Raw genomic sequence first — 57671 nt, forward strand, 5'->3', positions numbered from 1 at the left:
GGCATAGTGGGGACTATGAGCATTACGATTGCACCGGTACTGGTTACAAGTATTGAAGTGACGAGTGAAAACAATGTTAGCAGCATTCCAAATGGAAGTACGCTTCAAATGGGTGCGAAAGTATTACCAGGAGACGCAACGAATGCCTCCGTAACATGGAATGTAGATCAAGGTACAGGAAATGCAACGATTAACCAGCTTGGTTTACTGACGGGGACAGCGGTAGGGAACGTCACCGTCAAAGCCACAGCCAAAGACAATTCCGGCATAGTGGGAATGAAAAGCATCACAATCGCAGCGGTACCTGTAACAGAGATCATCGTGAAAAGTGCAAACAATGTTACAAGTATTACGTATGGTAGCCCACTGCAAATGACTGCATCAGTATCACCCGAGAACGCAACGAATGCTTCCGTAACATGGAGCGTAGAACAAGGTTCAGGAAGTGCAACGATTAACCAGCTGGGTTTACTGACGGGAACATCGGTTGGTAATGTCGTAGTCAAAGCCACAGCCAAAGATAATTCCGGTATTGTAGGAACGAAGAATTTTACAATCACAGCGATACCGGTCACTAGTATAGTTGTGACTGGAGCAGGCAATGCAACAACTTTAACCAATGGAAGCTCTCTGCAGATGAGCGCTTCTGTATGGCCAGAGAATGCAGCAAATACCGAGGTAACTTGGAGTGTGGTCACAAATACAGGTAGCGCTACGATAAACACGACGGGGTTATTAACAGCTACGCAAATCGGAACAGTCACGGTCATTGCAGCAGCAGTCGATGGATCAGGAACCAAAGGAAGCACGACAATATCGATTACAGCGATTCCGGTTAGTTACATTGAAGTTAAAGGAGCAGGCTACTTAACATCAGTAGTTGAAGGGAATACGCTGCAAATGATAGCAACTGTAGTACCTGGAAACGCGACTAACTCATCAGTGACATGGAGCGTGTATGACAATTCGGGTGCTGCAACCATAAGTGATTTTGGCGTGTTAACTGCAATTGAACCAGGTATAGTTACGGTTACTGCGGCAGCTACTGATGGTTCAGGTATAAAAGGCACCGCAGCTATCACAATTACACCGATACCAGAAGCACCAGTTATGACTACTAGTATCTCAGTAAAAGGAGCATCTAACAGAGATGCGATCGTTATAGGGGGTACGCTGCAAATGGAAGCATCCGTATTACCCTTGAATGTGACTAACTCTTCAGTGACATGGCATGTGTATGGAAACGAAAATGGGCATGCAGGAACAGCAACAATAAGCCAAAGTGGTTTGTTAACAGCAACTGGAATCGGAATGGTTACGGTTGAAGCAAGAGCAAATGACGGCTCAGGCGTTGTTGGGAAGAAAGTAGTCACGATCACGTCGGATGCGCCGCAGATTGAAGTAGGTCCGATTTCTACTCAAGTACAAGGTGGTGTACTTAAGTTAAGAGGGACAACCAATCTAAATGATTTGACGATTACAATTTTGGCCCCAGATGGCAGTGTTTTAACAACCTTAAATGATATTACAGTCACTAATGGAACATTCTCTGATTCGAGGTTTGTATTGCCAGAAAATACAGAAGCCGGCATGTATACACTTATCGCTAGCAAGGGAACCATTTCCACAGAAACAAGCTTTGCTGTCATTCTTAGTTCTACCTATGATTTACTGGATAGTGATGAGGATGGTCATATTCAAATTGATGAAATTGTCACTTTTATTCTTTCTGAAAATTCAACACGAGACTTCAATTTCGACGGTAGGATCGATCGGGAAGATATGACATTCATATTGAGTATGATATCGTCGATGAATGAGTAATTAGTTTGTTAGATAAGCCTCCTAATAAGGGGGCTTATTTTTTTATACACCCAGCTTTGTTAAAAGTCGTCGGCTGCCGCGGCGAGCAACTGATTCAAATTACAGTAACTGCCCAGGATGGCACGCAAAATGATTACGTCCTATCAATAAATTGTGAACTCATCGAGCTGATAGATGTAGATAATGACGATGAGCTCAGTATTATTGATTTAATTTTGACAATTAGACAGTGCTCTGAATCCTTAAGTATGGAACTTATAGAATAATTGCTGCAACAGATAGCTCAAAATTTTGTGGTACTTCGCAATTAGCGGTTTGGAAGGTAAGACACCCTTGGAGGTGTCTTTTTGTGTTGTGTTGGGTGCCAAGGTTATTCTGCAAAAGGTTGAATAAATCGAGTCAGGTCAACCCTCGAATGGAATTCGAATGTCATATTCAAGTAAGTTATTACGTACATGCACTTCTAGGCTTACACCCACATAGACTAATACTAATCTAAATAGCGGAGGCTACCGAAGCCAACATGCTCCGCAATACGCTCAAGGGGGTAGCTGGAATGCCAGGATTGTTTGGTACTATTGCCATGTTGATAAAGCAGCTCACATTGCTTGTGTCCTACGTCAAGAACAACGCGTTTCCACAACCACTCACCGAGGAAGAAGAAGAAAAGCATCTGCGGCAAATGGCTGAAGGTAATGAGCATTCCAGAAATAAGTTAATCGAACACAATTTAAGATTAGTTGCCCATATAGTAAAAAAATTCGACAACACAGGAGAAGATTTGGAAGATCTGATCTCCATCGGGACGATCGGTCTAATCAAAGCTATCGAATCCTTCTCCCCAAACAAAGGGACAAAGCTGGCGACATTTGCTGCACGTTGTATTGAGAATGAGATCCTGATGCATCTGCGCTCCTTGAAGAAAACGCGGAAAGATGTGTCCTTGCATGACCCGATCGGAACGGACAAAGAGGGGAATGAAATTACGCTCATCGACATACTCGGCAGTGAGGCGGATGATGTGGTGGATGCGGTTCAACTGAAAATCGAAAAGTCCAAAATTTACAGAAATCTGGAAATTTTGGACGACCGTGAGAAAGAAGTCGTAGTCGGAAGGTTCGGGTTGGAGCTGGGTGGCGAAGAGAGGACGCAGCGGGAGATTGCGAAGGAGTTGGGTATTTCGCGTTCGTATGTGTCGCGGATTGAGAAACGTGCGTTAATGAAGCTTTATCATGAATTTTATAAGGCGAAGCGGTAAAAGGGAATTGAATCGCAGACTTCATTTATTTGGCATCAAATAATGGAGGCGAAGACAATGACAGCCTTAATTCAGATTGAGAATGTGAGTAAATTTTATCACATGGGCGGCGAGACCATACGGGCGTTGGATGACATTTCGCTGGATATCGCGCATGGTGAGTATGTTGCTATTATGGGACCGTCGGGATCCGGGAAATCCACGTTGATGAACATCATCGGGTGTTTGGATGTGTCGGACGAAGGGGGCTACACCCTTGATGGGGAGCAGATTCACTCGTTGAAGGACTCACAGCTGGCAGAGATACGGAATCGGAAGATCGGGTTTGTTTTCCAGAGTTTTAATCTGCTACCGAGATTGAGTGCATATGAGAATGTGGAGCTTCCGCTGATTTATAGGGGAATGACGAGGAAGCAACGGGAGCCGCTGGTCATGCAAGCGCTGGAAGCGGTGGATTTGCTGGATCGAAGGAAGCACATGCCTTCGGAGTTGTCCGGCGGGCAGCAGCAGCGCGTAGCAATTGCGCGAACGTTGGCGGGCGATCCGCCGATCATTCTGGCAGATGAGCCGACGGGGGCGCTAGATTCGAAGACGGGCGCGGAGATTATGGAAATTTTCACACGGTTGAATGATCAAGGGCGGACGATTATTGTGATTACGCATGACCGGCAGGTTGCAGAGCAGGCGAAGCGGGTTGTGAGGTTTCGGGATGGGCGGTTGGTGCATTGAGTTCGGATTGAAAAGATATCAAAATTCGTTCTTACTTTGTAAAACCCGTGCAAAATAGTGCGGGTTTATTTTGTTATGTATGTATTCCACTAAAAATTGGAATATAAAAAGCTGCAAAAGGGGGAAATAACCGAAACTTTCCATTCAAAGAAGAGAGGGAACTCAAATGAAAGTAGATCCATCTCTAAACGTTAACGAAAAGTCTCAGCCGAGCTGCTGCTTGCGACGGAGCTCAGCATCACCGAGATTATGGAGAGAACCGGCTTCAACAATGAAAGCAGCTTCTATAAACTGTTTAAACGCAGGTTCGGCACCACTACTAAAGCCTATCGCGTAGATATAGACATCATGAACAAGCGGGAGAAATGACACTCAGACGGTGTTGTTTCTCTTTTTTTGTGATTATGGATAGTTTTCTTTAAATCGTACAGTCGTTAAAACAAGAAAATGGAATTGAATAGTTGTGCGATTGGGCGCAAGGCGAGACAATCAATTTGCACATCTTGAGAAAATGAAGAAGGTTTCAATCCGTGCACTCGTCAGTTCGCTGCTGATATTGCGGATAAATGGAAATGTTGCAAACATAACATTGACAAAGGCATTCAAAATGAAACGTGATCATCGGTGAGTTGAGCTTGTACGGTCAATAAGTACCCAACGTAGTAGAAATACAGGCAGCAGACCAATCAGGACTGGTGCCTGTATTAATTTATAAGGCCTATTCTGGCGAAAATTCGGCGTTTGGGAAAAGAAACATATATTCATGAGGTGGAAAATATGTCATTTGAAATTGTTCCAAGATGGGAAGAGAGGTTGAGTCAATGCGACTTATTTTGGAATCAACTGCCAAAGTCGTGGGGAGAAGGAGCTCTTACAGGAAACGGACTGCTCGGGGCTAATATCTATTCGCGGTCGGATATGGGGATTTCTTGGCATATCGGACGAACAGATGTATATCAAAAAGTCGAAGATCGAGGGGCGGACGGTAAGTATCTAGCCTTCTAACAACAGAAGGAGTCTATACACGGATAGAATTGGATATCAAGAAAGGGGAAGAGATCGTTATATGGTGACACAATTGGAACGTTTTGAATGGTGTGAACATTGGTGGGAACAAGCTGATAACCATGATCTGAAGAGAGTTTTATTAGTAGGAGATTCGATTACAAAGGGCTATCGGTCTTATGTGAATGAGCTTCTCCAAAACCAAACATATGTTGAAATGGTGGCCACTTCAAAAGCAATGGATAATCCGTCTCTACTGAAAGAGATTGACTATATGATCCAGCATCGGGAAGACTTTCATTACGACGTTATCCATATTAACAATGGCTTACATGGCTGGCATTTATCAGCATGCCAATATGAAGATTATTTTAACAAATTGATTCGTCATGTCCTCGAGATCGCGCAATCCACTACATTCATTATTGCGAATTCGACCCCAATGACGGAAGCTGGAAATCCAACAGTGATTGAAGCGCAATTAAATGGGCAGGTTGAGGACAGAAATAAGGTTGTTAAGCGAATTGCCGAACAATATAACCTTTCTATGAATGATTTATATACACCGATGTATGGAAGAAGCGAATACCGGGTGGCAGATGGGTATCATTACAACGAGGAAGGGAAGAAGGCTCAGGCTGAGATTGTAGCAAAAGCAATCAAAGATTGTTTATCGTAATAGTCTTGAACGAAGTTCCAAAGCAATTCCATCATTGGGTTCCATACTGCATCCATCCTCTAGCGGAAGGCAGCCTAGCCAAGACCAATATTTGGAAGAAAATGAACAAGAGCTTGCAATTACTAACGGTGAACTGTATGTAATGATCGGTGCAATTAAGACTCTTTGAGTGATGATCTTATAGCCGCGGTCAATGAAAATGAGTGGAAGAGCAATATCATTGTGAACGCAGAGGGAATTGATAGCTATTATCGGTTCCCTTTGCGTTTATTTATCCTGCACCTTAGTCAGTCAAATCAAATTGATTTGGAGGTAATAGGATGTTAGTGAACAATGGAAATAGGCAAAAAAGTGTTATCGCAGTTGTTCTCGCTAAGTTGATTGTGTCAGCAGCGTATGCACTGAAGGAGCTGGAACCTCTTTGCTTCATAGGTACACAAAAATACGAACATCCGATACAATTATGTTCATGACCTTATGAATGTTTTGAACGATGGAACAATTGGGAAATTGCGTACATGAAGTCCGGCGCGGCTTGGTATGATAAGGATGTCACTTATACGGCGGGCACCTGGTATACCTTAAAGTGATGACGAAAACGCTTTAAATTCTTAGTGGATTAAGGATTTCTGTTTGTTCAGCAAGCCCTAATTAAGTGTATTTTATTTGTGCCTATCTCGAGAAATATGTCCCATTACGGTCAGGCGTTGACGAACTTGATGCTGACAGAGTGTGTGAGAATTTTGTAGCCATGTGCATTGCCATGATTGTATAATGAAACTCAACAATTCTGCCCTGTATGCTGGCGAGCTAGTACATGATGGGTTAAGGGGAGAATGCATGACATGTTTAGGTGGAGTATCAGCCGGACGTTCGTTAACATCGTAGTATTGCTTTCACTGCTGCTCCTGGTCGTGCTAGGGGGGTTCTCCATAACGGCATTCAAAAGTTTTGAAGGCATCGTTAAGCAGCGGACCTATGATGAGAACAGCAAGGAGCTACGCATTATCAGTAATACCATCAAGCGAATGAATGAAGATGTGAAAGCGTTCACGTTCCGTCAGCTAGACGATCCTGCTCTCGCAGCATTATTTGAGAAGAAGAAACTCGATTACTTCGAAATGTTTGGGTACATGGAGTTAATCAGAAAATCGTTTGAAATTAATCCTATCTTTCACTCGGATACGCTCTACAGCGGAACCACCGGAAATTACTATTCAACGCTTGGTTCAATGGTATATAAGGATTCTTTCTTTGTAAACGCGATTCAAAACTTCAGGAACACATCAGTGTTGACACCGATACCCAGAGTGCTTCCTCTAGAGGCTTATAACACTAGCGCCACGGTGTTTACGTATTTTTATTTTCAAACCGACAGTGACAACAAATTATCCAAAGCGCTCGGCGTAAATATTGACGCGGCTTGGTTATGCGACACGTTAAGCAAGCTTAAAGGTCAGAATAATAAAGCTTACATTATTGATAAAACGAGCCGAACATTTATTGACGATTCCCAGCAAATTCGCAATCTGGACGTGCTCAACACCGAGCTAGTTCACAAAATTATGGAGACGAATCAAGAAGCGGGCAGCTTTGAGACGGGAGCGAAGAAGGATCAAAAAATCATCACCTATCTCTGGATGCCCGAAACCAACTGGGTACTGGTGGTAGAAGAATCCAATGAGTTTCTGTACCAATCGCTGCAATTCGTGCGGAAAGTCGTGTTGCAGATTACGCTGGGTATAGCGCTTTTTGCTCTCGCTGCAGCAGGCTTCATCGCTTATCGCATCTATCTCCCCTTCGGACGAGTGTTTCGCGAAGTCATCGGTCCTAGGGGCAAAAACGAGAATAAGGGACCGCTCATCGACGAGGTCAAGCTTCTTTCGGATGTGTTTCAAAAAAATAAAGGCTTGCTGAACGACTATAACAGCTATAAACAGTCAGCGGACACAATTTTGCTGGAAAACTACATTAAAGCTGTGTTGATGGAGAATAACTCCATTGCTAATCAGCTGACTGGCGAATTTTCTTCTGTGTTCGGCAATATGCTTGATCGCAAAATGATGCTTACTCTGCTGAAGATTGATCGGCGGGAGCAGTTCGAGACCATGGACCCCGACCGGAAAAAGGCTTATCGGTTTATTATGATGAATGTAGCCGAGGAGGTTCTTGATTCGGGCCAAACGGCAAAGGCCATCTATATCGGGGAAGGGCAGTTTATTTTGCTTGTCTTCCTCCCAGATGGAAAGCCCGACATCGGATGGGAAGAGAAGATTAGATTACTTCAAAACACAGTGAAAGGGTATACCGGCATTACTCTCTCCGCCTTCCTCGGCGGGTATGTGCAAGGTGTGGAAGCGCTCATTCATTCGTACCGAACGGCTTCACTTTTGCTGAAATATAGCGTGATCTACAGCCGTGAAGCGATTCTGGATCCTGCTGTTTTGGATCTTCATGAGCAAATGACGGTTACCTATGACGAGAAGCTGGAAGAACGAATCTTGGAGTCGATTCGCGCAGGAGACGGGGATGAAGCCAAATCACTGTTCGATCAGTTCATTGAAGTGTCGTCCAAAGGAGATATCGAAAGCTTCATGCTGTCCATGACCCGCTTTTCATTGGCGCTGGGCAAGGCGTTCGATATTCTAAACAAAACGAGAATTGAGAAAATTCCAATCTCCATGAAAGATTTTTACATGCGGATGGCTGCTTTTGAATCCATCGATGATCTCAAGAGCAAATTTTATGAGGATATCATGAAAATTGCGGATCAGAAACCGCTTGTGGAGACGCGGCACGATGCCTTGGTTGAATCGATTAAACGCTACGTTCAGGATCATTTTACAGAAGATCTGAGCCTGAAAGGCATCGCGGTAGAGTTCAAGCTGTCCCAAGGCTATCTGGGCACCATCTTTAAGGAATCGGTCGGTTGGTCTGTCATGGACTTTATTCATAATGTTCGGCTGGACAAGTCAGCCGAGTTGCTGCTTGCGACGGAGCTCAGCATCACCGAGATTATGGAGAGAACCGGATTCAACAATGAAAGCAGCTTTTATAAACTGTTTAAACGCAGGTTCGGCACCACGCCTAAAGCCTATCGCGTAGACATAGAAATCATGAACAAACTGGAGAAATGACACTCAAAAGGTGTTGTTTTTCTTTTTTTTGTGGAAATAGACAGTTTTCTTTAAATCGTACAGTCGTCAAAACAAGAATATGGAATTGAACAGTAGTAGGATTGAGCACGAGACGAGATAATCAATTTGCAGAGAAACAGCATAGAAGACGAGGAGGAGGTGTAACAAATGAAAACGACCACAATATCCAAAACGGTGCCGAGTGTGAAAAAGGTGTCTCGTAAAAGTGCCCTGAGAAAAAATGTAGACTTTACATTGTTAGCGCTTCCAGCATTGATACTTCTAATTATTTTTAATTTTGTACCGATGCCTGGTGCTGTGCTTGCTTTTAAAAACTACAATTTTGTCGATGGTATTTTTGGCAGCCCCTGGGTCGGACTTAAAAACTTTACGTTTATTTTTTCAACGTCCGATGCCTTGCTGGCACTCAAAAACACGCTTATCTATAACGCCGTTTTTATTATTACGGGAATTGGCGGAAGTGTCCTGCTGGCGATTCTGTTAAATGAAGTACTAAGCAGGAAAATCTTGAAAGTGTATCAAACCGCCATATTTTTGCCGTATTTTCTTTCTTGGACAATTGTTACTTATATTGTGGTTGCCCTGCTGGATAACAGCAAAGGGCTAGTGAACATCATTTTGCATGAGTTGGGATTCTCGGGAGTGGAATGGTATTTTGAGCCGCAATACTGGTTCTGGATTCATGTTGTTTTACACTTTTGGAAAACGATGGGCTATGCCGTGCTGCTGAATTACGCTTACATCTTATCTATAGATCCCGCGTATTATGAAGCGGCTTCCATCGACGGAGCGAGCAGGTTTCAGATGGCGATGAAAATTACAATTCCGGCTTTGCGGCCCATTATTCTGATTAATTTACTAGGTGCGTTGGGGCGAATTTTCAATGCGGATTTCGGGCAGTTCTTCCTGGTACCTTTGGAATCACCATCGCTGCTGAATGTCTCGTCAGTTCTGGATACCTATGTATACAGCGCGTTGCGCGGGGCGGCAGATTTAGGAATGGGCGCTGCAGCAGGTTTATTTCAATCGATCGCCGGATTCGCACTTGTATTAGGCGCCAACTTTTTCATCCGGTACAGATATGGCCGGGACAGGGCCATGTTCTAGAAAGGGGAAAAGAGAATGAAAACAGCAGTAAAAAAGCGTGGACTACGCCTAAACAACTGGATTACACACATCGTATTTACACTGCTGGCGTTAAGTTGCATCATACCAATGCTGCTAGTGGTGGTGATCTCCGTCAGCGATGCGAAAAGTATAGTGGAACACGGGTACAGTCTGTTCCCAAGCATCTGGAGTTCAGCCGCATTTCGATTTATTTTCCAATCGCCTAAGCTTATTCTTAACTCCTATGGCACGACGTTGTTCGTCACGGTTGTCGGAACTGTTGTAGGATTGCTGTTAACAGCGATGATTGCTTATGCACTTTCGCGTAAGGAGTATAAACTTGCTGGCGTAATCGGCTTTCTGGTATTCTTCTCGATGCTGTTCAATGCGGGATTGATTCCAAGTTATATTGTTTATACTAAATATTATTTTCTTAAGGACACCTACTGGATACTCATTCTTCCAGGTCTCATCTCCGCATGGAATATCATCCTGCTGCGTACATTTTTCTTCGATTTGCCGCAGGAAGTGCTGGAGTCGGCGAGTATCGACGGATGCAGTGAGATGCGCATTTTCTGGCAAATTGTTCTCCCCATGTCCAAGCCGGCGCTCGCAACAATTGGCTTGATGATGACGCTTGGCTACTGGAACGAGTGGACTCGTTCGATGATCTACATTGACACAGAGAGCAAATTTATGCTGCAGTTTATGTTGTATAAAATTTTGCAAAATGCCGAAATCATGATGAAAGACGCACAAAATGGGTTAAGCCTCGGGTCTCAAGAATTCCCTTCCGACAGCGCGAAAATGGCGATGGCCGTCATTGCAGCGGGTCCGATGATGTTCGTATTTCCTTTTTTTCAAAAATATTTTGTCAGAGGCATTACAGCTGGAGCAGTCAAAGGGTAATATGAACAGTTTGATCTCGTAAATCGATATCATAAAAAACAGGGGAGTTGTTCAGGATGAAGATGTTGAAAACACTGACGATGATGACAGTAGTAATGGTAGCAGCAACTAGCTTGGTGGGTTGTGCAAAGGATAGTAATAGTGAAGCGACGACTACGCCGTCTTCGTCTACTAAAGTTGCAGCGACGTCGACTGCAGCAGCTCTAGCGCCGGTTAAGCTCAAGTGGGTGCTTCGCATTCCAGCGCAAAAAGAAGGAGAAGCGGTATTAGCCGAGGTTAACAAGATTTTGAAAGAAAAGATTAATGCCACGCTTGATATTCAGTTTATTGAAGCTGCAGCTTATCTGGAGAAGACGAAGTTGATGATTGCTGCGGGTGAGGAATTCGATCTGATGTTCACTGCCGCAGGTTACCAGTTTTATGATAATGTTGCCAAAGGCGCCTTCCTACCGATGGACGAATTGCTGACGAAATATGCGCCGAAAGCGTATGCCCAAATTCCACCTAGCTTCTGGAACGCGATGAAAGTCAACAATAAAGTGTACGGATTCCCTAACTATCAAATCGCAGCTCGTCAGTCTGCCTTTAATTTTAGGAAAGATATCGCCGATAAATATAGCATCGACGTCAACGCGATTAAGAAAATGGAAGATCTGGAGCCAGCTTTCGCCAAAATGAAGGCCGGCGAAGGCGCAGACAAATTCATTTTTAACCCTGGAAATTCTCTTCCGACTATTGATGTCATGAATTATATGAAATTGGAAACGTTAGGCTCAGATGCATCACCAGGAGCGATTGAAGCAGTTGGTTCCGATTATAAAGTCATCAATCAATTCGAACATCCGGCGTTCGTGAACTTCGTGAAATTGATGAAAAACTGGTCGGAGAAGGGCTATATCAATAAAGATCTGGCTTTGGTGAAAGACCCAACTGAGCTTTCCAAAAGCGGCAAAATTCTTTCCTCCGGTCTCGGTACGTATAAACCTGGCGTAGAAGCTGAAAATAAAGCTCGCTACAATTACGAAGCAGTGTTTGGGACTATGACGGATCCTTTAGTTACCACAGGTTCCGTAACTGGCACGATGCAGGCGATCAGCCGCACGTCCAAAAATCCGGACCGGGCTATGATGTTCCTGGAGTTGATGAACACCGACAAGCAGCTGTACAACATGGTCCTTTATGGTCTTGAAGGCAAGAACTACAAGAAAACAGGAGATAATTCAATCGAAGTGATTCCAGATTCCGGATACGCGACGAACGTGGCCTGGATGCTGGGTAACCAGTTGAATGCTTATCTGTTGCCAGGTGTTGCAGCGGATATTCCACAAAAGACAGATCAACTAAACAAAAGCGCGAAGGCTTCCAGAATTATGGGCTTCTCCTTCGATGCAGAGCCAGTCAAAGCAGAGCTTGCACAGGCTAAAACCGTTACAGATAAATATCTCCTCGGCTTGGCTTACGGCATGATGGATGTAGACAGTACACTGGCTACGATGAATAAAGAGCTGAAAGCGGCAGGCATGGATAAAATCATTGCTGAGAAGCAGAAGCAAATTGACGCTTGGGTAGCGGCAAATAAGAAGTAAGCAAAGCAAACAATTTAAATAATAAAATCAACTAAGCGGCCTTTGTCCTGAATTCCATTGGACGGAGGCCGTTTACAAAATGACGGAAACACTTTGTTCATAGGTAAAGTATCTTCATGGTCACTGGCATTGAAACGTTTGATACAGTAGTTCAGCAACGGCAAACCGGATAGAAGTCTTATGACTTCTATCCACTTTTTTGCGCCACGTATGGCGAGTCAGATATGTCATAGGGATGTGCTGCCAAGATCTCTCGCTTAAAAATGGTTACCAGATGCAGTAGGAAGCAATTATTAACAGGATTGGAGAGGAGAAACCTAAACATGAACATCCTAACAGATCAGGTTTGGCGGGAAATGTGGGAGCAGTATGGCAGCAAACTGAAGGTAGAGGACGGTCTAGTGAACACTGGTAAGCCGGGACATACGGCTGAAGCTTCCAAGGCCCAAGAAGCGCATTGCGGTAGAACAACTGCAGCTCATTATGTTGTTGGTACAGCTTTAGGCGTGCTGGATGAGAATCAAGGTTTGCAAATTCTTCAAGCACTTGCAGAATTGCAATTTACGGATAAGCAGAGTACGCATTATGGAGCCTTCCGCTGGTATCGGGAAGAGACGCGGGTCAACGATTCGAATGCAGCTTTCTTTATTCTCATGCCGCTTGTTGTGCTAAGGCTTTACTTGGAAGAACGTGTGCCTGCGGCTCATCGGGAGCTTCTGGATCAAATGATGGATCACGGCGCTGCCTGGTTTGAGCATGAGCTAAAGGATCCGATTTTCTATTATACGAATAAAATCGTGAGCGACGGCGCGCTGTTGCTGGCGATTGCGCGAATTCGTCGCTTGCCACATTGCGTTCAAGCAGGCGTAGCTTTCTTCGAGCAATGGCTCGATTACACGCAACGAAGAGGATGGGGCTGGGGAGAGAACATCAGCCTAATTTATATTCAGATCACCTTAAATGCATTGCGAATTGCAAGTGTTTCATTGCAAGTTGATAACCGCGAGTTGCAGGAGAGAATTCAATCCGTGATGGAAGGCTTAGTGAATTATGTTCGTTTTCATGAGGGGTTCGAATTTGTTCCTGCGATCCGTAGTTATAATACGCAAGGTGAGCTGCATCCGAGCAGTCTAATGTGGAGGATCGCCGGGCTAGGAATGCGATCCTCGATGGAAGCGGAGACAGGCGGAAGTCTATGGAACGGTTTGTCTTATCTGCTGTTTGAGGAGGAGCTGCAGAAAGAGAGCGAGGTCTCGAAGATGCCGATCCCACGAACCCATGCAGAACGAATCATGGATTCGAGCTGTGCAAACACCTGGATCGGCGTTACAGGGCGACTTGGTAGTGTTGATCGATTCCCGGTCATCGCCGGATCCTATCAATGGCCAACTTGGGGCCTGGCTTGGCAATCGTATCCAGTATCGCTGGCGGTGGAAGGTCACCAGGTTTCTTATCTGCGCTGGAATGCGCATGACGGTGAACGTGTAAGAACGCATCCGGCGGATTACCAGACAGCGTATTTAGGTCCAGCGTTGTTCAAGGAATCGTGGTACCCAGATACCCAGCTCAGGTCGGCTCAGCAGAACCATGCGGTATTGGTTGTGCGCAGCATGAGCCGAATTCATAACGAAGTAAGCGAGCTTGCCGATGAGTGGATTGTGCATCGCTGGACAGGTGAAGTACACACGGTTGCTGGTGCTGATGGACGGCAATGGACGATCCTTCAATATCCGCATTCGGCCGTATTGATTGCACCGCTGCAGGGTATTGCATATAGCGAAACTGCTCGCCAAGTACCTGATCTTCATCCTGTTGTGGACGGCGATACGCTTCGATTAAGACAGATGCTCTATGCAGGAGAAACGAAGCTGCTGCAACAGTCAAGGTTGGAAGCAGGCTGGGTGATTTATTATGCGGAAGGTATAAGCAACTTAAATGAAGCAACGGCAGTTGCAGAGCGATTAAGCCTTGTAGAGGCTTCCTATAAAGACGGAGAAGTTCCACGAGAAAGTTACATGGAGATCAGAAGTGCAGCATTGTTTGAAGGAGACACGAAACTGGCAGAGCTGGTTGTCGATCCCCATAAAATAGAAAGCGGTGAAGCTTAATGCATACAACAATTGAACTTAACAAAATGGAAACGCACGCAATTATTGAGAAAGTTATTGGGCAGCTCAAGCATTTACAAGGTGGTGCTGTGGAAGAAACGTGCCCGATCGGCATTATTTCGATGGAGAACTGGGAGTGGCCGCAGGGTGTAGGTTTATTCTCGCTCTATTTATACTATCGCAAGACAGCCAGACAAGATATCAAGCAGTATTTGATCGACTGGTTTGATCGCAGAATTGCCGAAGGATTGCCTTCCAAAAATGTAAATACCATGTGTCCGATGCTGACTTTAAGCTTTCTAGCTGAGGAGACGCAGCGTGCCGACTACATGGCGCTTTGCCGTGAATGGGCTGAGTATGTAGTGAAGGATATGCCGAGGACAGAAGAAGGCGGTATCCAACACGTCGTTTCGGGTCAATTAAATGAAGGCGAAGTGTGGGATGACACGCTGTACATGACCGTCTTGTTCGTTTGCCGTATGGGGCTGCTGCTGAATGAGCAATCTTTTATCGACGAAAGTGTATATCAATTCCTGATGCATCTCAAATATTTGACCGACCGCCGCACAGGACTGCTATTCCACGGTTGGACCTTTAATGGCCGTCATCACTTTGCCGAAGCGCTATGGGCGCGCGGTAATTCCTGGTACACGGCTGGGCTCGTCGATTATTTGGAAATGGTGGAGCTTCCGAAGCCAGTGGAGCGCTTGCTTCTCTCCGCGTTGGAGCAGCAAGCGGCGAAGCTTGCCGAGTTGCAAGCTGCCGACGGCATGTGGCACACGCTTCTCGACGATCCGAACTCCTATACGGAAACATCGGCCACGGCTGCTTTTGCCTACGGCATCTTGAAGGCGGTAAGAAAGGGCTACCTGCCTGAGTCCTACAGAGAAGTCGGCTCCAAAGCGTATGCCGCTGTCGTATCTCAAATTGATGCGGAAGGCGTCGTGAACGGCGTTTCCTACGGCACAGGAATGGGGCGCACGCTTCAGGAATATCGCGACATTCCAATTTGCCCGATGCCTTACGGCCAATCCATGACGCTGCTCATGCTGACTGAGGGATTGGAACATTAAAGCAGATGTTAATTCCGCGCTTGTGTCTGTTAATGGATAGAGGAAGGTGTATACATGGCAAAGGCATATTATGACTTACAAGGACAAAAGGAGAGAGCAGACCAGATCCTAGGTCTGCTCGTCCACTATCATTTGCACGATTTCAATGCGGAAGGCCAGTATAATGGCATGGAGCCAATCGCTGGAATCAGGGAGAAATTATGGTTTGCGTACGCATTTCTGGCTGAGGGATCGGAGCGCGCTTGCCTGATCGGAAACGCCATTATTGAGTTAAGCCAATATCAACACTGCCATTTTGCTCCTAAGATCGCGATACAAATTGTTATGAAATACGATTGGATGCTAACCGACGGAGCAAGAAGTAGGCTGTACGCATATGTGGAGGAATCCATCGACGAATGCGCCTTGGAAGAGATGGACTTTGTTGGCGTCAATGACAATTTTCCTTGTATGAGCACCTTCACGACGCTGCTTGGCGGCAAGCTTCTTTCGCGACCTGATATGATCGAAATTGGCATCAAACGCTTGCATCAATTAAAACAAATGCTTACTCGCAGGGGCTTTGTCAGCGAATTTAACAGCCCTACCTATACGGTGATTCAGCTTGAAACATTGGCGGATATCGCAAATTTAGTGGACGATGCGGAGTTAAGAGAAATTGCCTTGCAATGCGAGGAACGCATCTGGGCCGATCAATTCGCCCGCTGGCATCCCTCTACTTCTCAAATAGCAGGACCCTATTCTCGTGCTTATACGGCTGATTCCACGGGACATACGCAGCAAGCAGCGATCTATACGGTGCTTGGCGATCTGATGCCTGTCAATCCTTACAATACATTATTTGCTTCCAAAGATGGCGTGGAGGGATTCGAGATCCATCATAATATGGCGTTTCAACATATGGCTGTTGCAAGTATTGTGAATACGGCCTTCCATTGCCCGGTAGAGATTGTTGAACATGCGTTGAACAAGACTTATCCATACGAAGTTACGGGCACAGTGGAATTCTCTTCCTCTTCGGATGAACACGCATGGGAATCTCCTCAGGACCCGGTATTAGCGGATGACATGGTCGAATATCCAGCAGGTGTTGGCAGCAATACGACCTATATGACGGAAGATTACGCGCTGGGTACATCGACGCATGAGTTTCATAACGGGGTGCAAACCGACTCTTTTCACTTGCTGCTGCGCCGTAATCCTCATGCACAGCCTTCGCTGCGCAATGCCCGAGCGGTATACGCCAAGTTTACCGTGAATGAGAAAAAGCCCGGCCAGACGAATACGTATGAACGGATGTCGTGCACTTCGCCGGAGTATTCGTTGTGGGATGAAGGACGGAAGCTGGCTTTCCAGCACAAGCAGACAGCTATGGTGCTTTATAAGCCTAAGCGATTTGGCCGATTGCAGGTGACGAGCCTGAAGCTGACCGTCCTTATGCCATGCCCCTACAGCGAGCCTGATGAAATCTGGCTAGGCGATCGGAAGCTGGAAGAGTTGACGGGAGAAAGTCTGGAGCCTTGTCCGGTCTATGTCAAAGACGGCGCCGTATTTATGGCATTTCATCCGCTGCTGCTTACCAATCATGGCAGACAGGCGGCCGTCCGTGTAGAACGAGTGAACGGTTATCTGGCGTTGTCCTTCTATAATTACGAGGGCGACGCCCGGGATTTTGATCCGAAAACATTCGTGTTAACGGGTAACGGTTTCGTCGTTCAAGTTTCGAGCGAAGACGAGTCTGGGGGCTTTGAAGCGTTTCGTGAGAGGGCTAGTCAAGCGCAGATTGAAGATAAAAACTTGTCAAGCCCGCATTCTCGTCGTACAGTGCTGAGACGTACAACGTATCAGTCAGAAGGCATAACACTTGCTTGTGAATATAGCCCGATCAGCGAAGGAATCCGCTATATGGAGGTGAATGGGCAGGTGCTAGCGAATGAGAAGCTTGCCATTACCGGGTATGATGTGAGCCGACTGCCGTTGATGTAATCGGTTGAAAAATTCGTAGAACAAAGGAGTTTTATACATGCATGCTTTGAAGACGATTGCTAATCTTGAAGCTGGCAAAAGCCAGTGTATCGTCACATATGGAACGAGCTTGACTGATGGATCAGCCTGGGTGGAGGATTTGATTGCTCAGCTACAGGAACGATATCCTGGACTTGCTACAGTCATCAACAGCGCGAAAGCCGCCATGTGGTCACAGTGGGCGATCGACAACTTGTCGGAAAAGGTGCTCGCTTATAAGCCCGATTTGGTTTTTATCGAATTTGCCATCAACGACGCTTATTTGCCGTATGAAACGACTATTGATCAATGTAGAACCCGTTTGGAATCTATGATTAACCAAATTCTTGAAATTAATTCTACCAGCGAAATCGTACTAATGACCATGAATCCTCCTGTAGGAGTTTCGCTGGATTCAAGACCAATTTTTAATGATTACTACGATGTATACCGTTTGGTTGCCAAGGAACGGAGTTTGCCTTTGATCGATCATTATGAACAATGGAATGCGATTTTACAGCACAATCCTGAACAGTTTCATCAATGGGTACCGGATAGCATCCATCCGATTCCCGAGGGCAGCCTGGCCGTGACGGCAAAAGGGGTCCGCGAATTGTTATTCAAGTAGATAGCATAACTTTAGTTAAGCAAGACATGAACAAAGGAGCCATGCACATTTGCGGGCTCCTTTGTTCATTTTCGTTACAATTGCTTTTTCCTGAATTGGCCTGGCGTCATCCTTGTTATTTTCTTAAATGCATTAGAGAAATGAGACACATCAGGTCCGCTAACGGGGAGTCACGGATCGAGAAGAGAGCGCTCGGAAATAAAGATCTTTTAGGTTTCTGTGCGAGTGGGACGAAATTCATCAGCTCGAGATTTTTATGCTATAATGAACCCGATTAACAGCAGGAGATGATAACTGGATGGTGTTGCGCAAGATATATCGGAATTATTTACGAAATAATTTGTTTATGAGGCTGCTGCTCCTCTTTTCGATGATTACAGTTTTAACGATTATTTCGTTTTCTTATTTTATGTATTATTCGATGTCTCAAGCAGCAATTAATAGAGAGTTGGATATACAGAAGAAAGCGCTGACGAGCGTTAACAATTATTTGGGAGGAAATTATGATTCAGCCCAGTCGATCCTGTTTGGCCTCTATCGGGATAGTTCGCTAGCCTCGGGTGTATCTTTTATGCTGCAACATCCTTTTCAAGAATATGTGCAACACAGTTTGGAGCAGTATAATTTAGGCGGCAAAAGCATGTGGAATGATGGGCTGCAATATTTTAAAAATCAGGTGGAAGACAACAAAGATATTAGTAATTTGCTGTTATACAGCGAGGATCAGCAGACTTTATATGCGCTGGGGCAAAATGGGCAGATGAAACTCGTTCCCACCAATCGCGCACGCTCTTATATCCCGGATGTGATGGCTCTCGAAAGCAAGAGTGTGGAACTGCCAAATATTTGGGTGCGTGAAGCGATCGGACAATGGGATCAAAATCTTTATGCGATTCGAACGCCAATCACGGATAAGTTAACGCTGAAGACGATTGGCCAGCAGGTCGTTTATTTTAGTTCTGATGGGATTTGGAAGATTTTGCAGAACGATAAGGACGAGCTGAAAGGGATGATTCTTGTCTTGGCCCCGGACGGCGGTGTGCTGTTCGATTCTTCGAATCAATACGTTGGGAAGATCTATCCACATATGGATCAAATCAATGCGATGTATGAGAATGGTGGTTCCAGCCAAGGCGACTATGTGACGAAGCTTACGCAAAGCAAGGGGAATTTCAGCACGGTCAGCATCATCCCCCGCAAAGAGCTGGATGCTTCCTCGAAGAAAATCGGCAGTACGATTTTCCTTATCAGTGCGATATGTATCTTTTTCGCTATCCTGATTCCGTTCCTGGTTGTGATGAGTGTCGCCAAGCGGACCAATCAAATCATCCGATTCACGCGAAAGGTGAAGCAAGGCGATCTTAGTGTACGGATACCCGATGTGCGGGAGGATGAGATCGGGCAAATATCCCGGAGCTTTAACGAGATGATTGAGGAATTGAACCTCTATATTGATCGGGTGTATAAAGCAAACATTAAGCAAAAACAGACGGAGCTGACGGCACTGCAAGCTAGGGTGAATCCTCATTTCCTCTACAATACGCTGGAAGTGATTCGGATGCGGGCAATTTCGCAAGGCGCACATGACGTTGGGGAAATGATCTACAGCTTATCGGCGCTGTTCCGAAGTTTTGTCCAACAGAAGAAAATCTATACGCTCAAACATGAGTTGGAAGCCTGTCGTCTGTATCTGGAACTATTTCAAATTCGATATAAGGATAAATTTACGTATTCCATGGATTGGGATCGACGGCTCGGGTCTGTGCGCGTGATGAAAATGTCGCTGCAACCGATCATTGAGAATTACATTGTGCATGGTTTGCGAAGCGAAAGCTCGGATAATCAGCTTCACATCCGGGTGAAGCAGGTAGAGGCGTTTCTACATGTGCAGATTGAAGACAACGGCAACGGAATTTCGCCCCAGCGGCTCAATGAATTGACTTTATTTCTGCAACATGAGGAATTGGAAGGGGAGTCTTTTGGATTGCGAAGCATCAATCAACGGCTTAAACTGCTGTACGGCAGTGAATACGGCTTGAAATTACATAGCCAACCAGGCCAAGGAACGACTATTGATATCTGGTTGCCGATGGACGGTGGAGTGGAGGTGGACGATGTTTAGGGTCTTTCTTGCGGACGATGAACCTTTCATTATCGAAGGGTTGTATGACATTATTGATTGGGCGGAAGTCGGATTGGAAATTGTAGGGCATGCCAGCAATGGACAGAAGGCTTTGGACGCTTTGCAGGAAACATCCGTCGATATTTTGGTGACAGACATCTCCATGCCGATTATGAATGGGCTGGATTTGATACGGCACGCAAGATCGGTTCACCCGGAACTGAAAGTGATCGTGCTCAGTGGATTCGATGAGTTTTCATATTTGAAAGAGGGCATGCAACTAGGCATCGAAAATTACTTGCTCAAGCCTATTAACATCCAAGAACTCAAAGCGTCGCTGCAAAATACCGTAGAGAAGCTGAATAGCATGAACGAGACACAGTTGGTTCAGGCATACAGCAAGCAAATTTTGAAGGACAACACGCTGCATCGTTGGTTGACGCAACAGATTGCACCACTGGAGTTCCATGAGCGTGCAGAAATTCTAGGCATCAACTTAGCAAGCGCCTATATGGTCGCAGCCGTTCTGCGAATGCCTGTTGATGCAGATAAGGGCTTGGAATTTATCGCTGGCTGGCTGGATGCCTACGAATGGGTGACAGTTTTCCGCGATATGGACGGAGATATCCTGCTGCTTGCCTTCATGGATCACATTGAAGAGGGCAAAAAAGAACTGATATCCTTGCTTCATCAGCTTCATACCGCGCTTCAAGACCAATCGGTTCGCATCTCGATAGGGACCGTGGGTCACCTGCCGGATGGAGTCGCACAAAGCTATGAAGCCGCCAAAAAAGCACAGGAATATTTCTGGATATATCCTGAGCTGCCTGTGATTGATTATCAGGAGTTGGCTATGCATCAAGACAATCCCAAGGTGGATTTCTCGATCATTGATTGGCCGGCTTATGCGAAGCTTATTATTGCCAAAGATATAGAAAACCTTCGTGCTTGCATTCATAGCGACTTCAAGCGAATTCAAGCCTTGCCGGGAATTACGCCGCGCGATTTTCAGAATATTGCCTTTGAGATGGTCATTCATTTCAAGTTGGAAATCAAAGCAATCCGCCATACCGAAGAACTGGAGGCGTATCATCTTGCCTTTGACCGGATTCGCGAGGCTGTCGCGCTGGAAGAGCTGGAAGCTGCCATCCTGGAGATTGCCGAGACGACAATTGGCTTTTTGATTTCGGACGTTCGAAGTCCGATTGTGCAGCAGGTGTTGAAGTATGTTCAACAGTCCTATGCGGAGGAGCTCTCGCTCAAAATGCTGGGTGCTCACTACCACATCCACCCTGTTTACTTAGGACAATTGTTTCAGAAAGAAATTAATGAGACATTTACGGAGTATATGAACCGTTTCCGAGTTGAGAAGGCGAAAGAACTACTCAAGACAACGCATGCGAAGGTTCATCAGATTGCCAAAGAGGTAGGTTACTCCGAATTGGGTTATTTTTATAAACAATTCAAAAAATATGTCGGGATCTCGCCAACGGATTATCGTGGATTGCTCTAGGGAAACTTAGAAGCAGTCTTTTTTTGTGTGAAAATGCTTTGGTAGCGTTTTTTTCTTTATTTTAGACAGGGTTCATTTAGTTTATCGTCTATTTGTAATTGCTTTCATGGAGTACTGTAAATATAGCCCCTACGGGCGTAGAAAACGAGTATTCACCAGGGAGGACTCAAAAAATGAGAAAAATGAAAAAAAACTTGGTCACTACACTAGGATTAACGTTAGCTGTTTCCTTGACGCTTAGCGCTTGTGGCAGCAAAGATGCCGACGATGCGAAAGGGAATGCGGCAGCGAATAAACCCGTTGAATTAATTTGGTATACAATCGGAACGCCACAGAAAGATGTGGATCGCGTTATGGCTGAAGTCAGCAAGTATACCGCGGAGAAAATTGGTGTTACGGTGAAGATGAATATGACGGATTGGGGCGATTATGCTCAAAAAATGCAAGTTATGACCGCTTCTGGCACACCTATGGACATTATGTTCACGTCTTCATGGGCATTTGATTATGTGCAAAATGCGCGTAAAGGCGCATTCAAGCCGATTGACGAGCTGCTGCAAAAAAATGGACAAGGCATAGTCAAAGCATTGGACCCTGCTTTCCTTAACGGCTCCAAAGTAGATGGACATAATTACGGTGTTCCAGCTAATAAAGAGCTGCCAGCACAAGACGTATGGCGTTTCAACAAAACCCTGGCTGATAAATATAACCTTAGTCTGGATAACGTGAAATCACTGGAAAGCTTAGAGCCGCTGCTTTCAGTGATTAAAGCCAAAGAGCCGAACACTTACGGATTGGCTGTTGATAAAAACTATATGCCGTATGTGCCATATGACTACATCATTGAGAAAATGCCAATGGCTGTTAGCGTAGACAATAAAGATTTGAAAGTCGTTAATATTCTAGATACACCGGAAATGAAACAAGCTTTGAAAACAATGAATAAATATTACAAAGCCGGCTACATCCCAACGGAAGCGTCCACACTGACATCATTGAATGATGTACAAGTGACTGGCAAGTGGTTCTCCGATAAAGCGACAAATCAACCTTTCGCGGACAACCTTTGGTCAGCAAGCTATGGATACCCAGTTGTATCCAAACCAGCAAGCCCTGCTTTAATTTATAACTGGTCCGTTATGGGATCCATGCAAGCAATCTCGGCCAACTCCAAATATCCGGAAAAAGCGATGGAATTCCTGAACTTACTCAACACAGATCCTGTACTTCGCAACATGGTCGATTCCGGTATTGAAGGCGAACACTACAAAAAAGTCGGCAATGACAAAATGGAAAACCAACCGGCATCCAAAAACTATGATATGCCTACGTTCTCCCTTGGTAATGTACTTTTGACATACAAAGATGTGAAAGATCCTGAGAACAAATGGGAAGAGTTCAAGAAATTTAACGATACAGGCGTACCTGCTCCGCTGCTTGGCTTTAACTTCGATCCAACTAAAGTCATCAACGAAATCGCCGCTGTACAGAACGTGAAAGAAGAGTTCTGGGCAACACTGATGACGGGTACCGTTGATCCGGATAAATACATTCCACTTGCAAACGAGAAATTCAAAGCAGCAGGACTGGATAAAATTATGACGGAAGCACAAAGTCAAATTGACGCTTGGAAAACAGCTAACAAAAAATAGAGACAAGTTTAAGGATGAGGTGAATGTTCTGCATTCACCTGATCTTTGTCTTGTTATCAGCGAAGGGGTGATTGTATGAACAGAATAGGAACTTTTTTCAAAGATGTTAAACAAAGCAGAGTGCTGCTGCTCATGGCATTACCGGCAACGCTTTGGTTCCTGTTCTTCTCGTATTTACCGATGGCAGGCATGGTCATTGCTTTCAAGCAGTACCGTTACAGCCGTGATGGTTTTTGGGCAAGTATTGTGGAGAGCAAGTGGGTTGGCTTACAGAACTTTAAATTTCTTTTTAGTACGAACGACGCTTATATCATTACGCGCAACACGCTGCTATACAATATTGTGTTCATTATTGCAGGTCTGGTGCTGTCTGTTGGACTCGCCATTGTGTTATCTGAAATTACGAATAAAAAGCTTGCTAAGCTTTATCAAACAGGTATGTTCATGCCCTATTTCTTATCTTGGGTCATCGTCGGCTATTTCGTATTCAGTTTCCTAAGTGTGGATAAAGGAATGCTTAATCATATACTTCCCTGGTTTGGTGTGGATCCGATTCGTTGGTACAACGACAAGACGTATTGGCCGCTTATCATTATTCTCGTTTACCTCTGGAAATCAGTCGGTTACAGCTCTGTTGTGTATTTGGCGGCGATCATGGGGATCGATAAATCGCTATATGAAGCAGCCATGATTGACGGTGCGAGCAAATGGCAGCAGATCCGCAACATTACCTTCCCGATGTTAAAACCGTTAATGACGATTCTGACGCTGCTGGCGATCGGACGAATTTTTTATGCAGACTTTGGCTTGTTCCTGCAAGTGCCTAGAGATTCGGGGACGTTATACTCCGTAACCAATGTTATCGATACGTACGTATACCGCGGCCTTAAATCTACGGGAGAAATCGGGATGAGTACAGCGGCTGGTTTGTATCAGTCCGTGATCGGCTTTATTCTCGTGATGACTTCGAACTATGTCGTTAGAAAATTTGATAAAGATAATGCACTCTTTTAATCTAGCATTGCGGAAAGGAGGAACTGGTTATGAATGCTGTCAAACCGATGAAAAAACAAGACTTTCATAAATTACCGCCACTTTTGAATATGTTCGCTCATTTGGCCGCGGGTCTTTTTACCATTGCATGTGTGTTCCCGTTTCTATTTGTGACGATTATTTCATTCACCGATGAGAAATCTCTGAATACGAACGGATACCGCATCATCCCGGAAAAATGGAGCCTGGAAGCGTACCGTTATCTCTTCAAAGCAGGCGATCAATTGCTGATGTCCTATGGGGTCACAATCCTTGTGACGGTCGTAGGTACGCTTGTCAGCTTGATTCTGACCGCTACGTTCGCCTACGCGATTTCCCGAAAAAGCTTTAAATTCCGTAATTTCTTCGGTTTTTTCGCCTTTTTTACGATGCTTTTCAACGGTGGACTTGTGCCGACTTATATTGTCATGACACAATTGCTCGGGCTCAAGGACTCCCTGTGGGCTTTGGTTCTGCCATTAGCGGGCAACGCTTTCTATATCATGATTATGCGTACTTTCTTTAGTACATCCGTACCGGATGCCATTATTGAATCGGGCAAAATGGACGGAGCCGGCGAATTCGGCATCTTCGTCAAGCTCGTGCTGCCGCTGTCCCTGCCAGGGCTGGCGACGATCGGGTTATTCAGTACCTTGGGGTACTGGAATGATTGGTTCAATGCACTGCTGTACATCGACACGCCGAACTTGGTGCCGCTGCAATCGATGTTGATGCGGATTGAGAACAGCATGCAGTTCCTGCTCCAGAACACGAGCAACCCGTCGGTTGGCATAGGCTTGCTGCAATCGCTGCCGCAGGATACTTCGCGGATGGCTATGGTTGTGCTTGCGACTGGACCGATTATATTCGCATATCCGTTCTTCCAGCGTTATTTTATACAAGGCTTGACGATCGGTGCTGTAAAAGAGTAGTGCTGTAACCAACTTCGTAGATTATAGAAATGTGGAGGATTTACCGTGGAACAATTCAGACTGCCCAAAATTCCGATGTCCAAGCTGGAACTGCCACAAGCCATTCAAGATGTCTTGTTGGAAGCCGAAGAAAAGCTGGCGCATCGTCCTAAACTCCTGCAATTATTTAAAAATTGTTTTCCGAACACATTAGAAACAACAACCAAGCTGATGCCAGATGGCACCACGTTTGTCATCACTGGAGATATTCCGGCGTCCTGGCTGCGTGATTCTGTCGAACAGGTCATGCATTACGTGCCTTTTGCCAAAGAAGATACAGATCTTCAACGCATCATTAGCGGTTTAATTAAACGTCATATTCAGTACATTCATATTGATCCGTATGCGAATGCGTTTAATGAGTCGGCCAATGACTGGCATTGGAACAAAGCAGACCAAACTGAGATGTCTCCATGGGTATGGGAACGTAAATTTGAGCTCGACTCCCTGTGCTTTTCTATGCGCCTGGCTTATGCGTATTGGAAGGAAACCGAATTAACGGATATCTTTGATGCGGGCTTTAAAGCTGCGATGGTTAAGATCTATGAGTTGTTCCAAACAGAGCAGCATCATTTCGAAAAGTCGCCTTATCGGTTTACCCGCAATAACGGGATACCAACCGATTCTCTACGCAATCATGGCTTGGGAATGCCTGTGAATTATACGGGGATGGTGTGGTCAGGCTTCCGTTCGAGTGACGATGCGTGTGACTTTCATTACAACATTCCAGCGAATATGTTCGCGGTAGTCGCCCTTCGCCATATGCAAGAATTTGCGGAATGGGTGTTCCGGGACATGGATTTCCTCGCACAACTCAAAGCGCTCGAAGCGGACATTGATCATGGCATTCAATTGTATGGGATTTATCGTCATCCGACATTTGGTCCAATTTATGCGTATGAAACGGACGGCTTCGGCAATTACTGCCTGATGGATGATGCCGGGACGCCGGGTCTTATGTCGATTCCTTACTTGGGCTATGTGACCGCGGACGATCCTATTTATCAAAACACAAGACGCTTTGCGCTTAGCAAGGAGAACCCGTTCTACTTTGAAGGCAAGGTGGCTCGAGGAATCGGTAGTCCGCATACGCCGGACGACTATATTTGGCATATGGCTCTGTCCATGCAAGGTATCACGGCATCGACGGCGGAAGAGAAGCTGGAAATGATCGCGATGCTGGAAGCGACAGATGCGGATACCGGATTCATGCATGAAGGGTTTCACGTCGATGACCCAACGATTTTCACGCGCAAATGGTTTGCGTGGTCGAACAGCCTGTTCTCTCAATTGGTTTATCAAGCGATGAAGGATGGTCTTCTATGAGTCGGCCGGTCCTTATATTCCATGAACCCGGATTCCCGAGCAGTTCGTTTAGCGATGTGCAAATTGAGCAATTGATGGCGCAAGGGGCGGTTGTGGTAGGAGCCCATGCACTTGGAGAGGCATTAAGATCAGCAGTTGGCGGAAGTTTCGTCAATTTGCATGCGCCGTATTTTCCGAAAGCGGCGTGGCCTGATATTCTGGCGTTCTTGCAGCGCGGCGGCGGCCTGCTGAGTGTTGGCGGCGCAGCCTTCAAGCGTCCTGTCCGCTGGGAAGATGAGAATTGGCAGGTGGAATCTGAGCAGACGGGCTACCACCAGCAGCTGCATATTCATGAAATTCTACGAGTTGAAGGTACGCCAATCCGTTCCAATATCACGTCAGAAACTTTACCGCTGCTGCAAGGGCAAGAATCTTTATTCGCGCTTGCCGATACTTGGAATATGGTGCCGCATACGACGCGAGACAGTGATTTGCCCCATCAGATGGGCGCGGCGGGTACGATGAGCACGCAGATTTATCCGCTGCTGAAAAGCGTCAGCAAGACAGGCCGCGAAGTAGCGGCTCCTGTCGTCCTATGGGAGAATTCGCGAGGTGCGTTTATCGGTTCGCGGTGGATGTTCGTCAATGTACCGCTGAGTCCCTCGTTTTGGCGTGAAGGCGGCGCGCAGAGCTTGGTCCAATGGGCGAGATTCTGTGCCAGCGGTGTGACAGAGCTGTGGATCAAGCCGAATTATGCCAGCTATGAACCTGGCGAGCACGCGATGCTGACGATTCAGACACAACTCATCGGGGATAAAGCTGCCGCTAAGGCGTGGACACTTGATCTGCGTGTCGAGCATGAAAAAGGTACACAAGATGCCTGGACTCATCGTTTAACCGTTCAAGTCAACAAAGAATTTAATCTGGTGCGAATTCCGGTACCGATTGATATACAGCTCGGTTTGTATCGCGTAACGTGCAAGGCAGCCTCAGAGGACGGTGAGCTCCGCATACTTCGTCAAGGATTCTGGGGGTACGATGCGGGGCTGCTTGGAGAAGGTCAGCCCATCACTTGCGGACGTGATTATTTCATCAAGGATGGTCGTCCGCTGCCCGTAGTTGGCATGACGTACATGACGTCCGATGTGGCTCGCAAATTCTTATTCCTGCCGAATAGCGATGTCTGGGATCGGGATATGGCCCAGATGGCCAAAGCAGGCATTAACTGGATTCGTACGGGGATTTGGACCGCCTACCGCAATATCATGCAGGTGGATGGCCATGCTTCGGAAGAAGTATTGAGAGCCATCGATGCTTTCCTCCTAACAGCCAAAAAGCATCAGCTGCAGGTGACGTTTACCTTCTTCTCCTTCACACCTGAAACTTGGGAAGGGGTTAATCCCTATCTCGATCCGCAAAGTGTGGAAGCACAGAAGCGATTTATCCGTTCCATCGTTTCCCGACATCAGGCGACGACCCATGTAGATTGGGACCTGATCAACGAGCCATCGATGTTCGATCCAGCTAAGATTTTCTCGGATGGACCTCGTTCCAGTCGGGATAAGTATGAGAAAGAAGCTTTCATTGCGTGGCTCAAGGAGCGTCATGAGAGCATTGAACTGCTGCAAGAGCGCTGGAATATGACGCCTGTGCAGCTTCCGACTTATGAAGCGGCAGCCATTCCGGAGGCGGCTGACATCAACTTCGACGTGCAGGACATGCATCGAGCGAAAAAGGGGACACGCTGGCTGGATTACTGCTTATTCTCGATGGAGATGCACAACCAGTGGGCCAAACAGCTGTATGACACAATCAAAGAAATCGTGCCTGGGCATCTCGTTGTCGTAGGCCAGGATGAAGCGCTTGGCGCGCAGAGGCCTTCACCGCTTTTCTATGAAGAAGCGGTAGATTACACAACCGTTCATTCGTGGTGGTTGAACGATAACCTCGTTTGGGATGGCATCTTTGCCAAAACTGCCAATAAACCGAATGTGATTCAAGAGACTGGCATTATGTACGTTGAGACCCCGGATGGACGTGCTAAACGTTCGGAGATTGAGCTGCGCAGCATCTTGGAGCGCAAATATGCTTACGCCTTTGCAACCGGAGGCGCAGGAGCTATTCATTGGATTTGGAACACCAATTTCTATATGGATAACGCGAACGAGTCGCATATTGGAGCGCTTCGTGCCGATGGTACGGAGAAACCGGAAGCGGATGTTTCTTATGAATTCGGCCGCTTTATGGCCGAGATCAGAGATCTATTCCAGGAGCGGGAGCTAGAAGATATTGTCGCTGTATTCCCTTATTCCAACGATTTTTCCAATCGAAAATTAGCGTTCGATGCAACGACGTCCATGACTCGCGTGCTGTCATACGAGATGAAACTGCCGTTCCGCGCAGCTTCGGAATATCATTTGGAGGCACTAAAGCAGCAACCGGCGAAGCTGATTATGCTCCCAAGCGCACATAATTTGGATGAACAAGCATGGATGAAGCTTATAGATATTGTGAAGCGCACGGGTGCGACATTATTGGTTACAGGTCCAATCAGTCTGGACGCATACTGGAAGCATAAGCCGCGACTCGTCGATGAGCTTGGTGATGCAGAACTTCATAATGTACGCCGTGAAGAAATGCTTGACCTAGAAGGCACTTTATACCATGTCTCCTTTAGTCGGCGCCGCATTGCTGAAACGTTGAAAGAAGTACGGCTTAGAGGTTTGGAAGCGAAGTTAGGCGCTGCTGGGGATCGTGTTGTCGATCTTCCTTTAGGCAATGGCCGATTGATTTGGAGTCCGCTGCCAGTGGAAGTAAACGACCGGATGGACACGGTAGCGGCACTTTACCGATATGCAGTGAATGCTGCAGGATGCAGCAGCGGATTGCAGTGGCTTCAAGGCGATATTGCGGGGATTTACGGAAGGAAGCTGCGTTTTAAGGGCGGTTTCTTGTATGTATTTGTTTCCGAATTTGCCTGGGATGTGAATGTTAAAGTTCGGGACACCGATAGTGAGACAACGTATGCTTTTACACTGGAGAAAGAGCGTTCCGTGCTCTTTGCCGCAGATAGACGAGGGCAAGTTATTTCCATATACCGCCCAGATGAAGTCCATATTGAAAGGAGCTAACCCATGAGTACCAAGCGAACGGCTCATATCATTTCCCATACCCATTGGGATCGGGAGTGGTACTTACCTTATGAAAAGCACCATGTGCGTCTAGTTAAACTCGTAGATACTTTATTAGATAAAATGGATCAAGATGCGAATTATCGCAGTTTCTTTCTGGATGGGCAGACGATTATTCTGGAGGATTACTTGCAGGTCAGACCTGAGCAGAAGGATCGCCTAAGCAAATTAATTCGGGATGGCCGTATTCTCATCGGACCTTGGTATATTTTGCAGGATGCCTTCTTAACGAGCGGCGAAGCCAATGTCCGCAATATGCAGATTGGACATCAAGATGCGAAAGTGTTTGGCGATGTGTCGAAAATCGGCTATTTTCCCGACACGTTCGGCTTAGTCGGGCAGACGCCGCAATTGATGCAGCAGTCTGGCATCACGAATGCCTTATTCGGCAGAGGCGTGAAGCCGACGGGTTTCAACAACACAGTCTCAGATGGTGATTTTGAATCCTCCTTCTCGGAGCTGGTTTGGGAGGGGCCAGATGGCTCCCAGGTGCTGGGTAATCTATTTGCCAACTGGTATTCCAACGGCAATGAGATCCCGGTTGACAAAGAAGAAGCAAAAGCATATTGGGAACGCAAACTGGCGGATGCTGAGAAATATGCTTCCACCGGCGAACTGCTCTTCATGAATGGTTGTGATCATCAGCCTGTTCAGTTGGATCTGCCGGAAGCGATCCAAGCTGCGAGCGAGCTTTTCCCGGATACAACCTTTGTACATTCGAATTTTAATGATTACTTGGAAGCAGTTCAGCGTTCAGGAAAGCAGGAGCTTTCGACGGTTAAAGGTGAACTTCGCAGCCAACGGACGGACGGTTGGTCTACGCTCGTCAATACAGCATCAGCGCGCGTGTATTTGAAACAGATGAATCAGCTCGGACAGGCGATTTTGGAGAAAGTGGCAGAGCCGCTGGCGGCATTCGCCCATGTCCTCAAAGTCGGGGAGAAGTACCCGCATCATCTGTTCACTTATGCCTGGAAAACCTTAATGCAAAACCATCCGCATGATAGCATCTGCGGCTGCTCGGTGGACGAAGTGCACCGTGAAATGGTCACGCGCTTCGATAAGAGCCGTCATGTTGCTGAAGCCATTATAGATGACAGCAAGCAAGCCATTGCGGATGCGATTGATACGTCTGACTTTACGCTAGCGGGCGAAGGCGCTCTGCCCGTAGTCGTGTTTAATACGTCGGGTTGGGAACGCTCGGGGGTTGTAAGTATCGAGATCGATGCTTTACGCCTTTATTTCCGAGATGGGTATACGCTGGAAGAAGCAAGCGCTTTTGTCAAAGCGGCGGATATTACAGGACGAGTACTCGTGGATGCGTCTTCGCAGTCTCTCCCATGCACAGTCGAGGATCTCGGCTTGCAATTCGGATATGATTTGCCGGACGACAAGTTCCGTCAACCGTATATGTGCCGAAAAGTGAGATTGACATTCGAAGCAGACAACGTGCCGGCAATAGGTTTGAAGACTTACGCATGGGTGAAGAGAGAAGCAAATTTGGCCGCTTCCTCGTTGTTCGCAAATGAGCGTGTCATGGAAAATGCAGCGATCAAGATTGAAATCGCAGATAACGGTTCATTCACGCTGACGGATAAGAAGAATGGCCGCACGTACCGGGATTTGGGTGTGTACGAGAATACCGGAGATATTGGAAACGAGTATATGTTCCGCCAACCAGATGGCGAAAAGCCGTTGACAACGAGCGGATTGCAAGCTCAAATCCGAGTGCTCCAAGATACGGCTTACCAAGCTTCCGTCGAAATCGTCCATGAGTGGGAGATTCCTGCGTCGGGCGACGACATGCTGGAGGTTGAACAACGTGACTTGGTTTACTACCCGCATCGCAAAGCACAGCGTTCAACGCGCATGATTCCGATGCGGATCCGCACAGTGGTTAGCTTGAGCCGCACCGGACAAGGGGTAGAGATCGAGTCATCCTTCAACAATCAGGCGAAGGATCATCGTCTGCGGATGTTATTCCCAACCGATCTGACAGCGCAAACGCATCATGTCGATTCGATGTTTGAAGTCGTGCAGCGCGATAATACGCCGGCTGCAGAGTGGGAAAACCCAAGCAATACCCAGCATCAACAAGCATTCGTTGATGTCAGCGAAGCGGGAGCGGGCTTGGTCGTTGCCAATCTCGGATTGAACGAATACGAGGTTCTCCGCGATGGGCGGAATACGATCGCCATTACGCTTCTGCGTGCGGTTGGCGAACTCGGCGATTGGGGTTTGTTCCCGACTCCGGAGGCTCAGTGTCTGGGTGAACATAGGGTTCGATTGGCGATCTTCCCCCACAATGGTGATGGCGCACAATATGAAGCCTATACGGCTGCGTACCAATTCCAAATTCCTTGGACATTGGCACAAACCGGCATCCATTATGGTCGAATCGCTTCGACATTTGCTCCTTTCCAATGGAAAGGTGAAGGTCTGGCTTTATCCTCGATGAAAATGAATGAAGCATCAGGTGATGTACTGCTTCGTTGGTACAACATGCGCTCACAGCATGCGGAGGTTAAGGTTCTCACGCAACTTCCTCAGCAGAATTTCTATAAGAGCACAATCTTGGAAATACAAGGCGAGCGTTTGGCTGTGGAGGCAGACGGCGGCTTGACGTTGCCAGTGGGTCCCTGTGAAATCGTGACGATCGGGATTCAGCGGTAGTCATTACCAGCCTGCAAAGACATGATTAGTTTAGGCTAATCTGGTCTTTGCAGGCATTTTTTTTGTTGTTTCAGGGGGAGTAGATGTTTCTTCCTTATTTGTTCGGCTAGCTGTCGTTTTTGGTTAATATAAATAATTTATTACCTTGCTTCGTGTTCACAACCTCAAAAAATTCGATAATACAGGGGAAGACTTGGAAGACTTGATCTCCACTGGGACGATCGGACTGATCAAGGCAATCGAATCCTGATAGTATCATTTGGGATACGCAGAAATAGCCTCGGTGTAATCACGAATCACACCGAGGCAGTTTGTACTTTTTTTAAAATAGGATTGATACTAAACACTAGAGAGACACCTTTCGCCCTGTCCTCGCGCTCTCAATTGCACCAAACACCATTCTAGTGCTGAAAATGTTATCCGAAAAGGAGGTTTCAGCCTGCCGACCTTCTATAATAGCAATAAACATTTCATCTAAGCAGCCGTTGTGCCCTTCACGCCCTGTCCAGACGTAAGGTGCTTCAATTCGTTGATAGTCGTAGATAAACTTATTATCTTGTCCAGGCCTTACGATTTCGGCATAAGGTGTGGAGTGGTTCCAAATAGCTGTACCCTTACTGCCTGCGATACGCCAAGCTGCCTCCCAAGAAGTCGGAGCCCCTTCAGAGCACCAAGAACCGTTGTAAGTGAAGACAGCGCCATTATCAAATTCGAAAATGCAAGCGGCAGCAGCATTTCCTTCGTACCAGGAGCCCTTAGGATTAAACTCATGACAATACACAGATACTGGGTTTGCATGGATTAGGAAACGAGCCTGATCGAAAGTATGGATAGCCATATCCAGAATTAGTGGGCTACTCATTGCATCTCGGAAACCTCCGAAGTGAGCACCAATAAAAAAATCAGCAGTAACGAAGCTGACATTACCTATAACTTCTTGATCTATGAGTCCACGTAGCGCTCGGATATCCTTTAAATAGCGACGATTTTGCATAATCGCATATTGCAATCCTGGTTTAGATGTAGCTAAATCCGCAAGCTGCTCGGCTTCCTCTAATGTGGAGGCCATTGGTTTCTCACTAAGGATATGGCAACCGCCATTTAGCGCAGCTGTCGCAACGTCTTTATGGGCTGCTGGAATTGTACAATCAAAGACAACGTTTGCATTTGATAATCGAATAGCTTCTTCGACAGTTGAATACCAAGGAAGGGAAAGTCCATATTTCTCATTCATTTTGTTCGCAGCATCTTCATAAATGTCTACAAAGGCAACGAGTTCCGAGTCTGGACGTTCTAAAGCGTATTGAATCCATGCATTGGCCATTCCACCGCAACCGGCTTGGACAATTCTTATTGCTTTCATAGATGAATTCCTCCTGTGTAGATGCTTTAAATAGGGTTAGGGACAAAAGATCCGCCTCGGCAATTTTTTAAGTAATTCAAAGCATGTACCTGGCCAGTCATTTCTAAATCATCACGATATACAGGATCATGCCAGCCCTCAATATCAATTGTTTGATTGTAATCTGACTGGCGAAGGATCGAAATAATATCGGTCCAATTCGTATCTCCGAACCCTGGCGTTCGGTGCCAAACAAATTCTTTAGGTCCGTTAATACCATTTTCCTTAACGATGTCCCACGCGATCGTGGCATCCTTCCCATGTACGTGGAACACTTTATGAGCCCACTTGCGTAGCTGGGGAATTGGATCAATTAACTGAGTCATCTGATGGCAAGGCTCCCACTCAAGACCGATGTTTTCAAACGGAGTTGCATTAAACATTAACTCCCATGCCATTGGGTTATGTGCAATATTCCAATCTCCTTTGAGCCAGTTTCCACCCATTGGACAATTTTCAAAAGCGATTTTGACGCCATTCGCTTCAGCACGGCGGGCTAACTCACCAAACACTTCCTTATACCTTGGGATAGAGTCGGATATCGATTGGTCGACCAAACGTCCTGTAAAACCCGTTATCGTATCAGCACCAAAATAGTGGGCATGATCAATCAACCTTTCCCAACTGGCAAGCGTATCAGCATTTCCATCGTGCCCTGTCAACGCGTTACCGAAGATAGATAGACTAGAAATGACAGTTCCATGTTCATGCATCAAATCTTGAATTTTATTGGCAGTTTCCTTCAAATCTAAAGTCCCCGTTGATTGCCAAAATGAAAGTTGGAAACTTTCAAATCCGTGCTTTACAATTTGTGGTATGACCCTTAGGGCATCTTGGCCATTGACAAGAGTTCCGATACGAATGTTTTGCAAAATAGTTGCCTCCCTGTCGTAAAGCGAGTATATAATTAATGATAACGAAACAAGAAATTCTGATCTATACATGATCGTGTTGAAAAGTTGCACAATATTGTTATTGCGTGGAGGGAAGAAACCGTGACGGCTAATCAGGAACTTAAAGAAATGACGTATTTGCCTGAAAAACAATTCCCTATAAACGTGTTTCATAATTTTGGCGCAGGTGAACGAGTGTTATATTTACACTGGCACGATCATCTGGAAATTATTTACATAGTGAAAGGACATGCCGTATTTGATATCGGAGGGAGCCCCTACGAAAGTTCGCCGGGTGACTTGCTGTTTGTACATTCGGGTGAGCTGCATTCAGGCTATTCAGTTAACAATATGGATGTTGATTTTTATGCGATTGTTTTTAATAAGTCGTTGTTCAGTAGTGATGCTGGTGATCCTCTATACGGTGCCATGATCTTGCCATTTATGTTAGGACAGAAGAGATTTCCTGTAAAATTGAGCGCTGAAGAACTGGACTATGGACAATTTGAAAAAGCGGTTCTTCAAATCATTAGAGAGTTTGAAGAGAAAAAACTTGGCTACGAATTAGCTGTTCGCTCGTATTTACAATTGATTCTTACAGCAGCAATCAGACGTAATGATAATTATGAGCACATAGAGCACAGGGGCACGCAGCTTTTTGATGACCGTAGACGAACGAAGAGTTTTGACCTGTTATTCGCATTCATTCGAGAAGATTACGCAAGGCACATCGCTTTGGAAGAGGCTGCACAAATGGTCAATATGAGCATTCATCATTTTTGCAAAACGTTCAAACGCATGACGGGACGTACATTTGTAGAATTTGTAAATTTACACCGTGTTAACGTGGCTGAACACTTGTTACGAACAACTGACATATCGGTGACTGAGGTAGCGGATCGGGTGGGTTTTGGAAGCATTAACTATTTTATTCGCATCTTTAAACAGTTCAAATATTACAGTCCTTCGCAATGCAAAAAATAATTGTAATGTCTTTGGAGGGAAGATTTCCTCCTGAGATTGACAAGTTTTGGGATTAAGCATATCCTAAACTTGTATTGTATACAATGAATACAATAGTGTGGAAGTGCTGCTGATACTTATGATGTAAATTCGCAACGTGATCGGGCAATGACTCGATATTCTGCATATAGAAAGGAAATGTAAGTATGTTATTGCAATCTCCCGATACATTAGATGCCGCTGTCTATAAGCGCATCAAGGAAATGATCATCAACAAGGAATTGAAACCCAATGAATATCTGATCCAAAATTCGCTTTCTCAAACATTGGGTGTCAGCCGTACGCCTTTACGCAAGGCGCTCGGCGAATTGGAAAAGGAAGGTCTTCTTGTTGCTACGCCAAAAGGCTGGTACATCAAAGAATTTACTGTGGAAGATATGATTTCTGTCTTTGAAATTCGGGCCGTGCTGGAAGGACTTGTCTGCCGTTTGGCCGCATCTCGGGTAAATGCTGCGGATGTTGCCTATATGAAGACCTTGTTTGAGGAAGCCTATCAACAATTTAAACAAGGAAGTGCAGAAGCCTACTACAAAGCAGATGTTCAATTTCATACGATACTGGTGGCGATAGCTGGAGACCCGATTCTGGAAAACACCATTCGTTCCACACAAGTTTTGGTGACAAGCCAATTGCAGGGTCTATACAGAAATCCGGATGAAACCTTCGACGAACATCTCCAAATTATTGAGGCGTTAAGCAAGAAAGATGGGGGCAAGGCGGAAGCTCAAATGCGGGAGCATATTCAGAACACGATTCCCCATCTTCGATTAGGTACCTACCATATTTACAAATAAGTAAATGAGGAGATAACAAAATGGGAAAAACACGGAACACTCAAATTTCGATTGATAGCGGACGCTTTCGGATTAATGGGGAATGGACCTATCATGGCCGGTATTGGAACGGAATGCGAATTGAAGGTTTATTAATGAACAGCAGGATGGTGCAAGGGATTTATGACGATCAGAATCCGGACACCGTCCAAAGATGGGCATACCCGGATACAGGGGTATGGGATGCTGAACGCAATACCCGGGAATTTATTGCACAAATGCCCATATGGAAGGAACACGGCTTGCTGGCCATTACTTTGAACCTTCAGGGAGGAAGTCCGGAGGGATATTCCAGGCTTCAGCCATGGCATAATTCTGCCTACAGTTCTAGCGGGGAGCTGGACCCGGCTTATATGCGCCGACTTGAGGCCATAATGGATCGGGCGGATGAACTGGGGATGGTCGTCATTCTCGGATTCTTATATTTTGGCCAGGATATCCGTTTTAGTGGCGAACGGGCAGTCAAGCAAGCTGTCGCAAATGCAACGGCGTGGGTAGTACAGCAAGGCTACACGAATGTTTTAATCGAGATTGCGAATGAATGCAATATCGTCTATTCCTATGATGTAATCCTGAACGGCAGAATGCATGAGTTAATCGAGTTAGCCCGCATTGTGGGCCGAGCAGTCAATCCTGACCTGCCACTGTTGATTGGTACAAGTTTCTGCGGATCAGCGATACCTACGAATAACGTGATCGCCGTATCCGATTTTATACTCATTCACGGAAATAACAGCAATGAGTTGTGGACCTCGCAGCAAATAGATATTATCCGAGACCGCGAGGCGTATCGGGGGCAGCCGATTCTCAATAACGAGGATGATCATTTCGATTTTGATAAACCAACCAACCACATGCTGATTTCGATTAAGCGTGGCGTATCGTGGGGCTACTTTGATCCCGGAGAAAACAATTACAGCGATGGCTTTCAATGCCCACCCGTACAGTGGGGAATTAATACTGAACGAAAACAGCAATTTTTCAGCAAGCTCAAAGAAATTACAGGTGTATAAAAACGGAGGGAGCCCTATTCCTATGACTGCAAGTGCGAAACCTTTGATTGGCATCATGATTGGCGCAGGCCATTTTGCTGAAATTCAATTGGAAGCCTGGCAAGCCGTGGAAGGAGCCGAGATTCGTGCTATCCTCAGTCTAACGCTGGACAATGCAAAGCAATTGGCGGATAAATACGGGCTGCAATCGTACGATCAGTGGGATCAAGCCATTGCGGCGGTACAGCCGGATTTTATCGATATCTGCACACCGCCTGCATCGCATTTGGCTTACACCCGTTTATCGGCAGATCTCGGGTTGCCGGTTCTGTGCCAGAAGCCTTTGGCACCTACGTTGGAAGAAAGTGAGGAGCTTGTCGCCTACTGCCGGAATAAAAACGTCAAGTTAATGATCAACGAAAATTGGCGTTGGCAGGCATGGTACCGGGAAATCAAACGAATGATCAACTCGGGGATGCTGGGCGAGGTATTCACTGCTTATTTTGCCATGCGGCCTGGCGATGGGTGGGGGAATAATCCTTATCAGATTCAACCGTATTTTAAGCATATGGAGAAGTTTTTGCTATTCGAGACGGGTATCCACTTTATCGACACATACCGCTACCTGTTTGGTGAAATAGAAAGTGTTTATTGCCGCACCAAGACGATTAATCCAGTCATCTCGGGAGAGGATTTAGCTGTCATACACCTTAATTTTGTAAACGGAGTCATCGGCATTTATGATGCCAACCGTGTTACTTATATGGAGCAAGTACGTAGTGCAACTTATGGATATATGACGGTCGAAGGAACGGAAGGAAAGTTGAGATTGAATGAAAATGGTGCGATCTTCTATACACCGCGTGGAGGCACGGAGCAAGCATACACCTACGAAATTCCGCAAAACGGATGGAAGGGCGGCAGCACGATTGCTACACAGCAGCATTTTATTGACGGATTGCGTAAGCCTCTATCCTATGAGTCCTCAGGTGCAGAATATTTAAAAACGATCCATGTCATGTATGCCTGTTACGAGTCAGCTGCCAAGAAACAAGTTGTCCATATCCCGTCTTGACTGGCATATAACCCCTTTAAAAAATGATAATAGAAGTGGAATGGCATCCGAAGGTATACTCATTCTACATCGGGATAAGGCTCCGGTGACGAAGCCTCGTTGCAAACCAAATGAGAGGGAGTTGTATGATGAAGTTAAGCAAAGTATGGATCAATGCCGTATTGCTGGTGCTTTTATCAAGCTTTTTTCTGCCGTTTCAGGTTTTTGCCGCACCAACTGTTGCGCCTGTTGTCTATCGTGTATCCGAGGCTGTTAAGCCAGGGGAGCTATTGACGGTTTACGGAGAATATTTTGAAAGCGGTATCACTCAGGTTAGATTTACAGGAACCAGCACGTATTGTCCCATCTCATATATTGATCCGGCTGGTCACTATGTGACCTGTACAGTACCTTCATCGCAATCGCCGGGCATCTATACCATGGAAGCGAGCAACAATGTGGGCTGGAGCAGTTCATTTAAAGTTAACGCCCCGTTCATTGACTGGATTTACAATAATAATCCATGGACAGGGCAAACTTCTAAGCTGGTCGGGAGAAATTTGGCTTTTGCCGAATACGGGGGCACGACCAATACGAAGGTACGGATGGTTAATGGAGCTAATACGTACAATGCAACCGTGACGTCCGTTAACCCGTATGCCGTTGATTTCACGGTGCCAACCTGCCCAAATCAGGGATATACCGTGCAAGTCAGTACAGATGGGGGCTCCACTTGGTATTCCTTCAGCGGCAACCAAACGTACTCGACCCGTTCTGCAGGCTTTGATCCGCTGGGACTCGGCGTCTTCTGGGCCACTGATTTGGTCTGGAGCCAGCACAGCGCTCTGTCCTATGGCGCAACAGGCAATGGGACCACCGACGATACGGCTGCGCTGCAAGCTGGTATTGATACGATCGAGAGCACTTGGGGCGCCGGAGTACTATATTTGCCGAACGGTACCTACCGCATTACTGATACTCTTTCACTGCCTTCCGGCGTTAGCATTCAGGGACAAAGCCAGACAGGAACTATTATCAAATACGACGCAACCGGCGGTGTCTCCGTCATCAATACGAAGAATGATGGAACTACGTTAGGCAAAGTCGGTGTAGCGCGGTTAACCATCAATGTGGCAGGCTCCAATTACCCTGATATGGCCTTGAAATTGGGGCATGATTTCGATTCCAACGTAACGCATTCCGACGCCCGCATGGCTATTAATATTTTCGTGAAGGATGTCACTGTGGATTTCACAATTAACCGTGATCAGACAGTGGGACAGCGGGGCATTGGTTTGAACATTGTGGCTTTCAAAAATGTGGCGATCCAAGGGAGTACATTCAAGACGACCGCAGCTGCCATGTCTAGCTCTTATGTCACGCAATTTCTCGATATTTCGAATAATGTGTTCGAATACACCGGCGGGGCTGTGCATCTCCTGGCTAACTACAGTATTGCTCAGAACAATACGATTATCGGCCATCCCGAATATAATCGCGGTGATAACCATGGTTTCACCGTGCGATCTCAAGCTTACTTAACTAACAACGACATTCGGAATCTCGGAAGAATCAACAACAATGACGGTGAAGCGATCATGGGGGAATCGGCAGGCGGAGGAACCAAGATGTACGGTTCGGTCTCATCGATATCAGGCAAAGTGATTACGGGAACCGGTTTATCGGCACTAGATTGGGATGTAACGAATCATAGATGGGATAAATGGTCTATGCTGATTGTTGACGGCAAAGGGATGGGCCAGTTGAATGAAGTTACGGCGTTAAATCAAACGGCAAGTACAATCACTGTCAAAGACAATTGGAAGGTAGCACCCGATTCTACCAGCAAATTTATCGTGTTTCTGCCTTTGCGTCAAAGTGTTTATTATAAAAATACTTCGACCAACAATGGCAAGGGTTTCTGGTTTTACGGCGATAACATTGGCGGCGTCATTGCGGAAAATACATCCATCGACAGTGAGGGAGTATTGGCCAACACCGTATACAATCCGAACACGACACGGTTCAACATCAGCTATTTCAACCGGCTGGAACGCAATATTGTAACTGGGTATTCACCTTTATCCAAAGTCGCTGGCGTCGGACTGCGTCTGTCTCCCGAAGATAACGCGGCTCCATATATATTCGGCAACCTCGCTTACGGCACGGATATTAAAGGCAATCAGATCACCGGAGTGCTGCCTGCACCTGCTGTGGGAGGTTTCTCGGAAGCCCCCGATATCAATGGCATCTATGCTTACCGCAATACGGGCTGGAGCCAATTACGGACGATTTCCGAGGCAGTCAATATTCAGAACAATTCTCTCAACACATTAAATAATGGAATTACAAAAGATCTGAACAGCAACGGGTTGATCAAGGTCGGTAATACATTTACCAGTGTGACGGTTCCAAATAACGATATTAGCGGGTATTAAAACGTTCTAGGTCCGGTGGTAGGAGGCAGAAAGATGAAGAAAGGAAGAGATATTAAAGGAAATTGGATGAAAGGATGGCTAAGTGGTGGCTCGCAGGTATTGATCGCGAGTATGATTCTAGTGAGCTGCGGCAATGGCAATAATACCCCGGACACAAGTGCGAATTCAATACCGGCGGCGAGCGCCAATGCCAAAGTAAGTGCAAGCCCGGCGGCTAAGGCCCCGATTACATTGGATTGGGTCAACTATCCCGGAGTTTCAACCCCATCGAATTATGCATCGCAGTATTTGGAGAATCATTTTAATATCAAATTGAAGAAGGTTTATACAACAGCCTACAATGACTATACGCAGAAGCTTCAATTGCAGTTATCTTCCGTAAATATTCCTGATGTTATGTTTGTCCTGGATCCGGCAGAGTTGAACAAATACGTTTCCCAGGGCTTGCTGGCGGAAGTGCCGATCGAAACCATCGAGAAGTATGCCCCCCGTACAAAAGCCAATATGGACAAACAAGCCCCTCAGGGATGGTATTACAGCAACATAGCCGGGAAAAATTATGGTCTCGCGACGTTTTATTTCTCAGGTCAATTCAATACCAAACAAATGTGGCGGACGGACCTGCTGAAGAAAGCCGGCATCCATAAAATTCCGCAGACGATCGATGAATTTACTACTGCCTTTGCTGCCCTCAAGAAAATTGGTGTATATGGCATGAGCACCAATGGCAATTCGTTCTATAACCAATTCCATACGATCTTTGGCGCTTATGGTGTCATGCCGACGCAATGGATGGTCAAGGACGGCAAAGTAGTAAACGCTGCTACGCAGCCGGAGACAAAGGAAGCGCTCGTTAAGCTGGCAGAGTGGTACAATGCAGGGTACATTGATCCAGATTTTGTCACCGGCCAGGATCTGGTGCCTAAATTTACACAAGGAAAGTATGCCTTCAACGATACCGCCAATGTAGGCTCGCTGGATGAGAAGAATCCGAACTCCATCATCAGTGCACTGAATGCTGCAAATGCAGGCGGCACTGCGGAATTCGGACCTCCTCCTATGGGACCTGCAGGCAAATCCGGCGGTTGGGCTTGGGGCACAGCGGGCAATATATGGGCCTTCGGGAAACAGCTGGAGAAAGAGCCCGAGAAACTGCAGAAAGCGCTGCAAATGATCGATGAAATTCAAAACAATGAAAAGGTATGGTTGGCTCTGGCTTGGGGAGAGAAGAACAAGCACTGGAAGTATACGGATGAGGCGGCAGGCGAGAGCGGCGGGCTCGTGAGAATCGCGCCGTATGACGACGTGACCAAACTCCAGGCGGATGGCATACCGGACGGCTCGAACGGGACTACCGCTTGGGGCGCTCAAGCAAATACCGAAATTATCAGCAAATATTACAATAAGGATCTATTGGGGCGTTTCCAACTGTATAACAAGCCTGTAAGCGACCTTTTCGGCAAATCCGACAGCTTGCCCTCGTCCGGAATGTTCTGGGGCGATTTGACCAAGCTGAAGACGGATACTTTCGCGGCCATCGTACGCGGCGACATGCCGGTATCTGCCTTCGACGATTTCGTGAAACAATGGAACGATAATGGCGGTGCACAGCTGGAGATGGAAGCAAACAAGCTTTATGCCAGCATGAAGAAATAGGCTTTGCTCGGAAGAAGGAGAGGCGGTTTGATCGCCTCTCCTTTTTTTTTGGCGAAAAGAGGTCATTAATAAATGACAATGGAAATGGAATTGCCTGCATTTATATAATAGCGGAGAACCAAACGTCATGGGGGGAGATGATTGATGAGAATTAACAGATTCCTGTTTTAGATGACAAATAATTCTTACAGGAGGATAACAATGTTGAAAAAATGTATGGTTTTTGCATTGAGCCTAATCATTATAGGAAGTCTACTCATCGGCAACGGATTCGTTCTACGCAACTCAGTAAAGGCTAGTGGAAGCGATACGAACAAGACGATTTTGAATCTTGATTTTGAAGGAGCCAATTCACCGTCCGTTGTTTTATCCAATCCAGACGTTTCCAAACTAACCGTGTCCAGTCAGGTCTATGAGGAAATGGGCAAAAGCAACACACTAGGTGCGAATGCTTCGGGAACCTATGCAAGATTAGCAGCTGTTCCTGGTCAAAGCCTCGCTCCTGTCAACGTAACCCCAGCTTCATCACAAGCTGCGAGCGCCAAAAATGCGCTTAATACGTTGACGCCAGGATTGTGGAACATCAAGATTAATTTGGATTACGACATTGTTGCCAGAAATGATGCAAGGTCGCCAGGCCTATTCTTACGCTTTTATGGAACGAATGCCATTACAGGTTTGGCGAACTCGACATATGTACTTTTAGGCAATGTTTACATGGAGAACGGTTCTTCAACGGTTATAGGCGATAATAAATTTACACACTATTCAGCTACAGTTCCTGTTCAAATTTTTGCAAGTGCTAGCGCTTCCAATGATGATACGAACGGGAAGACCGATGAGTTTATTGCGGGGTCTTTCACTAACTTTGACTTAAGACTTGTGAATTTCTCTGGAACAAATGCGAATCCAATGGTAGTTGACTGGGATAACATCCAAATAACAGCGGAACAGGTAACATCTACAACCCCTACGCCAACACCGACACCTACGGTGACCCCAACACCAACCGTCACACCAACGCCTACCCCAACACCGACACCAACACCGACACAAAGTACGATGGCTGAATACTTAGGTGAAAACCGAACTACACAAGGGAATTGGAAAGGTGTATATGGCGGCGATGGTTATCTGCTACCCTTCTATACAACACAATTAAGCAGTGGCCGGGATACACCATTGGCAGCAGACATAGCGAGCCTACCGGGGTACGTTTCCGGATATACCTCAGTAAGAAGCAGTTATTATGTCTCAGAGAACCCATCGACAGATATTCGGAGTTTGCAAAACCCAACCAGCGGGCAGCCAAGAAAGAAGTTTACCGTGTATAGTGGAACGAATTTTAGCTATACCTTTACACTAACAGACACGAATGATCACCTGTTCACCTTGTATAGCACCGACTTTGCGACGACAGAGGCAACAACGGAATTGTTTGAAATCCTTGATCCAAAAGGAAATGTCATCGAGTCCAAAACAGTAACTCGTATTAACAAAGGTGTTTATATAAGCTTCAAAGTGAATGGAAGCTTCACACTCAGAGCGACCCAAATTGCGGGCAGTGGTGCGTATGCGGAAGGATTTTTCTTTGATTCCTTTGCGGCAAATACGATTTCCAATCCTTCTGTTGCCTATGTAACACCGATGTCAGCAAAACTGGACTGGAGTAACGCCAATCCAGCTAGCCAAATAAGTATTTTGAGAAAGTCTGCTGCGGAAAGTGCGTTTACGGAGGTTGCCGTAGTAAGCGGATCTTCATCAACGTATACCGATAGCAATCTGCAGGCAGGAACGGTCTATCAATATAAACTTCGAAATATGGTCAACTTTAAGTACTCAGCGCCAACAGCTGTATTGCCCTTGACGACTCCTTCCTATCAAGAAGCGATTCTGACCTATACAGGTACGCAGTTGAAAACGAGCAAACCTGGGGAAACCATTCAGATTCTCGCTCGTCTGCATGACAGTCAGAACCTTCCGCTTGCAAACCGTGTTGTTACCTTCGAGCTGGGGGGGCCTTATGTTGGCACCTATATCGATAAAGCTGTGGGCTCTGCAACAACAAACGCGAATGGGGAGTTGCAACTCGCTTACACACCAGAATTTGCTGGTGAGTATACGATTAAAGGTATTGCGCTGCGAGACGATGTTAATCAAATCAATGAGGCTCAGAGCGTCATTCCTTTAAAAGTGAATCGAGAATCCTGGACAAAGCCGCCAGTCGTAATCCGAGTATCGGATGCTGTGCAACCAGGTACGTTAGTTTCGATCAATGGTAATGCCATGATCAGCACTGATATGAGTCAAGTTGAAGTGAAGGCCAAATTGTCAACGGGTCAACCATCTACGGAGCCACCGGCTGATGCGATCAGCCTCGCCATCGAACAGAGCGATCCAACCAATGGAAATTTCCTTGTCACTAGATTGCCTGACACGGCGGTTGCTGGTTTATACGATCTTTGGGTGAAAAATTCATATGGCTGGAGCCGTCCTTCTCTCTTGAATGCAGCAAGACCGTTGTTTATTTCCGAGTACGAAGCTTATGCGGGTCTTACGATTGAGATGTCAGGAAGAAATCTAGATGCTGCAGAATTTGGAGCTTCCTCTGCCTCCGCGATTCGGTTAGTGAATACGCAGGGGAATGCATTCACAGCTGATTTACAAGAATTGACTCCGTACTCTGCTAAATTTAAAGTTCCTGACATTGCCTTGGGTGAGTATGCCATAGAAATATCCAACGATGCTGGGGGACACTGGTCTGGATTGAGCAATGGACAGAAGCTTACAATTGTCCCTGCGGGTGCCGATCCACTTGGACTGGGTGTAGCATGGGCCAATAACTTCAAGTGGAACGCTATCTTCAAGGCGACTGATTATGGCGCAACGCCAGATGATACACAAGATGACACGGCTGGTATAGCAAGCGCGATAACAGCTGCGAAAAGCAGTGGCGGAGGCGTGGTGCTGATTCCCAAAGGCAAGTATTATGCTTCGAGAATCGACGTCCCTGCCGAAATCGTCATTTTGGGTGAAGGCGAGGACGATACCGTACTCATCTATAATGGGACGAATGGCGCTAACTTTATTCAGTCCTCCGGTGATGGGAAAAGTATCGGACACCATGGAATAGCTAAGCTGGGCATTCAATTAAGTAATAACAATTATCGACCAGATGTGTTCATTTGGCTGGGTCACGATTGGGGCAGCGGCTATAATAATGACATGACGAAACGGACTTCAAATCAGCTGTTTGTCGCTCATGTGAAGCTGGATTATGACCTGACGACCAAAGGGAATAGCGGAAGAGGTCTAGGCGTGCTCGTACTGGCGAAGGAAAGATTCCTGTTCCAGGACAATTACTTCAGAGGGTGGGCCGCTGAGCTAAACAGAGCTTATGTCAATTACTACCTCAGTATGCGCAACAACTATTTGGAGTACAGCAATGGTTACAATGTCACGACGGCTAGCTATGCGTTTATCGAAAATAACCATGTCATCGCACATCCAGAGTCACAGGATGAAACACACGGAATTTTTGCCCGCAGCAATGTGCATATGGCCAACAATGTCGTAGAGGGTACGGGACCTGATGCGGCTACTTTTAATGATGGAGAAGCGTTCTGTGTGGAAATGCCAGGCGGTTATTTTAATGAAGGCGCTGTACTAGGCGCAACTCCTACAGGCATCACGATTGCTCCTATTATACCGCTTACGGATTACGTGATTAACTGGTCAGGCCTCTACATCACCATTACAGATGGGCAAGGACTGGCACAGGCAAGGAAAGTCATCAGCCGTCAGGGCAATAAACTGCAACTCGACAAACCTTGGGATATTATCCCTGATAGCACAAGCAAGTTTACGCTTATTACGTTAAATGATAACGTGACTTTTCACAGAAATACGGCAATGAATGCTGCCAAAGGGATTTGGTTCTATGGTAACGCAATTGACGGCGTAGCTGCAGACAACCGTAGCATTGATTCAGAGGGCATCTATGTCTACTCATCCCAAGTAGTAAGTACAGCCCGATTAACTCCTGCTTATTTTGTTACCGTAAAAGGTAATCTCATCAGCGGGGTGTCGAGGAGAAGTAACATCGGCGCAATCTCGGTAAACTCAGCAAGACAAGGTACGAGTGGTAAATACAACGCCGTCAGTGTTTATGGCATTGATATCAGGGATAATCAGGTCATTGGCGACCCAACGCGGGTGCCAACGCCTAAAACAGAAGCACCTCCGTATAACGGTATTGTGACAACGGCTGTTTTTTACAGCAGTGACACGATGTCCGATAATAAGGTAGGAGATACAACGAATCTCATTATTGAGAACAATCGTCTGGCGAACATGGCGAATGGTGGCATTGTTATGACCAAAGCTAACTATGGGCATGTGTTGAAGGGGAATGTGCTTTCGGATGTGACGCCTCAAGTTGACATCAATAACTTGAATGGCCCTGGCGAGCGAATTGTGACTGTGTCTGGTGCTTATGCAGATAAGCGAGGACCGTTCTTCCCAGCGGGAAGTTCATTCTCAGCTGCATCAATCACAAGCACGGAAATCAGCTTAGATTGGACACCTGCCTTGGATATCATTCATGCGACAGGGTATCACATCTATGCGAATAACAGCTTGGTAGGTACAGCCGCCGCTGATGCCTCTACCTTCACGGTGTCGGGATTGTCACCAGCCACATCGTACAGGTTTACATTAAGAGCACTTGATGCAGTAAGCTATGAAAGCACAACGCCGTTATATCTGAACGTACAAACACTGCCATTGCCTAAAAGCCAAGGGAAGCCAGGAACACCTATACTCTCTGACGATAACGGTCACGACACAGGTCTGCTGGATGGTGCCTATCAAGTGATGATGAACATGTGGTATGGCAATAACGGCAGCCTCTTCCGGCTTTATGAGAATGACGTGCTTATTAAAGAAGTGACCTTGACGGATGATGCGCCGCATGCACAAGCCTTGTCGATTGCCATAACAGGGAAACCGAATGGTACGTATCGTTACTATGCGGAGTTGGTCAACAGCTTTGGAACAACAACAAGCAGCACGCACGTCGTTCAAGTCACCCATGCCACCCCTGGGAAGCCCGTTCTGTCTCAGGATAACTGGGGTGGCATCGGAAATTTTAAAGTTACGATGAATATGTGGTGGGGCACGAACGGTACCACATACAAGTTGTACGAGAATGGCGTGCTTATTGACACCCAATCTTTGACGAGTCAATCGCCAGCTGCCCAAACGGCTGCAACAAGTTTGCGCAATAAGCCGGTGGGTACGTACGAGTATCGCGCTGAACTGGTCAATGCTGCTGGCGTAACCTCCAGTGATCTGCTGACGGTTCGCGTAACCCACTAGGAAAGCCAGGTATAGCTACAAATAAAGCAACTGCTTTCCGGTATGTATTTCCGTGAGGCAGTTGTTTTTTTGCGCCGTTTTCGCACTTAAAATGTGATTATTGAAGTGGAAATCCAAAGTCACTAGACTAAAGCTGCGATCACATTGGTGGTGCTGCTGAATGAAGTATCGAATTGACGAAATCGTGGAGAGAGGGACTAACCGATGAATGAAATCATTCTCAAAGATGAACTAAACCATCACAAATATCGATGGCCTAAGACGCTTTTGTCTTACCCAGTTGAATTGAACAACGTGGACATGCGAGCCGTCTCCTTGCAGTTAAAGGATGAGAAGCAGTGTGATCATCTCTTTCAGCTGTCCAATAGTGAGGATCATCCAGAAGGGGGAGCGCGTGCTACACTTTACTTCACGGCTGATCTACCTACTGGAACCATGCGTACGTATCGACTTGCAGGTGCCGATTCGTTAGGGCATTCCGAGCACAAGGGATTAGTGATTGAGGAAAATGACCCCGACAATCTGATTGTTGAATCATCGACTCTTTCTGTAGCCATCCGTAAAAATACTACACGCGACAACAGTGGCAATTACCCTGTCTTCATGATTCGGAGTGCTAACGAAGAAATTGCAGGCACTGCCTATATACAATCCGACCAACAATTAGAGTCATATTCGCTGGACTTGCCGACGAAAGGACGCGTTTACGCCGATTGCGTCATCATGGCTCGATTTATCAATGGGAGCAGCTACAAGTTGAAGCTTAGAATAATTGATGAGATGGAATTCCTAGAAATGCAGGAGGATATCACCGGATTTGAGGAGGGAATGCAAGCTAAACTTGTGCTCAATTGGCATAAATTCCAACCACAAATCCGATATGCTCGGCATCGGGAGAATGAAAAGATCGACCTATACGGTGCAGAAGAAGGGTATTTGCCATTTAAATTACTGCCTTATGCGAGTTATAACAGCTGGTGGGGGACACCGGTTGCGTCTTTTTCAGATGTAAAAAAAGGAATAAGCGTCGGCCTTTTCGTTAAGCAGTCCGAACAATGGAAGAGTCAAGATTATGCGCTATGGGGGTCATCTGAAGCTACGGCTATTCGTTTCCGCTACAGGATGTCTTCGGACTTGGTTGGCACGCTGTCATGGGAATACCCGCTTACGAGCGGCTCTAGAACAACAGCTCTTGCCATGTATAACAGTGAAAAAAATGACCAATACGAGCAGAAGAACTATATAGAATACCTCTGGTATTGGTATGAATTCCTGAATCTGAATAAAGTGAAGAATTGGATTCTTCGCTGGGAGGAAGAGAAGGAGCAATTTCCACGCTTTTTTCCCAATGAGAGCTTGCCTGCTTCAGGTGTAGAGGTTTGGCATTACGGTGTAAGGAAACAGCCGTTTACCCCATCTTTTATGGAAGAAATCATTTACCATCTGTCCCATAATATGAACCAGCTTTACCAAGCAGGTCCTGTGTCGGCTAGAGAATTTTTTAGTTGGGTTTATGTATTCGATATGGCGGCTCCGAGAATGACACAACAGCAGTTTGATGATTTCAAGGCGTGCAGCGCTTTTATGGCCTATGCTCATAGCGATGAAAGCTTCATGCCGATCGAGAGTACATTATCGGGACATCCCAATTTTCTGGCAGATACCCGATCTGTACCTGCGCTGATGGCATCCTTGTTTCCCAACCATCCACATGCCCTCAAGTGGGTGGATCAGTTCGAAACCTCGATGGCACGCAATATGAAATACCATATTCGTCCAGATGTGGCTTTGTGGGGCAGCGACGGAGGAAGATGGACCGAAAATCTAGGTTGCTATAACTGGGCTGCACTGGTTCCCATGATGAAAACTAGCGCACTCGTGTATCGCACATTTGGCAATAATGTGCTGATGTATCCCAATATCACCAAATGGACGCAATGGATGTTGAACACCTTGAGCGCACCAGTTAAGGGGTCTCGGACGTATCCGCCACAGGGCGCGCATAGCGGCGTGCATCTAGATCCGATGGTTCCTACCGATTCCGTGCGGCTGCTCGCGGAGCGGCTGGAGCGATATGAGCCCTTATTGGCTGAATATCTCATGTACATTTGCAAGCCGGATGCCGTTGCACATGAAGAGCGCATTCCAGGCTCCAACATGTATAAATGGCTTTATGACCGTAGACTGAAGACGAACAGTGGAACCAGACCTCCACTGAAATCTGCGAAGTATACGGGGTATGGCTACATTTTAAGAGCAGCAGTGGAAGAAGAAAGTGAGGTTTCCGTACACCTTCAGCAAATTGATGAAGGCCCTAATTACAGATGGGGCAGAGCAGGCCAAGGGGGATGTGGCGTCCTCTACTATTATGCGGCTGGCAAACGTTACAGCTATAACCGGGCGGAGGATGTCGGCGATTATGATATGGGAGATGTGCAAGCGAGCAGCAATTTTGGTGTGCTTGTAGGCCATGAATATAGAAGTATTGGCAGGAATGATCTGACCGAGCCGATGTACGACTTTGGATTTGCACAGTTCGTGCAAGCTAATGCAGGCGAATATGCGAAGCCGTTCTATCAATCCAGAAGCGTGCTGCTTAGCGGCAATGACTATATGGTGGTCTACGATCAGGTTGGTGATATGCGCGTGAGAGGCAGATTTGCTTGGTTCGTCAAAGATGGGGAGCCTTTCCCACATATCGATCAACTCAAACCGGGTGCTAAGGGAGTCCGCGTTAATCCGGGGATTCCAGCAGACAGCGCACAAGATCCAACGGATGGACCTCAGGGATCCAAGGGAATCGTTTTTGACGGATTTGGCGACTTTCTGACCGTGGTTACCCACCGTCAATTGAATTGTGATTACAACACGTATACGAAAAGAACCGAATATGGTGCAGAGATTAAGCTGCAAGGGCGAACAGATCGGATTTTCAGAGACGGTGGGTTGATTCGCTACGCGGATGAGGTGTGCAGCTTTACGGGATATGCAGGCATCATTCGCTTGTATGGTGAAAGCAAAGCTGAAGCGGCCTTGTTTAAGGGCTCCAGCATCGGCGCGCTAGGTGTAAAGGTTACCGTACTGCCGTATGAGCAGGAAGTGAAGGGGTATGGTCTTTCTTTTACGATTCAAGGTGGAAATCTATCGGGGAAAGTCGTTTGCTCCCAAAGGGTTCAAGTTAAGGTGGAATGGAAGGATGATGTGGAGTCGAGCGGAAATAGGCTGTATGTCAATTCGGCTGTGCATGATGTGGTGCCGTCGGCGCACAATGGATATACGTTTCATTTGCCAAAAGGCAGTCATACCTGGGAATGGGCGAATACCGCTCCAACCCCTCAAAACACTGAAATCACAGCTGTTGTCGTCTCATCCCATAGTGCAGAAGTGAACTGGTTGCCTGCGATCGGAGCGACTACCTATCAAGTCGAGCGAAGTGTGGATTGCGGTAAAAGCTGGACAGTTGTCGCTCAAGAAGCGGGAACCAGGTGCTTGCTCAGTGAGCTGGAAAATGAATCGAAAATTCACCTAAGAGTGCGAGCAACGAATACGGATCGCCAGGGGAATTGGAGTCATGATTACCCTGTTTATATAACCGCCAATCGTCCGGCTGCTCCGGAAGGTTTGAAAGTATGGCGATGGGGCAATACCTTCCGAATCATCTGGGGATGGCAGCTAGGTGTTCGGGGCTATAAACTTTACCGAAAAGTAAAGGGTTCAGAACTTTTCAACGTAGTGTATGAAGGGCCAGCTCACGAATGGATTGATACGGAAATGGAAGGCATGACGAAAGAAGTATACGAATATGCAGTGAGTGCCTGGAACGGGAATGGAGAAGGCGCGAGATCGCTTCTACGTGATACGGATGCTGGTGGTCTTGCCTATTGGGACCCGCAGCCGGAACAAGGTTTCCGCAGGTATACGCCTAGTCATGAGTATGGGTTCAACGGCTTTGACCACTGGGGTAATGCGCTGAAACAAGAATTGAAATACCCCGAGGAAGGCATCTAAAAGGCTGACGGTGTCTACTTAATTAATCATCATTCAAATGGAATGTGGGTCATTTTACAGTTAAACAGCCTTACTTGTCTATTAAATTGTGATTATTGAAGTGGAATACGCGTTAAAGCTAAAGTGATGTCATACCATTCAACAAGATGACGAGGTGAATTGTTTGAGCTTAAGAAATCGGCAAGCAGTAGTCATGAGTAAAGATCGTAACCAGGTAAGATCGAATGTACGACCAACGAGTAAATTAATCTTATTCGCTCATTCCCTCTTTCGAAATCGTTCACTGATTCTCATGTTTATTCCTGGATTCGCATTATTCATATTGTTCAATTATATCCCCATGTATGGGGTTACGATTGCCTTCAAAAATTTTCAGCTTCTAGAGGGGGTATGGGGAAGCCCATGGGCAGGCTTAGAGCATTTCCATAGGCTATTCGCCGGAGCTGACTTCAACAAGGCCTTCTATAACACATTGATCATCGCGGTTCTGAAGCTGGTCTTTATTTTCCCAGCACCGATTATTTTAGCTATTCTGTTAAATGAAGTTCGGCAAAAGAAGGCACGAAGAGTCATTCAAACGGTTTCCTATTTGCCCTACTTTTTCTCCTGGGTTATTCTCGGGGGCATTCTGTTCACGGTCCTTGGATCAGACGGTATCGTCAACCAAACGTTGCAAGCATTGGGTCTGAATCGAGTGGATTGGATGCTGGATGCGAACAAATTTTATATTGTAGCGATCGGTTCTGCCATTTGGCATGGCGTAGGCTGGGGCTCCATCATTTACTTTGCCGCGCTGTCTTCCATTGATCCGACGCTGTATGAAGCAGCTGTTATGGATGGAGCCAATCGGTTTAGGCAAATATGGAACATCACGATTCCCTCCATCATGCCGACTGTTATCATTATGCTCTTGCTTTATATTGGACATTTCCTCTCGGTTGGTTTCGATCAAATCTATAACCTGACCACGCCAACGAATTCGTCAACAGCGGATATTTTGGATACTTATGTTTTGCGTCGATTGCTGAGCATGGATTATGAGCTTGGTGCGGCTGCTGGGATATTTACTTCGGTCATTGGATTATTTCTGGTTGTCACAGGGAACTGGCTGGTCAAACTTTACGATAAAGAACAAGGTTTGTGGTAAGTAATTGCTTTTAGGAAAGGAGAACCAATACGCTATGCATCGAACCAAAGGTGAGCGAATATTTGAGAACGTGAATTTGGTGCTCTTATGCCTGTTTGGGTTAGTAACCCTATATCCATTTCTATACGTGTTAACCGTATCACTTAGTGAGGCTGCTGATATTTATAAAACGGGATTTCAAATTATTCCTCTGCATCCTACATTAATAGCTTACCGTAAGGTGCTGAGTGATCCCCAACTCGTTGTTGCCTACACGAATACGATTCTTAGGACCGGTGTCGGCGGCTTTGTAGCCATTTTATTAACCGCTATGACCGCTTATCCAATTTCAAGACCAGGATTTCCGCTTCGCTCTACCATAATGAAGATATTCGTCTTTAGTATGATGTTTAGCGGTGGTACGATTCCGACTTACTTGTTGATGAAGCAGCTGCACTTACTAGATACCTTTTGGGTGCTCATCTTACCGTCTGCTGTAAGTGCTTACAATGTAATCGTTATGCGTAATTTCTTCCAGTCCATTTCCGCTGAGCTTATGGAATCTGCCAAGATGGATGGCGCATCGGAGTGGGGAATTTTCGCACGTATTGTCATCCCGCTTTCGGCCCCGGTTATATCCGTTATTGGACTGTGGGTCGTCGTCAGCCACTGGAACGCATGGTTTGATGCGATGATCTATACGAACAGCAAGTCTAGGGAAGTTCTCCAGTTATATTTGAGGCATCGCGTTATTGATAAAAATGTGAATCTAGCGCAAGAGTATAACTTGGTGGAAGTAACCAAGGTCACGCCTGAAAATTTGAAAGCTGCCATGATCCTAACGATCTCATTTCCGATTCTATTAGCCTACCCCTTTATACAAAGGTTCTTTGTAAAGGGAATTATGATGGGTTCTGTAAAAGGTTGAAAAATATGCTTCTAAGCATGCGGGTATGTGGTCTAAATAGACTTGACATATTATTATGAAAGATATGAGGAGGCCAAAAAGATGATTAGACAAAAAAGGGTCAATTGGATGAAAGGTAGCGCTTTGCTATTAGCAGCAAGCTTGACGCTGGTAGGCTGCGGTAAAGAGGAAACAGTCGCACAACCAACGGCGGGTTCAAGCACACCTCCAAGTGCAGCTGCAACACCAGCTCAAACGATTACACTGAATTGGGTCAATTACCCAGGCGTCTCGACGGAATCGAATTATGCATCTCAATATTTGGAAAAGAAATTCAACGTTAAATTGAATAAAGTGTATACGACAGCTTACGCGGATTACAAACAAAAGCTTCAGCTGCAATTGTCTTCTGGTGATATTCCAGATATCATGTTCGTCTTTGATCCCGGCGAGTTGAACAAGTATGCATCTCAAGGATTACTTGCAGAAGTACCGCTCACGACCTTAGAGAAATATGCGCCAAGAACGAAAGCTAACCTAGATAAACAAGCGCCCCAAGGCTGGTATTACAGCAATGTGAACGGGAAAAATTATGGTTTAACGACGTTCTATTTCACGGGTCAGTTCAGCGCTAAGCAAGCGTGGCGAACTGATCTATTGAAGACAGCGGGAATTGATAAAGTACCAGAGACGATTGACGAATTCACAACAGCCTTTGCTGCATTGAAAAAAACGGGCGTATATGGCATGAGTACGAGTGGTAATTCTTACTATAATCAATTCCATTCGATCTTTGGCGCCTATGGTGTTATGCCGACCCAATGGATGTTGAAAGACGGCAAAGTCGTGAATGGTGCTGTTCAGCCAGAAGCGAAGGAAGCGCTTACGAAGCTAGCTGAGTGGTACAAGGCAGGTTTTATTGATCCTGACTTCGTAACTGGCCAAGATTTGGGACCTAAATTTACCCAAGGAAAATACGCATTCAATGATAGCTCCCATGTCAGTACCTTGGATGTAGCTAACCCGAACTCTGCGATCAACACGCTGAAAAAAGCGAACCCTAATGGTACTTTGGCCTTCGGCCCTACTCCTAAAGGTCCACAAGGAAAAACAGGCGCTTGGGCATGGGGAACGGCGGGGAATATATGGGCTTTCGGTAAACAATTAGAGAAATCCCCAGAGAAATTGCAAAAGGCTCTTCAAATTATTGATGAAATTCAAAATAATGAAGAAGTCTGGTTGGCATTAGCGTGGGGTGAGAAGGGGAAACACTGGGATTATAATGATGCTGCGGCAGGACCCAACGCTGGGTTGAAACGGATTGCACCTTTTGATGATGCGACTAAGCTATTGGGTGAAGGTATCATTGATTTAAGTAACGGTACGACGGCTTGGGCAGCTCAAGCAAATCTAGATATTATTGCGAAGTATTATAATAAAAACCTTTTAGATACGTTCAAGTTATATAACCACCCGGTAAATGATATCTTCGGTAAATCGGACAGCTTGCCATCTTCAGGGAAGTATTGGGGAGATCTCATTAAATTGAAAACAGATACCTATGCGGCAATCGTCCGTGGTGACAAGCCTGTCTCGTATTTCGATGATTTTGTGAAGCAATGGAATGAAAAAGGCGGTACGCAATTGGAAAAAGAGGCTAATGACTTATATACGAGCATGAAAAAGTAGCACGTTTCTAAGTGGAGCATGGGGGGAGAAGTTGATGTTGAGTCCTTCTCCTTTCTTGCGTTAATAGGTGCTGTTCATTCATGCTGTTCATTCGTCCGTGCTGTCCTTTATAATGAGTATTGTATGGTAAGTATATCCATTGATTCATAATGAAGGATGGTGATTTCATGCGTGCACTCACATGGGCTCGACATATGTTCAGTCAGAAATTAATTGTCGTGCTCCTTGTTATTTCTATTATTCCTGTGCTTGGTTTCGGAACAACCATGTATGTAACCGGCAGTCGAATCGTAGAATCAGAAGTGAGCCGTTCTTCCCAAATGGCGATAACACAAGTTCGTGATCAGATGGATCGGCTTGTAGACCAAGTTGAAAAATTTAGCTCTCAGTTTTCTCAACAATCGAATGTGTTGGACTTTATGAAAGTCACCAATTCACCTTCGCTAGGATCAATGACACAAACAAATACCCTGATAAACGATATTTCAAATTTTACTAGCTCGGTTCCGGCACTGCATTCCGTTTATTTATACCATGCCACGCAACAGATTATTCTTGGAGGATCATATCGGATTACGAATGTAACAGATGGTCAACTTACGGATAAAAGTTGGATTCCTGCGCTTGCTGAAGCCGTGGAACAACGAAAGTTAAGCTTTTGGATTACCCCTCGCTCGATTACGGAAACACCAGGTTCTTCGAAAGAGGTTGTAACATACGTAAGACTGTTACCGTTTTTTTATACAGAAATGAAGGCTGCTCTCATCGTTAATATTGATACGGGATCATTGGTGAATAGTGTGAGTTCTTATCCTTTTGGGGCAAAGGGGAAGTTGCTCATATTCTCTCCTGACGGCTCGTTGATATCCCAAGGCGGACCTCTTGCTAATATGACGGATTCTGAATCTCAAATGATCTTTGACGCAACGAAAAAACTCGACCCTAAATCTCCGTGGCTTAAACTACATGGCGATGAGATGTACGCCCAATATGAGGTGTCTGAACTGAATGGTTGGACCTATGCGATGCTCATTCCAGCGGAAGCAACGATGCACAATGTGGAGCTTTTAAAGCGGCTTGTCATGTTGTCGACATTCGTATTATGCTTTGCAGCTCTACTTGTATCTTTCTTTAGCTATAATGTGTTCCAGCGCGGGATCAGGCGTATCAGTAATTTGTTGTTCGGTGAGGGGCGAGGTACGAAGACGATATCGTCCAATTTGCCGCAAGCGTTCTCATATGAACACCGTGTGGATGAGATCGAATATCGTATTGCCGGACTTTTAGATGAAGTGGATGATGTTAAGGCCGAGTGGCAAGAGCAATTGCCGCTTTTGAGAGAGCAGTTTTTATTGTCCGTACTTTTCGGTGATTTACATAGCAGGCCTCCCGAGAACCCTAAAGTCCGTCCGCTCTTCGAAGCGCCATTTTTCTCTGTGCTTGTTATAGAAATGGATGAACCCACAGATGGGGCAAGGTTCACAGGTGAGGATGCTCGGTTGTTTTTATTTTCAGTAGCCAACATCTCTAACGAACTAATGAAGAATCAAATTATTGGAGAGACGGTACTTACGGCGCGACATGCCGTCATTCTATTAAATCTGCAGGAAGCCTCGCTAGATAAGGAGCCAATGGAATTAGCCCAAGCGATCCGGTACGCAGTTGAGAACTATCTCAAGCAGTCGGTAACGATCTCCATAGGCCGGACAGTGGATAGCTTGCATAATGTCGCGTTGTCGTACAA

General features: G+C 46.0%; 37 protein-coding genes and 1 pseudogene (1 of these 38 running past the window's edge). 36 read left to right on the forward strand and 2 right to left on the reverse strand.

The genetic code is table 11. The features are described 5' to 3' along the window. The 24 genes and pseudogenes from AC58QG_RS14650 to AC58QG_RS14765 form a co-directional block, all read left to right on the forward strand. Positions 1 to 1824 (forward strand): Ig-like domain-containing protein (locus AC58QG_RS14650; protein ID WP_497362866.1); only part of this gene is annotated, 1824 nt, incomplete at its 5' end. Positions 1825 to 1829: 5 nt separating this feature from the next. Further along, positions 1830 to 2090, forward strand: coding sequence for a hypothetical protein (locus tag AC58QG_RS14655; RefSeq protein ID WP_497362867.1), 261 nt, complete (start codon positions 1830 to 1832; stop codon positions 2088 to 2090). 290 nt (positions 2091 to 2380) lie between these two features. Next, positions 2381 to 3082: an RNA polymerase sporulation sigma factor SigK gene (gene sigK, locus AC58QG_RS14660; RefSeq protein WP_497348859.1), complete on the forward strand. Its 702-nt coding sequence runs from the start codon at positions 2381 to 2383 to the stop codon at positions 3080 to 3082. Between the two features lie 57 nt (positions 3083 to 3139). Then, on the forward strand, positions 3140 to 3811 hold the full coding sequence (locus AC58QG_RS14665; RefSeq protein ID WP_497362868.1) for an ABC transporter ATP-binding protein: 672 nt from the start codon (positions 3140 to 3142) through the stop codon (positions 3809 to 3811). Positions 3812 to 4060: 249 nt separating this feature from the next. Next, positions 4061 to 4180 (forward strand): hypothetical protein, encoded by a 120-nt coding sequence (locus AC58QG_RS14670; protein ID WP_497362869.1) that lies wholly within the window; start codon positions 4061 to 4063, stop codon positions 4178 to 4180. A gap of 408 nt (positions 4181 to 4588) precedes the next feature. Beyond that, complete coding sequence (locus AC58QG_RS14675) at positions 4589 to 4816, forward strand: hypothetical protein (RefSeq protein ID WP_497362870.1); 228 nt, start codon at positions 4589 to 4591, stop codon at positions 4814 to 4816. Positions 4817 to 4877: 61 nt separating this feature from the next. Next, the gene (locus AC58QG_RS14680) at positions 4878 to 5495 is read left to right on the forward strand and encodes an SGNH/GDSL hydrolase family protein (RefSeq protein WP_497362871.1); all 618 of its coding nucleotides are present in this window, start codon (positions 4878 to 4880) and stop codon (positions 5493 to 5495) included. Between the two features lie 845 nt (positions 5496 to 6340). Beyond that, the gene (locus AC58QG_RS14685; RefSeq protein ID WP_497362872.1) at positions 6341 to 8632 is read left to right on the forward strand and encodes a helix-turn-helix domain-containing protein; all 2292 of its coding nucleotides are present in this window, start codon (positions 6341 to 6343) and stop codon (positions 8630 to 8632) included. A 168-nt stretch (positions 8633 to 8800) separates the two neighbouring features. Further along, positions 8801 to 9760 (forward strand): ABC transporter permease subunit, encoded by a 960-nt coding sequence (locus tag AC58QG_RS14690; protein ID WP_497362873.1) that lies wholly within the window; start codon positions 8801 to 8803, stop codon positions 9758 to 9760. A gap of 15 nt (positions 9761 to 9775) precedes the next feature. Next, positions 9776 to 10669 (forward strand): carbohydrate ABC transporter permease, encoded by an 894-nt coding sequence (locus AC58QG_RS14695; protein WP_497362874.1) that lies wholly within the window; start codon positions 9776 to 9778, stop codon positions 10667 to 10669. 56 nt (positions 10670 to 10725) lie between these two features. Beyond that, positions 10726 to 12255 carry an ABC transporter substrate-binding protein gene (locus tag AC58QG_RS14700; RefSeq protein ID WP_497362875.1) on the forward strand — a complete coding sequence of 510 codons (1530 nt, stop codon included), beginning with the start codon at positions 10726 to 10728 and terminating at the stop codon, positions 12253 to 12255. A 323-nt stretch (positions 12256 to 12578) separates the two neighbouring features. Further along, entirely contained in the window at positions 12579 to 14363 is a 1785-nt protein-coding gene (locus AC58QG_RS14705) for a hypothetical protein (protein WP_497362876.1), read from the forward strand. Next, on the forward strand, positions 14363 to 15436 hold the full coding sequence (bglB, locus tag AC58QG_RS14710; protein ID WP_497362877.1) for a beta-galactosidase BglB: 1074 nt from the start codon (positions 14363 to 14365) through the stop codon (positions 15434 to 15436). The genes AC58QG_RS14705 and bglB overlap by 1 nt, the downstream gene beginning before the upstream one ends. A 54-nt stretch (positions 15437 to 15490) precedes the next feature. Next, complete coding sequence (locus AC58QG_RS14715) at positions 15491 to 17422, forward strand: DUF8769 domain-containing protein (RefSeq protein WP_497362878.1); 1932 nt, start codon at positions 15491 to 15493, stop codon at positions 17420 to 17422. 37 nt (positions 17423 to 17459) lie between these two features. Next, positions 17460 to 18068 carry an SGNH/GDSL hydrolase family protein gene (locus tag AC58QG_RS14720; RefSeq protein ID WP_497362879.1) on the forward strand — a complete coding sequence of 203 codons (609 nt, stop codon included), beginning with the start codon at positions 17460 to 17462 and terminating at the stop codon, positions 18066 to 18068. A gap of 370 nt (positions 18069 to 18438) precedes the next feature. Continuing rightward, entirely contained in the window at positions 18439 to 20190 is a 1752-nt protein-coding gene (locus AC58QG_RS14725; RefSeq protein WP_497362880.1) for a sensor histidine kinase, read from the forward strand. After that, complete coding sequence (locus tag AC58QG_RS14730; protein WP_497362881.1) at positions 20183 to 21703, forward strand: response regulator; 1521 nt, start codon at positions 20183 to 20185, stop codon at positions 21701 to 21703. The genes AC58QG_RS14725 and AC58QG_RS14730 overlap by 8 nt, the downstream gene beginning before the upstream one ends. 173 nt (positions 21704 to 21876) lie before the next feature. Beyond that, positions 21877 to 23355 carry an ABC transporter substrate-binding protein gene (locus tag AC58QG_RS14735; RefSeq protein ID WP_497362882.1) on the forward strand — a complete coding sequence of 493 codons (1479 nt, stop codon included), beginning with the start codon at positions 21877 to 21879 and terminating at the stop codon, positions 23353 to 23355. Positions 23356 to 23430: 75 nt separating this feature from the next. Next, positions 23431 to 24369, forward strand: a complete 939-nt coding sequence (locus tag AC58QG_RS14740) for an ABC transporter permease (RefSeq protein ID WP_028553304.1) — start codon at positions 23431 to 23433, stop codon at positions 24367 to 24369. A gap of 29 nt (positions 24370 to 24398) precedes the next feature. Then, a complete protein-coding gene (locus AC58QG_RS14745) occupies positions 24399 to 25319 on the forward strand; it encodes a carbohydrate ABC transporter permease (RefSeq protein ID WP_497362883.1) in 921 nt (306 codons plus the stop codon). A gap of 45 nt (positions 25320 to 25364) precedes the next feature. Beyond that, the gene (locus AC58QG_RS14750) at positions 25365 to 26684 is read left to right on the forward strand and encodes a glycoside hydrolase family 125 protein (RefSeq protein WP_497362884.1); all 1320 of its coding nucleotides are present in this window, start codon (positions 25365 to 25367) and stop codon (positions 26682 to 26684) included. Then, positions 26681 to 29794 (forward strand): beta-galactosidase, encoded by a 3114-nt coding sequence (locus AC58QG_RS14755; protein ID WP_497362885.1) that lies wholly within the window; start codon positions 26681 to 26683, stop codon positions 29792 to 29794. Before AC58QG_RS14750 ends, AC58QG_RS14755 begins: the two co-directional genes overlap by 4 nt. 3 nt (positions 29795 to 29797) lie before the next feature. Beyond that, on the forward strand, positions 29798 to 32527 hold the full coding sequence (locus AC58QG_RS14760) for an alpha-mannosidase (protein ID WP_497362886.1): 2730 nt from the start codon (positions 29798 to 29800) through the stop codon (positions 32525 to 32527). Between the two features lie 139 nt (positions 32528 to 32666). Further along, positions 32667 to 32774 (forward strand): annotated as a pseudogene (locus AC58QG_RS14765) (flagellar biosynthesis protein FliA); the annotation flags it as partial. Positions 32775 to 32873: 99 nt separating this feature from the next. Here the strand turns inward: AC58QG_RS14765 and AC58QG_RS14770 are convergent. Next, positions 32874 to 33890, reverse strand: coding sequence for a Gfo/Idh/MocA family protein (locus tag AC58QG_RS14770; protein ID WP_497362887.1), 1017 nt, complete (start codon positions 33888 to 33890; stop codon positions 32874 to 32876). Between the two features lie 26 nt (positions 33891 to 33916). Next, the gene (locus AC58QG_RS14775) at positions 33917 to 34801 is read right to left on the reverse strand and encodes a sugar phosphate isomerase/epimerase family protein (RefSeq protein WP_497362888.1); all 885 of its coding nucleotides are present in this window, start codon (positions 34799 to 34801) and stop codon (positions 33917 to 33919) included. Between the two features lie 123 nt (positions 34802 to 34924). On the opposite strand from AC58QG_RS14775, the gene AC58QG_RS14780 reads away from it, so the two are divergent. The 12 genes from AC58QG_RS14780 to AC58QG_RS14835 all read left to right on the forward strand — a co-directional run. Then, on the forward strand, positions 34925 to 35806 hold the full coding sequence (locus AC58QG_RS14780) for an AraC family transcriptional regulator (RefSeq protein ID WP_497362889.1): 882 nt from the start codon (positions 34925 to 34927) through the stop codon (positions 35804 to 35806). A 185-nt stretch (positions 35807 to 35991) separates the two neighbouring features. Then, positions 35992 to 36639, forward strand: coding sequence for a GntR family transcriptional regulator (locus AC58QG_RS14785; RefSeq protein ID WP_497362890.1), 648 nt, complete (start codon positions 35992 to 35994; stop codon positions 36637 to 36639). Between the two features lie 20 nt (positions 36640 to 36659). Then, positions 36660 to 37691, forward strand: a complete 1032-nt coding sequence (locus AC58QG_RS14790; protein WP_497362891.1) for a glycoside hydrolase family 5 protein — start codon at positions 36660 to 36662, stop codon at positions 37689 to 37691. A 22-nt stretch (positions 37692 to 37713) separates the two neighbouring features. Then, the gene (locus AC58QG_RS14795) at positions 37714 to 38745 is read left to right on the forward strand and encodes a Gfo/Idh/MocA family protein (protein WP_497362892.1); all 1032 of its coding nucleotides are present in this window, start codon (positions 37714 to 37716) and stop codon (positions 38743 to 38745) included. Positions 38746 to 38870: 125 nt separating this feature from the next. After that, entirely contained in the window at positions 38871 to 41162 is a 2292-nt protein-coding gene (locus tag AC58QG_RS14800) for a glycosyl hydrolase family 28-related protein (RefSeq protein WP_497362893.1), read from the forward strand. A gap of 33 nt (positions 41163 to 41195) precedes the next feature. Continuing rightward, positions 41196 to 42818 carry a type 2 periplasmic-binding domain-containing protein gene (locus tag AC58QG_RS14805; protein WP_497362894.1) on the forward strand — a complete coding sequence of 541 codons (1623 nt, stop codon included), beginning with the start codon at positions 41196 to 41198 and terminating at the stop codon, positions 42816 to 42818. Between the two features lie 201 nt (positions 42819 to 43019). Continuing rightward, the gene (locus AC58QG_RS14810) at positions 43020 to 48197 is read left to right on the forward strand and encodes a fibronectin type III domain-containing protein (RefSeq protein ID WP_497362895.1); all 5178 of its coding nucleotides are present in this window, start codon (positions 43020 to 43022) and stop codon (positions 48195 to 48197) included. 204 nt (positions 48198 to 48401) lie between these two features. After that, on the forward strand, positions 48402 to 52205 hold the full coding sequence (locus AC58QG_RS14815) for a hypothetical protein (protein WP_497362896.1): 3804 nt from the start codon (positions 48402 to 48404) through the stop codon (positions 52203 to 52205). Positions 52206 to 52398: 193 nt separating this feature from the next. Continuing rightward, positions 52399 to 53352: an ABC transporter permease gene (locus tag AC58QG_RS14820; protein ID WP_497362897.1), complete on the forward strand. Its 954-nt coding sequence runs from the start codon at positions 52399 to 52401 to the stop codon at positions 53350 to 53352. A 34-nt stretch (positions 53353 to 53386) separates the two neighbouring features. Further along, the gene (locus tag AC58QG_RS14825) at positions 53387 to 54259 is read left to right on the forward strand and encodes a carbohydrate ABC transporter permease (RefSeq protein WP_497262998.1); all 873 of its coding nucleotides are present in this window, start codon (positions 53387 to 53389) and stop codon (positions 54257 to 54259) included. Positions 54260 to 54340: 81 nt separating this feature from the next. Then, a complete protein-coding gene (locus AC58QG_RS14830) occupies positions 54341 to 55927 on the forward strand; it encodes a type 2 periplasmic-binding domain-containing protein (protein ID WP_497362898.1) in 1587 nt (528 codons plus the stop codon). A 167-nt stretch (positions 55928 to 56094) separates the two neighbouring features. Then, on the forward strand, positions 56095 to 57671 hold the 5' portion of the coding sequence (locus AC58QG_RS14835) for a helix-turn-helix domain-containing protein (protein WP_497362899.1). It continues 766 nt past the right edge of the window; the window shows 1577 of its 2343 coding nt (coding positions 1–1577); it begins with the start codon at positions 56095 to 56097; the stop codon falls past the right edge of the window.

It is taken from the genome of Paenibacillus sp. J22P169 (genome assembly GCF_059691995.1).

Coding starts and splice junctions, on each gene's coding strand:
- sigK (WP_497348859.1), top strand. CDS start 2,381: ATGCCAGGATTGTTTGGTACTATTGCCATGTTGATAAAGCAGCTCACA.
- AC58QG_RS14665 (WP_497362868.1), top strand. CDS start 3,140: ATGACAGCCTTAATTCAGATTGAGAATGTGAGTAAATTTTATCACATG.
- AC58QG_RS14670 (WP_497362869.1), top strand. CDS start 4,061: ATGGAGAGAACCGGCTTCAACAATGAAAGCAGCTTCTATAAACTGTTT.
- AC58QG_RS14675 (WP_497362870.1), top strand. CDS start 4,589: ATGTCATTTGAAATTGTTCCAAGATGGGAAGAGAGGTTGAGTCAATGC.
- AC58QG_RS14680 (WP_497362871.1), top strand. CDS start 4,878: ATGGTGACACAATTGGAACGTTTTGAATGGTGTGAACATTGGTGGGAA.
- AC58QG_RS14685 (WP_497362872.1), top strand. CDS start 6,341: ATGTTTAGGTGGAGTATCAGCCGGACGTTCGTTAACATCGTAGTATTG.
- AC58QG_RS14690 (WP_497362873.1), top strand. CDS start 8,801: ATGAAAACGACCACAATATCCAAAACGGTGCCGAGTGTGAAAAAGGTG.
- AC58QG_RS14695 (WP_497362874.1), top strand. CDS start 9,776: ATGAAAACAGCAGTAAAAAAGCGTGGACTACGCCTAAACAACTGGATT.
- AC58QG_RS14700 (WP_497362875.1), top strand. CDS start 10,726: ATGAAGATGTTGAAAACACTGACGATGATGACAGTAGTAATGGTAGCA.
- AC58QG_RS14705 (WP_497362876.1), top strand. CDS start 12,579: ATGAACATCCTAACAGATCAGGTTTGGCGGGAAATGTGGGAGCAGTAT.
- bglB (WP_497362877.1), top strand. CDS start 14,363: ATGCATACAACAATTGAACTTAACAAAATGGAAACGCACGCAATTATT.
- AC58QG_RS14715 (WP_497362878.1), top strand. CDS start 15,491: ATGGCAAAGGCATATTATGACTTACAAGGACAAAAGGAGAGAGCAGAC.
- AC58QG_RS14720 (WP_497362879.1), top strand. CDS start 17,460: ATGCATGCTTTGAAGACGATTGCTAATCTTGAAGCTGGCAAAAGCCAG.
- AC58QG_RS14725 (WP_497362880.1), top strand. CDS start 18,439: ATGATTACAGTTTTAACGATTATTTCGTTTTCTTATTTTATGTATTAT.
- AC58QG_RS14730 (WP_497362881.1), top strand. CDS start 20,183: ATGTTTAGGGTCTTTCTTGCGGACGATGAACCTTTCATTATCGAAGGG.
- AC58QG_RS14735 (WP_497362882.1), top strand. CDS start 21,877: ATGAGAAAAATGAAAAAAAACTTGGTCACTACACTAGGATTAACGTTA.
- AC58QG_RS14740 (WP_028553304.1), top strand. CDS start 23,431: ATGAACAGAATAGGAACTTTTTTCAAAGATGTTAAACAAAGCAGAGTG.
- AC58QG_RS14745 (WP_497362883.1), top strand. CDS start 24,399: ATGAATGCTGTCAAACCGATGAAAAAACAAGACTTTCATAAATTACCG.
- AC58QG_RS14755 (WP_497362885.1), top strand. CDS start 26,681: ATGAGTCGGCCGGTCCTTATATTCCATGAACCCGGATTCCCGAGCAGT.
- AC58QG_RS14760 (WP_497362886.1), top strand. CDS start 29,798: ATGAGTACCAAGCGAACGGCTCATATCATTTCCCATACCCATTGGGAT.
- AC58QG_RS14770 (WP_497362887.1), bottom strand. CDS start 33,890: ATGAAAGCAATAAGAATTGTCCAAGCCGGTTGCGGTGGAATGGCCAAT.
- AC58QG_RS14785 (WP_497362890.1), top strand. CDS start 35,992: ATGTTATTGCAATCTCCCGATACATTAGATGCCGCTGTCTATAAGCGC.
- AC58QG_RS14790 (WP_497362891.1), top strand. CDS start 36,660: ATGGGAAAAACACGGAACACTCAAATTTCGATTGATAGCGGACGCTTT.
- AC58QG_RS14795 (WP_497362892.1), top strand. CDS start 37,714: ATGACTGCAAGTGCGAAACCTTTGATTGGCATCATGATTGGCGCAGGC.
- AC58QG_RS14800 (WP_497362893.1), top strand. CDS start 38,871: ATGATGAAGTTAAGCAAAGTATGGATCAATGCCGTATTGCTGGTGCTT.
- AC58QG_RS14805 (WP_497362894.1), top strand. CDS start 41,196: ATGAAGAAAGGAAGAGATATTAAAGGAAATTGGATGAAAGGATGGCTA.
- AC58QG_RS14810 (WP_497362895.1), top strand. CDS start 43,020: ATGTTGAAAAAATGTATGGTTTTTGCATTGAGCCTAATCATTATAGGA.
- AC58QG_RS14815 (WP_497362896.1), top strand. CDS start 48,402: ATGAATGAAATCATTCTCAAAGATGAACTAAACCATCACAAATATCGA.
- AC58QG_RS14820 (WP_497362897.1), top strand. CDS start 52,399: ATGAGTAAAGATCGTAACCAGGTAAGATCGAATGTACGACCAACGAGT.
- AC58QG_RS14825 (WP_497262998.1), top strand. CDS start 53,387: ATGCATCGAACCAAAGGTGAGCGAATATTTGAGAACGTGAATTTGGTG.
- AC58QG_RS14830 (WP_497362898.1), top strand. CDS start 54,341: ATGATTAGACAAAAAAGGGTCAATTGGATGAAAGGTAGCGCTTTGCTA.